General features: G+C 49.7%; 49 protein-coding genes (1 of these 49 cut by a window edge). 14 read left to right on the forward strand and 35 right to left on the reverse strand.

Annotation, left to right across the window (positions count from 1 at the left end; all coding sequences use genetic code 11):
* Window positions 1-78: 78 nt before the first annotated feature.
* Window positions 79-327: a helix-turn-helix domain-containing protein gene (locus tag ACX1DY_RS02085; protein ID WP_458962537.1), complete on the reverse strand. Its 249-nt coding sequence runs from the start codon at window positions 325-327 to the stop codon at window positions 79-81.
* Between the two features lie 133 nt (window positions 328-460).
* Here ACX1DY_RS02085 and ACX1DY_RS02090 point away from each other — a divergent pair, with 133 nt between their 5' ends.
* Together ACX1DY_RS02090 and ACX1DY_RS02095 are read left to right on the forward strand one after the other, a co-directional pair.
* The gene (locus ACX1DY_RS02090; protein ID WP_458962538.1) at window positions 461-871 is read left to right on the forward strand and encodes a hypothetical protein; all 411 of its coding nucleotides are present in this window, start codon (window positions 461-463) and stop codon (window positions 869-871) included.
* Between the two features lie 80 nt (window positions 872-951).
* A complete protein-coding gene (locus tag ACX1DY_RS02095; protein WP_458962539.1) occupies window positions 952-1839 on the forward strand; it encodes a hypothetical protein in 888 nt (295 codons plus the stop codon).
* A gap of 72 nt (window positions 1840-1911) precedes the next feature.
* Here ACX1DY_RS02095 and ACX1DY_RS02100 read toward each other — a convergent pair whose 3' ends face one another.
* From ACX1DY_RS02100 to ACX1DY_RS02110, 3 genes are read right to left on the reverse strand one after another with little or no spacing between them, the layout of a single operon-like run.
* The gene (locus ACX1DY_RS02100; protein ID WP_458962540.1) at window positions 1912-2109 is read right to left on the reverse strand and encodes a hypothetical protein; all 198 of its coding nucleotides are present in this window, start codon (window positions 2107-2109) and stop codon (window positions 1912-1914) included.
* A gap of 22 nt (window positions 2110-2131) precedes the next feature.
* Complete coding sequence (locus ACX1DY_RS02105) at window positions 2132-3184, reverse strand: serine/threonine-protein kinase (RefSeq protein WP_458962541.1); 1053 nt, start codon at window positions 3182-3184, stop codon at window positions 2132-2134.
* Between the two features lie 17 nt (window positions 3185-3201).
* Entirely contained in the window at window positions 3202-3687 is a 486-nt protein-coding gene (locus ACX1DY_RS02110) for a hypothetical protein (protein ID WP_458962542.1), read from the reverse strand.
* Between the two features lie 501 nt (window positions 3688-4188).
* Between ACX1DY_RS02110 and ACX1DY_RS02115 the strand changes: the two genes are divergently transcribed.
* A complete protein-coding gene (locus ACX1DY_RS02115) occupies window positions 4189-4614 on the forward strand; it encodes a hypothetical protein (RefSeq protein WP_458962543.1) in 426 nt (141 codons plus the stop codon).
* 183 nt (window positions 4615-4797) lie between these two features.
* On the opposite strand, the gene ACX1DY_RS02120 is transcribed toward ACX1DY_RS02115, so the two are convergent.
* From ACX1DY_RS02120 to ACX1DY_RS02135, 4 genes are all read right to left on the reverse strand, one after another.
* Window positions 4798-5649, reverse strand: a complete 852-nt coding sequence (locus ACX1DY_RS02120; protein WP_458962544.1) for a M15 family metallopeptidase — start codon at window positions 5647-5649, stop codon at window positions 4798-4800.
* Window positions 5649-5918: a phage holin family protein gene (locus ACX1DY_RS02125; protein WP_458962545.1), complete on the reverse strand. Its 270-nt coding sequence runs from the start codon at window positions 5916-5918 to the stop codon at window positions 5649-5651. Before ACX1DY_RS02125 ends, ACX1DY_RS02120 begins: the two co-directional genes overlap by 1 nt.
* 331 nt (window positions 5919-6249) lie before the next feature.
* A complete protein-coding gene (locus tag ACX1DY_RS02130; protein WP_458962546.1) occupies window positions 6250-6738 on the reverse strand; it encodes an SRPBCC family protein in 489 nt (162 codons plus the stop codon).
* 235 nt (window positions 6739-6973) lie between these two features.
* Complete coding sequence (locus ACX1DY_RS02135) at window positions 6974-8650, reverse strand: hypothetical protein (protein ID WP_458962547.1); 1677 nt, start codon at window positions 8648-8650, stop codon at window positions 6974-6976.
* Window positions 8651-8872: 222 nt separating this feature from the next.
* Here ACX1DY_RS02135 and kduI point away from each other — a divergent pair, with 222 nt between their 5' ends.
* From kduI to kduD, 3 genes are read left to right on the forward strand one after another with little or no spacing between them, the layout of a single operon-like run.
* Complete coding sequence (gene kduI, locus ACX1DY_RS02140; RefSeq protein ID WP_458962548.1) at window positions 8873-9706, forward strand: 5-dehydro-4-deoxy-D-glucuronate isomerase; 834 nt, start codon at window positions 8873-8875, stop codon at window positions 9704-9706.
* A 34-nt stretch (window positions 9707-9740) separates the two neighbouring features.
* Entirely contained in the window at window positions 9741-10511 is a 771-nt protein-coding gene (locus ACX1DY_RS02145; protein ID WP_458962549.1) for a DeoR/GlpR family DNA-binding transcription regulator, read from the forward strand.
* Between the two features lie 16 nt (window positions 10512-10527).
* Complete coding sequence (gene kduD / locus ACX1DY_RS02150) at window positions 10528-11283, forward strand: 2-dehydro-3-deoxy-D-gluconate 5-dehydrogenase KduD (RefSeq protein WP_458962550.1); 756 nt, start codon at window positions 10528-10530, stop codon at window positions 11281-11283.
* Between the two features lie 149 nt (window positions 11284-11432).
* Here kduD and ACX1DY_RS02155 read toward each other — a convergent pair whose 3' ends face one another.
* Window positions 11433-11945 (reverse strand): hypothetical protein, encoded by a 513-nt coding sequence (locus tag ACX1DY_RS02155; RefSeq protein ID WP_458962551.1) that lies wholly within the window; start codon window positions 11943-11945, stop codon window positions 11433-11435.
* 112 nt (window positions 11946-12057) lie between these two features.
* Between ACX1DY_RS02155 and ACX1DY_RS02160 the strand changes: the two genes are divergently transcribed.
* Window positions 12058-12681 (forward strand): NUDIX hydrolase, encoded by a 624-nt coding sequence (locus ACX1DY_RS02160; protein WP_458962552.1) that lies wholly within the window; start codon window positions 12058-12060, stop codon window positions 12679-12681.
* A 68-nt stretch (window positions 12682-12749) separates the two neighbouring features.
* Here ACX1DY_RS02160 and ACX1DY_RS02165 read toward each other — a convergent pair whose 3' ends face one another.
* Window positions 12750-14819, reverse strand: a complete 2070-nt coding sequence (locus ACX1DY_RS02165; RefSeq protein WP_458962553.1) for a beta-galactosidase — start codon at window positions 14817-14819, stop codon at window positions 12750-12752.
* 239 nt (window positions 14820-15058) lie between these two features.
* On the opposite strand from ACX1DY_RS02165, the gene ACX1DY_RS02170 reads away from it, so the two are divergent.
* Window positions 15059-15865, forward strand: a complete 807-nt coding sequence (locus ACX1DY_RS02170) for a helix-turn-helix domain-containing protein (protein ID WP_458962817.1) — start codon at window positions 15059-15061, stop codon at window positions 15863-15865.
* Window positions 15866-16252: 387 nt separating this feature from the next.
* Window positions 16253-17020: a hypothetical protein gene (locus ACX1DY_RS02175; RefSeq protein ID WP_458962554.1), complete on the forward strand. Its 768-nt coding sequence runs from the start codon at window positions 16253-16255 to the stop codon at window positions 17018-17020.
* A 107-nt stretch (window positions 17021-17127) separates the two neighbouring features.
* Here ACX1DY_RS02175 and ACX1DY_RS02180 read toward each other — a convergent pair whose 3' ends face one another.
* From ACX1DY_RS02180 to ACX1DY_RS02205, 6 genes are all read right to left on the reverse strand, one after another.
* Window positions 17128-18735 carry a DUF3502 domain-containing protein gene (locus tag ACX1DY_RS02180; RefSeq protein WP_458962555.1) on the reverse strand — a complete coding sequence of 536 codons (1608 nt, stop codon included), beginning with the start codon at window positions 18733-18735 and terminating at the stop codon, window positions 17128-17130.
* 87 nt (window positions 18736-18822) lie between these two features.
* Entirely contained in the window at window positions 18823-19707 is an 885-nt protein-coding gene (locus ACX1DY_RS02185; RefSeq protein WP_458962556.1) for a carbohydrate ABC transporter permease, read from the reverse strand.
* A gap of 28 nt (window positions 19708-19735) precedes the next feature.
* Window positions 19736-20701, reverse strand: a complete 966-nt coding sequence (locus ACX1DY_RS02190; RefSeq protein WP_458962557.1) for an ABC transporter permease — start codon at window positions 20699-20701, stop codon at window positions 19736-19738.
* 111 nt (window positions 20702-20812) lie between these two features.
* Window positions 20813-22603, reverse strand: coding sequence for a cache domain-containing sensor histidine kinase (locus tag ACX1DY_RS02195; RefSeq protein ID WP_458962558.1), 1791 nt, complete (start codon window positions 22601-22603; stop codon window positions 20813-20815).
* Window positions 22600-24195, reverse strand: a complete 1596-nt coding sequence (locus ACX1DY_RS02200) for a response regulator (protein WP_458962559.1) — start codon at window positions 24193-24195, stop codon at window positions 22600-22602. Before ACX1DY_RS02200 ends, ACX1DY_RS02195 begins: the two co-directional genes overlap by 4 nt.
* Window positions 24196-24342: 147 nt before the next feature.
* On the reverse strand, window positions 24343-26721 hold the full coding sequence (locus ACX1DY_RS02205) for a beta-galactosidase (RefSeq protein ID WP_458962560.1): 2379 nt from the start codon (window positions 26719-26721) through the stop codon (window positions 24343-24345).
* Window positions 26722-26938: 217 nt separating this feature from the next.
* Between ACX1DY_RS02205 and ACX1DY_RS02210 the strand changes: the two genes are divergently transcribed.
* Window positions 26939-27835 carry a helix-turn-helix domain-containing protein gene (locus tag ACX1DY_RS02210; protein ID WP_458962561.1) on the forward strand — a complete coding sequence of 299 codons (897 nt, stop codon included), beginning with the start codon at window positions 26939-26941 and terminating at the stop codon, window positions 27833-27835.
* 322 nt (window positions 27836-28157) lie between these two features.
* Here ACX1DY_RS02210 and ACX1DY_RS02215 read toward each other — a convergent pair whose 3' ends face one another.
* Entirely contained in the window at window positions 28158-29897 is a 1740-nt protein-coding gene (locus ACX1DY_RS02215; protein ID WP_458962562.1) for an ABC transporter ATP-binding protein, read from the reverse strand.
* Window positions 29894-31633 carry an ABC transporter ATP-binding protein gene (locus ACX1DY_RS02220; protein WP_458962563.1) on the reverse strand — a complete coding sequence of 580 codons (1740 nt, stop codon included), beginning with the start codon at window positions 31631-31633 and terminating at the stop codon, window positions 29894-29896. Before ACX1DY_RS02220 ends, ACX1DY_RS02215 begins: the two co-directional genes overlap by 4 nt.
* A 160-nt stretch (window positions 31634-31793) precedes the next feature.
* On the opposite strand from ACX1DY_RS02220, the gene ACX1DY_RS02225 reads away from it, so the two are divergent.
* Window positions 31794-32660 carry a LysR family transcriptional regulator gene (locus ACX1DY_RS02225; RefSeq protein ID WP_458962564.1) on the forward strand — a complete coding sequence of 289 codons (867 nt, stop codon included), beginning with the start codon at window positions 31794-31796 and terminating at the stop codon, window positions 32658-32660.
* Window positions 32661-32732: 72 nt separating this feature from the next.
* On the opposite strand, the gene htpG is transcribed toward ACX1DY_RS02225, so the two are convergent.
* The gene (gene htpG / locus ACX1DY_RS02230; protein WP_458962565.1) at window positions 32733-34613 is read right to left on the reverse strand and encodes a molecular chaperone HtpG; all 1881 of its coding nucleotides are present in this window, start codon (window positions 34611-34613) and stop codon (window positions 32733-32735) included.
* 224 nt (window positions 34614-34837) lie between these two features.
* Between htpG and ACX1DY_RS02235 the strand changes: the two genes are divergently transcribed.
* Window positions 34838-35254 carry a DUF1259 domain-containing protein gene (locus ACX1DY_RS02235; protein WP_458962566.1) on the forward strand — a complete coding sequence of 139 codons (417 nt, stop codon included), beginning with the start codon at window positions 34838-34840 and terminating at the stop codon, window positions 35252-35254.
* 195 nt (window positions 35255-35449) lie between these two features.
* Window positions 35450-35914 (forward strand): AraC family transcriptional regulator, encoded by a 465-nt coding sequence (locus ACX1DY_RS02240; protein WP_458962567.1) that lies wholly within the window; start codon window positions 35450-35452, stop codon window positions 35912-35914.
* Window positions 35915-35983: 69 nt separating this feature from the next.
* Here ACX1DY_RS02240 and ACX1DY_RS02245 read toward each other — a convergent pair whose 3' ends face one another.
* Entirely contained in the window at window positions 35984-36670 is a 687-nt protein-coding gene (locus ACX1DY_RS02245; RefSeq protein ID WP_458962568.1) for an MBL fold metallo-hydrolase, read from the reverse strand.
* A gap of 34 nt (window positions 36671-36704) precedes the next feature.
* Window positions 36705-37601 carry a LysR family transcriptional regulator gene (locus tag ACX1DY_RS02250; RefSeq protein ID WP_458962569.1) on the reverse strand — a complete coding sequence of 299 codons (897 nt, stop codon included), beginning with the start codon at window positions 37599-37601 and terminating at the stop codon, window positions 36705-36707.
* Between the two features lie 119 nt (window positions 37602-37720).
* Here ACX1DY_RS02250 and dapA point away from each other — a divergent pair, with 119 nt between their 5' ends.
* Window positions 37721-38596, forward strand: a complete 876-nt coding sequence (gene dapA, locus ACX1DY_RS02255; RefSeq protein WP_458962570.1) for a 4-hydroxy-tetrahydrodipicolinate synthase — start codon at window positions 37721-37723, stop codon at window positions 38594-38596.
* Between the two features lie 62 nt (window positions 38597-38658).
* On the opposite strand, the gene ACX1DY_RS02260 is transcribed toward dapA, so the two are convergent.
* The 14 genes from ACX1DY_RS02260 to ACX1DY_RS02325 all read right to left on the reverse strand — a co-directional run.
* The gene (locus ACX1DY_RS02260; protein ID WP_458962571.1) at window positions 38659-40230 is read right to left on the reverse strand and encodes a DEAD/DEAH box helicase; all 1572 of its coding nucleotides are present in this window, start codon (window positions 40228-40230) and stop codon (window positions 38659-38661) included.
* A 121-nt stretch (window positions 40231-40351) separates the two neighbouring features.
* The gene (locus tag ACX1DY_RS02265) at window positions 40352-41224 is read right to left on the reverse strand and encodes a helix-turn-helix domain-containing protein (RefSeq protein ID WP_458962572.1); all 873 of its coding nucleotides are present in this window, start codon (window positions 41222-41224) and stop codon (window positions 40352-40354) included.
* A gap of 22 nt (window positions 41225-41246) precedes the next feature.
* A complete protein-coding gene (locus tag ACX1DY_RS02270; protein ID WP_458962573.1) occupies window positions 41247-42362 on the reverse strand; it encodes a C45 family autoproteolytic acyltransferase/hydolase in 1116 nt (371 codons plus the stop codon).
* A 164-nt stretch (window positions 42363-42526) separates the two neighbouring features.
* A complete protein-coding gene (locus tag ACX1DY_RS02275; protein ID WP_458962574.1) occupies window positions 42527-47503 on the reverse strand; it encodes a rhamnogalacturonan lyase family protein in 4977 nt (1658 codons plus the stop codon).
* 309 nt (window positions 47504-47812) lie between these two features.
* Window positions 47813-48385 (reverse strand): phosphate propanoyltransferase, encoded by a 573-nt coding sequence (locus ACX1DY_RS02280; protein ID WP_458962575.1) that lies wholly within the window; start codon window positions 48383-48385, stop codon window positions 47813-47815.
* Between the two features lie 418 nt (window positions 48386-48803).
* Window positions 48804-49778 carry a dipeptidase gene (locus tag ACX1DY_RS02285; protein ID WP_458962576.1) on the reverse strand — a complete coding sequence of 325 codons (975 nt, stop codon included), beginning with the start codon at window positions 49776-49778 and terminating at the stop codon, window positions 48804-48806.
* Between the two features lie 142 nt (window positions 49779-49920).
* A complete protein-coding gene (locus ACX1DY_RS02290) occupies window positions 49921-50181 on the reverse strand; it encodes a stage V sporulation protein S (protein WP_019910496.1) in 261 nt (86 codons plus the stop codon).
* A gap of 198 nt (window positions 50182-50379) precedes the next feature.
* Window positions 50380-51174, reverse strand: coding sequence for a TIGR00282 family metallophosphoesterase (locus ACX1DY_RS02295; protein ID WP_458962818.1), 795 nt, complete (start codon window positions 51172-51174; stop codon window positions 50380-50382).
* Window positions 51175-51227: 53 nt separating this feature from the next.
* Window positions 51228-52769 carry a ribonuclease Y gene (rny, locus tag ACX1DY_RS02300; protein WP_019910494.1) on the reverse strand — a complete coding sequence of 514 codons (1542 nt, stop codon included), beginning with the start codon at window positions 52767-52769 and terminating at the stop codon, window positions 51228-51230.
* Between the two features lie 310 nt (window positions 52770-53079).
* Window positions 53080-53814 (reverse strand): regulatory protein RecX, encoded by a 735-nt coding sequence (locus ACX1DY_RS02305; RefSeq protein ID WP_458962577.1) that lies wholly within the window; start codon window positions 53812-53814, stop codon window positions 53080-53082.
* Window positions 53815-53930: 116 nt separating this feature from the next.
* A complete protein-coding gene (gene recA / locus ACX1DY_RS02310; RefSeq protein ID WP_458962578.1) occupies window positions 53931-54995 on the reverse strand; it encodes a recombinase RecA in 1065 nt (354 codons plus the stop codon).
* A gap of 298 nt (window positions 54996-55293) precedes the next feature.
* Window positions 55294-56583 carry a competence/damage-inducible protein A gene (locus ACX1DY_RS02315; protein WP_458962579.1) on the reverse strand — a complete coding sequence of 430 codons (1290 nt, stop codon included), beginning with the start codon at window positions 56581-56583 and terminating at the stop codon, window positions 55294-55296.
* A gap of 55 nt (window positions 56584-56638) precedes the next feature.
* Window positions 56639-57226: a CDP-diacylglycerol--glycerol-3-phosphate 3-phosphatidyltransferase gene (gene pgsA, locus ACX1DY_RS02320; RefSeq protein ID WP_458962580.1), complete on the reverse strand. Its 588-nt coding sequence runs from the start codon at window positions 57224-57226 to the stop codon at window positions 56639-56641.
* A gap of 189 nt (window positions 57227-57415) precedes the next feature.
* Window positions 57416-57671, reverse strand: the 3' portion of a protein-coding gene (locus ACX1DY_RS02325) for a YajQ family cyclic di-GMP-binding protein (protein ID WP_458962581.1). Its footprint extends 236 nt past the window's final position; the window shows 256 of its 492 coding nt (coding positions 237-492); its start codon lies off the right edge, out of view; its stop codon occupies window positions 57416-57418.

Consider the following 57671-nt stretch of genomic DNA (forward strand, 5'->3'; position numbering starts at 1 on the left):
CTCACTCCCCCTTAATATAATTCATATTTCGACAGGTAACGGGGGCTGTCCTGCATATATTACAATTATTTTCAAAATTTAATAAATCTCAGTAATTAGCTCTTCAAATTTTGATATCAATTCCGATGGTTTTATATTTAAAACTTTACACAATGATAATATGGTTAAAAAACTAGCTGCTTTTTCTCCGGTTTCTAATTCACTGATAAATGATCTATCAACCCTGCTATACAGGCTTAATTGCTCTTGAGTATATCCTCTCATTTTACGAATTTGTTTTAACGCTTTACCAAAAGCAATTAATTCTACTTTTCTTTCATTATCCAATTTAAAAACCCCTAACATATAACTTAATTATTATTATGGTAGGGTTTACAAAAAGTATTTTCCGTAGGCTATTGCCTACAAATATAATTAAGTGCTAGTATTAGCTTATCTATTTAATTGGGAGATGATGTATTTGTTAAATACTCATAACGACAGCGAAATAATTACTAAAAGTTATAGCGCACCTGTATTTGGATTAAATGAGTCACATATGCAACGAGCTAATCAATTTCTAAATAATAATAATCTAAAAAATGTACGATGGAATCTTAGTGTAAGTGTAGGAGGGGCAAAGAATTTAACGCTGATTTCTGAAAGAACAACAACTTCTTTATCCTATAGATATGGGATTGTTTATATGGGCGCACCAGGAGGGAGGTTTTTAGGGTATTTGGCAAAAGTTTTTTCTGGTTGGAATATAGAGAGAGCGATTGAGAAATTTCAGATTAATCATCCAAACTATAAAATTAAACAAACTCGTATCATTCATGACCAAGGAATTAATTATGGAGTTTTTATTTTGTACACATATAACGTTATTTAGTGACGTATTATTTGTAGGCTATTACCAACAAATAAAAAATATGAAAGTGTTACAGATAAATATGGAATGGGAGCTAAATGATGAAACGATTATTTATTTTATTATTTATGGGACTAACTACTTTATTATCGGGTTGTACTAACTCCACAAATGACGGAATGCCAAACAAACAGCCTGAGTCACAAGAAACAATAATGACAACTACCTCTCCTACTCCTACTCCCCAACCAGTTGCAGAATCCACAATGCAACCCACAGAACAGTCACAAGTGGCAAATAACGCTGAAGATGTACTAAAACAATACTTAGATGCATTAGTGAAAAAGGATTACGACACACTTTCCAAATTTATTTATGCTGAAAACTACAACATGACTGTAAATGAATTAACTAAAAAAATTGAGGAAAGTGATTTTCAAAATAGTATTGAGCGGTCAGAGTATATGATTTCAACTATTACTGATTATGACGATACTCATAAGCTGGCAAAAGTATTGATAAAGGGGAAAAGTTCTGCTGGAGAAGGAACGGATAATGTGGATTTGGGAATTATACTACTCAATGGTGAATGGAAAGTGGATTCATCTTTAATTATCAAGACCGAATCATTGGATGACAAAATCACTAATACTAATTCAAATTTGACTGTCACAAAAATAACTAAAGTAACTAAGCTTAATGGGTATCAATTTACTATTGAGTACAAAAACAATTTAAATGATAAACGAGTTTTAGTGGGATGGATGAATAATTCTACAGCCGTATTAGTAACTGATAAAGAGCCTGTTACTGTCCAATTAGGAAAAGCATATGTAGAACCCAATAGTACTGGAAAATTCACTATGGAGTTTGACACACCTGAACCTTCCATAGCTAAGAGCCTTATTATAAAAGGACTTAATCGTTCAGACTCCAACAATATTATTACTCCGGGAGAAGAACCTTTTCAATTTGAGTTGCAGTTATAAATGAACTTTGGTTTACTCTTTATTAAAATAAGCCAACCTGCTGGTTGGCTTATCTTAATAAAGATTTAAATATCAATTTTCTCGCCATAACTTATTCCGGTCTTTTGGAACTCGCTTTCCGTATCCATTCCCTAAATCTTTGAAGTAGGAGTTATTTCGTAAATCAATAGCGCCGCTTTTGGTAAGTCTTGAATTTAGTGAATCGATAGGATGGGGATTAGCAAGCTGCTGTCTTGTTAATAATTTTGACTCAACAGTTTTTTTGCTCATTCTTAACCCTCCTTGAATCACATTATTTATGTTTTTTAATAAATTGTTCGACTGCTTTCATTGCATCAGGAAATTTTTTGAACTCCTGACACCATTCCTTTTTTCTCATTTCCTTAGTAACAACACGTTTTCCAACAGTCACCCATTTATTAGTATCCTCAAATAAGTGAATTTCATGTGTTCCCTTTTCATCAGGCAACGTCCAAACATGTGTTCCTGCAATTTTATCTCGATTGTATACCCATGCCAAACATTTGTCAATTCTGCTCAGATCATTCATCATATCCAAAATCGTATTATAACGGTCTGAAATATCAACTGATAATGCTTTATTTATTATATTCCGAAGGGCTAGGGGGATATGAGGCAGATAGCTCTTTCGATTAGGAAAATTCCCAAGTTGTACTGCTTGTTCAAAATCGTGTCTCGTCATATAGCTTGACAATTGCTCATCAAAATGTTCATTCCCATTGCACATACGATAGAGCGTTAACCCACACTGATATATATCAAAATGATTTGTGTGTTTATCTCTGAACGCTTCTTCAGGTGGAGCATGAGGTATATACATATTATCTGGTTCAGCAATACCGGAAGCATCGGTGAATTTCGTTAGTCCAAAGTCAGTTAGGATTGCAGAATTATTATCATTGATAAGAACGTTGGTGGGTTTAATATCAAAGTGAATAAGTCCCTTTGTATGTATATAGTGAACACCACTTAAGAAATCCAATCCATATTTAATAATTTCTTTAACTGTTAAATATCGTTCTTCCATTAGACTATTTAGTGATCCGTTTTTAAGATAAGGCATAGTCAAATATACATTTTGAGTATCCTGGCTTGCATATTGAAGTTCCATGATATGTGGATGAGAAGAAGCATATAATATTCGGGCTTCTTCAAAGTATTCGTCCAAAACTCTTCCTGCAACAATAGGAACTTCCTTTACAACAAGTTGTGCATCCAATTGAAGGTCTTGTGCTAAATATACTTTAGAATTTTGCCCTTCTTGATTTCCAATATCATGTAAGCGTTCAAATTTGATTACAGAACTAACTATTGTTTTATTCATGGTTATGCTCCGTTCTTTTAAAAAATAGCTACAAAAGCAGTAATAATACTTTCTCTCTCTTCTTTTTTATAATCTTCCCAATTAACACTAATATTTTTTAATACCTCTATTTCAATACTCCCATCCTTACAATCAATAAACTGACCTATGAGTTTGCTAGGAACTCCTAATTTTTTCCCAAAGGTTGACAATACGCCTAAAAAATAATTTTCGACACTTGAATTAGCAAGAAGTTCTTGTAAGACACCTTCAATATTTAAACGGAAAATATTAAGGTTTTGACTGTTAAACTCAGTGATGCGAATTCCAGCTTGAGTAACTTGGTATTCAGATAAAATTGAGATTAATGACGTTCTTAAATATGTAAGTTGTTGAGGTATATCTAAAGCTTTTGGAATAATTATTTGACCCGTAACTAATTTATACTCATTGTTACTAGTATCTTTTTCTATTACTGTGTAATAAACAACTTGTGGTGTTGCTCTTAGTCCAATTGCTTTCAATCATTTCAACTCCTGTACAGTAATTATGATAATGAATAAAATCCAATATTCTACAATAAATTCATCATAGCATACGAAAATTCCAATACAAGGATAGTTTATGAATGATTTAATAAATTTCAATATTCATGCGTAGGAATCATTCTTTGCTCTGAAAAAAGATACGCCAAAAAGCCAACCAATACTGGCTGGCTTTTTCGTTTTTATATGCCAATTTAACTGTCAATACGCTTGTCAATTGTGTTCTTTGCACCTCAAAAGAGAACCCGTTAGCATAAAGCCCGGCGGGTTATTTTATGTATGCTCTAATTTCAAATCTTTCCGAGATGGCCGCAATAAGTCGCGTCAGATTCGTCATATCATCCCCACGCTAGTATCTAGGTTTATATGATCAAGCAAAGTACAACTTAAATGTATATAATCATCAGGAATTAAGTCCAATCTATAACTGCGGATTCACATAATAATAATAATATATAACCTTGAAATGGAGTGATGATAATGGCAACAATTATAAGTTATGGTTCACAGGCAAAAATCCCGTTAGACCCGTTTGCTACTGTTTTAACGGTTGCGGGCATTCCTGGAGCTGGAGCGGAGCTAGCCACAGCGCAAGTAAATATTAGTCCGGCTAATCCTGACTCTTTCTCAAGCAGAGTCGAGTTAAAAGGTAGTTTTAGTCTTACTGCACTTGCTAATAGTCAATTTTTTGTTATAATTCGGCGTGCTGGAGTCGATATTTATAGATCCTTTTATCGTTTTACTACAATTACTGATATTCAATTAAATGTTCTGTGGGTTGATGGTCCTTATCTTGGAATCCACAACTATGAATTGGTAATTCAAAATGATAGCATCTTGCCTATAAATCTATTTGGACCCATAGCATTCACAGCAACTGCTATTGGAGGAGCGGGCGTAATTTAAGTTATGCACATTTAAATAAGTTGTTGAACGCATAGAGCAAAAAATATTGACGATGTTAAAAGAATATACGAAGAATTAAAAATGAAAAATAAAGAAAGCCCTGCAGACCATTACGGCCTGACAGGGCTTTAACCGATGCTTTCAGTTTTGATAATCACGCCCTATTCCCGAGCATTTGGGAATTTACTTATTTCCTTTCAGTCGGGCTGTCAGGCCAAGCCGGTGCAGCACTGTAAATATCCGGGCCTCCGTCTTTGTGGCTTTGTCTGGCGTATCAATAACCGGCGTGCCGTTAATAACAGATGGCGTGTCATGCAAAGCCTGAATAGCTTCCAAGGACCATGCTGGCGGCGTGGTGTCCGTCAGTTCTAGTACCGCCGTCTTTAACTCTTTAATTTCCACGGCCTGCTGCAGCGCCTGATCCTTTAGTGTATCTCTGCTATTAGTCAACGCTTCAACTGCGGCCTCCAGGTATTCAATCCTTTTTTTATCCTCTACAGACAATTCGTCCGCCTCCTCTTGAAATTTATTAATAACAGCATATGCCGCTTGTACCTGAACTGCTGTTGGTTGCTCGCCTGCTCGCAGATCGGCTGTGCCCAGTCCAAACGTCATGTCCAAGTGCGGATAATCCTTAAAACTGGACCAATCGCCGCCCCAGCCAAAGCCCAGAGCCTTGGCCTCCTGCACAACTTCTATCCAATCGGCCACGTTATCGCCGTCTCCGTCCCGCTTCATATCCCAAGAAACGCTGGAGCCGTCCGGCAACAGTAGTGCGAAATCAATCGCCAGGCCGAAATTGTGATAACTATAACCACCTTTGGCATTGGTGACTTTGGCCCCCGGCTTGGTACGGCCCTGTGCATACAGCGCGTCCTGCTCGGCGATTGTGCGCAAACCCTGGGTAATGACTATATTTACTCCCCGGGCGTAACAGCGCTCGATCAGCGCCACGGTAGCAACCCGAACAACCGGCTGCAGCCCGTCCAGGTGCTTTGCAGATTTGGCTTTTACTTGCTCCAAAGTGAGCGCCATTATTCGTCACCGCTCTTTTTGATCGCCTGTTTCACCAGTTGATTACCATAGACCGCTACAGCGCCGCACAGAACGCCCTGCAGGATGCTGTCAGCCGTAAAGCCCTGCATAATGCATACAACGATGATTGCGACCACTGTAACAGCATAAACAATTGTCCAGTCCGGCACTCGCGGTGTCTGCTTCAATACGTACCCAATCACCCAGCACACAGCCACCACAATCAACAATTCCGGCTTAATAAAATTAGCTACAGCACTCCACTCCATACAAATCATCTCCCTTATTCTTTTTCCTTCAATTCATCAATTCTTTTGTACGCTTGGTCTTTAAGCTCGAATCGCACATCATCACTACCATCCGTTGTAAGCTCCACATAATCCCCCCCTATAAGTAAGTAGTCCCCAGACCGCAAAACACAATCAGAGGGCAAAATAAAAACGCCCCTATGGGCGTTCAGGCTGAACAAATTCAAATGCAATCAAAAAACCCCTTCTCGTTTTTGTTCACGGTAAGGGGTTGATCTGCCATTGTATTGCCGTTAGTATCCAATAATTCATTACAGGGATTATCACAATTACATATGAATGCTCCCAATTGTTATAACATGGCTTTGCGGAAATCCTCCACAAGCCGGGTATATTCCACGAACTGTTGCTCCCATACCTGCCTGCGGTTCTGCAGCTCCTCTCCGTCCAGCAGTACGGATATGACATCCAGGCACACGTGCCAGCCGGAAAGGTCTTTTGCCGTATGATCAGTAATCTCCAATATCGACTCAACCAGCAGCAGACTGCTGCCCTCCGGCTCAGCATCCAACTCAAAACGGACCAAGTCATTGCCCCAGGTATATTCCAATATGGAGTTCGTTTTCACATCCGTAATCTCCAGCTCAATAAAGCTCCCGTCCTGCATATCAAATTTAATGACTCCCCCAGCAGACAACTCCTGAATGCTCAGCTCGGGAAACCATTTAGCCAGCAGCGCATTCTCAGTCAGCATCGCCCAAACCTTGTCCACCGGATGCTTAAAATGACGTTCAAATGTAGCCGTTACGCCCTTCCGGGCGGTCTGCAGTGTTGCAATCAATTGAATTTCCTCCTTGTCCTGGACTCATAAAATGAAGGCAATCCGCAGCTTCCTGCACCAGACTCGCGTTAGATAGACTGTAAAGGATAACTAGCCAAATAGCAAATGAAGTAGCCATGCCAAGAGTTCCATTCAAAAGCCCCTTCTCTCACGTCCAGACTTGCCAGCACAAAGAACCCCCATAGGCATCTAAAGAAATGACCGCTGGGGGATTCATTTTTTTGCTCAATCAATATTATTTTCCGCTAACAGAATAATGCTCCAAAGAGAACGGATTCCCATTCAGATGAGCTTCTGTAGAAGTATTGCCCACCTGCAATTCCAGCATTTCTCCCCTAATGGTACGGTAGGTGATCCTCAACCCGGCCCCCACTTCAAAAGACGGGGCGTTCTGCGCCCATTCCTCAGCAAAACCCGTAAGTCCGCCGACGATTCCCCGCTCCGCAGCATCTTTGACACTGATCGCCTCTACTGCGACACCGCCCGGCATCCCCTTCACGGAGACCTCCAGGTAGCCCTCCCGTTCGAGCAGTTCATAGGAATGCGACAGGTATACGGCAAAATAAACGCCGCCCACATGACCGAACATCGCGGAAGGCTGCTTGATCCACTTCCCTTTGGGCAGCACACCGATGATTGTATCCTTCTCCCCTTGAGGCACAGGGAATAAAGCAAGAATCGTGTTCTTGTGGTAAAGCACCTCCATATATCGGCTCTGATGGCGGGGATCTCCCTCCCGATAACCTTCGCCGGGATGAAAAAAGTACAGCCGATTCACAGCATACTCAGCAGATACCGGCAGTGAAAAAGCCCAGCGGAGCTGCTCATTGTCGAACTCCTCAACCCGCTCCCAGATGCCGCCTGCCGCAAAGCTCCCGGTTATATATGCATAGGTATGAAGCAGCGGCTGTGGGTGCGGAGCTTCCGGTACGACCTTTTGCGTAATCCTTGTGACTTCCACCGGCGATTGTCGGTCCAGAGCGGCTGTTCGCACCTTATCGGGCGCTTCGTAGAACAGAAAACCGGCATATTCGGTGCGCGGCATGCCCGGCGGAAGCTGGAAATCCCCAAACTGCACATAGTCGTGCAGCACATTGGCGTCAGCCGGAGCATCATGCGGCCAGCCCCGGGAATGTGCCCCGGCCCAAGCCCCCTGAAGATACCACTGCCCCCGTTCGTTCCACAGGTAATCCAGCATGTCTCCTAGCGTCCCTTTCAGCCCACTGTCCTCCTCCAGCTCCCAGGCACAGGTGAACGCCTGCACCCAATGCCAGAACCACGGCAGGCTGCCGTACTCCGGCATTCCCTTTTCGCGGATATAGGCCAGTGTGTTCTCCAGGCTCTGCCGCCCGTCCGCAAGCAGCTCCGCGTCATCGAACAGATTGCCGAAGATCAGCTTGGCTGCCGTATATTTGGCTTCATGATGCCCATAGTTAACTACAGGCTTACGGTAGAAGCCACTGCGGTAGATATGCCCGAGCGCAGTATGAAAAGCAATCCGAAGTCCCGCATTCAGCCCGCTTCCGTACTGCCTGCTGAACCAGACCATCAGGCTGCCCATGATCTCCACTGGCAGCTCGTGCGGCGCCGCCTCGCGCGGCACAGGATTCAGCCCCAGCGGCCAGTGGCCGTATAATTCTGTGCCGGGCTGCCGATTCTGGAGCAGCACTGTTTCCAGCAATACTGCCTCTGCTTTGCGCCGGGCCGCCTCCCGCTCAAAGGGCAGCTCAAAGGCCGGATCAACAGTAGCCGCAAACAAATAGGAAGCATAATAAAAATTATTGCGCACATCATCGTGGAACCACAGGCCGCTGTCCAGCAGCGGGAGGCGTTCCGCTTCAACGGCTATATAATTGATGATTTCATTTTGGCGAGCCTGATAGGCACTCACCGCAGACTTCCTTTCTCCCACTTTCGTTCACCCTCCACCATTTATCGGATTCCAGTTAGCTGGTAATTCATCCTCATTTCACCTCTATTGTGCACGCTTTCGGTTCATATGGCAATCTACAACTTCAATAAATAAACTAAAACAAACGCACTAAAAAAGATTATCTCTTGTAAAATGAACGAATATGAATTAAATTGTACCTATACGAACGAAAATATGTTTGCGAAGGAGATTGAACATTCAATGGAAAGACGTTTCGCATCCCATCCCAATGAAGTGAAGCAATTTGATACCGCGCGCTTGCGCAAGGAGTTCCACATTCCTGTCATTTTTGCTCCGGATGAATTGAAGCTTGTCCTGACCCATGAAGACCGCATGATCGTCGGTGGTGCCAATCCGGTAAAAGAAGACGTCGTGCTCACCACTGACCTGAAAGAGCTCGGAGTTACTTACTTCCTGGAACGCCGCGAGCTGGGTGTTATCAATGTCGGAGGTAAAGGCTCGGTTGTTGTTGACGGTACAGATTATGAAATAGACTTCAAAGAATGTCTGTACGTAGGCCAAGGCGCCAAGGATGTTGTGTTCAAAAGCGCGGACAGCGCCAAGCCAGCGAAGTTCTATCTGAACTCGGCTCCTGCACATCAATCCTACCCTACTACGAAGACTACGTTAGCTGAATCCGAATCCGGCGCAATGGGCGGCCTGGAGAACTCCAACGAACGCACTATCCACCGCTTCATTCATACCAATGGCGTGCAAAGCGCGCAGTTAGTAATGGGGATGACCCAGCTCAAGCCGGGCAGCATGTGGAATACAATGCCTTCCCATACGCACCCGCGCCGGATGGAAGCCTACTTCTATTTCGATCTTCCTGACGATTCCATTGTGTTCCACCTGATGGGCGAGCCAACCGAAACCCGCCACATCGTTATGCACAACGAGCAAGCTGTCATTTCCCCAAGCTGGTCCATACACAGCGGTGTGGGTACGCACAACTATACCTTCATCTGGAGTATGGCCGGAGACAACAAACGCTATGATGATATGGACCCCGTAGGCATGAAGGAATTACAATAGAACAAAAACAACTACGGAAAGATGAGGCAGGCGGATGAACCCGATACGGCGGCACGAGATGATTATGGAAGTATTACTCAACCAGAAGGATGTAACGGTGAATGAGCTGAGCGACAAGCTCCAGGTGACAGGAAAAACAATCCGCGAGGACTTAAGCAAGCTGGAGGAGCAGGGACTTATTATGCGTGTCCACGGCGGCGCCGTGCTGGCACAAAGCGATCAGTTCGGTATTCTGCCCTTGAGGAACCCGCTGGTTAAATATTCCGATGAAAAAACGGAGATTGCGCAGCTTGCGCTGGCCCATATCGCAGAGGATGACATCATTGCGCTGGACGGCGGCAGCACCACACTCGAAATTGCCCGGAGGCTGGACAACATACCGCTGACGGTCATCACCAACGATGTGTACATCATCAGCGAGCTGGTTCAGAGAGACAACATCCGTCTCGTCGTTCCCGGGGGTTACCGTGTCCGCAATATGTTGGCCGGTCCTGAAGCCGTCGCCTATGTCCAAAAGCTAAATATAGAGAAAGCTTTTCTGTCGGCTACAGCCGTTCATATCGAACATGGGCTGTCGATTTACACCGGTGACTTTATTGAATACAAGCAAGCCCTAGTATCCACCGCCCGCACCGTATTCGCCGCCATCGACCATCACAAATTCGGGCATACCGCGCTGCGCACGTTCGCATCACTGCAGGAGGTTGACGTGCTGCTGACTGACAGCGGGCTTGCGTCCGAGACCGTGGAGCAGTTCCGGAGTGCTGGCGTAAATATCGAATGTGGAATTCAAATGAACAATTAAAAGGAGAGAATATCATATGTCATCTTTATTCAGTTTGGCAGGTAAAACAGCAATCGTAACGGGCGCTGCCCAAGGTCTTGGACAAGGGATCGCTCTTGCATTCGCAGAGGCAGGCGCAGACGTCATCTCCGCTTCCCTCAATCCAAGTACCGAAACTGTAGCGGCTGCCGAGGCCTTTGGCGTAAAAGCACTGAGCATCGCAGGCGATCTGGGCGATCACACCAAGCTGCAAGGCATGTTCGACGAAGCGGTTGCCTTTACAGGCAAAGTAGATATTCTCGTGAACTGCGCAGGCATGATCCGACGCACTCCAGCCAAAGACCATAGCGAAAAAGACTGGTTCGACGTTATCAACCTGAACCTGAACACCGTATTCCTGCTGTCGCAAATCGCCGGCCGCCACTTCCTCGAAAGAGGAAACGGTAAAATCATCAACATCTGCTCCATGCTCTCCTACCAGGGCGGCATCAATGTACCTGGATACACTGCGAGCAAGCACGGTGTAGCGGGTCTGACCAAAGCTTTTGCCAATGAATGGGCTGGCTCCGGTCTGAACATCAACGCCATCGCTCCAGGCTACATGGCTACTGAGAACACTGCACCAATCCGTGCTGACCAGAACCGTTCCGACTCCATCCTCGACCGCATTCCAGCCGGACGCTGGGGAACTGCCGAAGATGTTAAAGGACCTGCTGTGTTCCTGGCATCCGCTGCTTCCGACTACCTGAACGGTCACATCCTGAATGTAGATGGCGGTTGGATGGCCAGATAATTCTAGGCTAGCTTCCTCCTGGACATACACATACAAATAGGCTGCACTTCCTCAACAAAGGATGGTGCAGCCTTTTCTTTTGCCATGATCGCTCCAGCTTAACTTGCGGGTACTCAGCTACTTCCCATCCAGGCAGTTTTTCATCCGCTTCATCCGCTGAATTCTACGAACTCATCCGGGTGAGTACGGATATAATCAGCGATGAGACTCAGGCTATGCGGTGCAATCTGCTGAAAATGCGCATACAAACCGGTGACCGTCTCTAGCAGCTCTTGATCAACCTCGATATCCATAAGTCCCGCATCACCCCAGCCCACGCCCAAACTGCGGTTTCTGGCAGCCAGCTTCTCCCGCGTCTGTTCAAGCAGTTCCAACATGGCAGTGTCTGCAAAAAAACGCACACCCTCCAGCACCCCGCTCCAATAACCCGGCTGGTCCAGCAGATAAGAGATCCAAGCGTAATATTCCGCCGCTGACCTATAGCTATGGTCATACATGATACGGAACATGCATAGTGCCGTCTGTCCCTTGCCCAGCTCTGAGATTGCTGCCGCTTTTACTGCCGGAGATTTCCCGCGGATCAGCATGAAGGTCGGCTCCATGCAGGCCCACCCGAGTCTTTCATCACTTAACGAATAGAAGGTTTCCCTTTCGATTGCCACAAGCATCCTCTCACCCCTCTCCCATATTATACTAGTTTAAGTAATGCATGCCGAGCGTTGTCATCCCATTTGTGATAGGCTTAATAGCAGCTAGAGTAAAGGAGCGATCAGCATGAACGAAGAAATTCTCACTACATTCGATGCACAAGGCAACGTGACGGGCACCGCCCCGCGCGATGAAGTGCACCGGAAGGGACTCTGGCATGAGACCTTTCACTGCTGGTTCGTCCAGCAGCGTGGCGATGATCTCTATATCTATCTTCAGCTTCGCAGCAAGGACAAGCGGGATTATGCCGGCCTGCTCGATATTACTGCCGCAGGGCATCTGTTGGCGGGCGAGACCGCGATGGACGGCATCCGTGAGGTGGAGGAGGAGCTAGGGCTGCAGATTTCTTACGATGAGCTGATTCCACTAGGAATCATCCCCTACTCTATGATGAAGGAAGGGCTGATTGACAACGAACGGGCGAATGTCTTTCTCTACAGCAGCCCGTTTACACTGGAGCAATTCCGGCTCCAGCGGGAGGAGGTTGCCGGAATCGTCCTGGCTGAGTTCAGCGACTTCCGCAAATTCTGGCAAGGGGAGCTGGAGCAGCTTGATGTATCGGGCTTTCGTGTAACCGACAGCGGTGAGCGCATTACCATTCACGAAACGGTGGACATCACTCATTTTGTGCCGCATGATACGGACTATTACCAGCAGGTTATCGCTGGAGTCGAGGCGGCGTTCGGCTAGGCCTATAGCAAAAAGGCAGGAGCCCTGAACTACCGGGTCCTGCCTTTTTGAGTATTATGAATCCTGCTCTAGTGTGCCCGCTTCAGAATAGCCAGGCCATGAACCGGAAGTGTGAGCACCAACGGAACGGCCTCTCCCGACTCCAGAACGGTATAATTTCTGCCGTCCATGACAACGGACTGCTCTACTCCGCTGAAATTCTGCACAAATACATAATCGCTTTCGCCATCCGTCCGAAGCTGAGCGGTAACGCCTGCCGGCAGCTCGGTATCGAGCGTACGGATGATGCCTGCTTTCTTGGCAATCGCCGCGTACAGCTCCACGTAGAATGCGGCATCCTTCACGCGTGTAGCCAGGTGGTACGCCCGTCCTTCGCCCAGGCGATTCACCGTCAGAGCAGGCTGGCCTGCGTAGAAATCCGTACGGTACGTGCCCAGCGTTTCCGCGCCTTCCAAATGGATCAGCTCGGCAATTTCATGGGCATCATAATCGCCGCTAAGGTTCAGTGCGTTGCCGGCTTCCATAACCAGACCGTTCAGATCGCGGCTGTGCAAGCCTTCCGTCTCCTCAGCCCAGATGCCAAGTGTACGGCGCAGCGGGCCAGGGAATCCGCCCAGATGGCACAGGTCCGTCTCTCCAACCACACCCGACCAGTAAGTTCCTAGGAAGGTTCCGCCCTTCTCCACGTATTTCTCAATCCGGTTGCCGTTCTCCTCGCTGATCAGGTACAGCATCGGGGCAATCACCAGCTTGTAGGCTGACAGATCCTCTTCCGGCCCAATGATATCAACAGGAATACCCAGCTCCCACAGGGCACGGTAATGCTGAAGTACGGTCTCTTCATATTTCAGGCCGGAGTTGCGGATACCTTGCGCATCCTTAATCGCCCAGCGGTTGTCCCAATCATAGATAATTGCTGTCTGGACAGGTGTAGTAGTACCTACAACCTCTTGGAGCTCCGCCAATGTCCGGCCGACTTCCGCAACATCGCGGAAGACACGGGTCTCTGCGTGGCCGCTGTGGTCGATTACAGCGCCGTGGAACTTCTCGCTGGAGCCTCGGCTCTTGCGCCACTGGAAGTACTGCACGGAATCCGACCCGTGGGCAATCGCCTGCAGGGAGGACAGCTTGTGCATGCCCGGCCGCTTCAGCTTGCTGACGGACTGCCAGTTCGTGAGCGAAGGCGTGCTTTCCATCAGCAGGAACGGCTTATGCTTGAAGGTGCGGTACATATCGTGGTGCATCGCCGTCCAGGCCGCGAGGCGGGCATCGTCATTGTCTTCGGTATAATGCCAATCCGGATAGGCATCCCAGGAGACGACATCGAGAATCTTGGCCAGCTTGCGGTAATCCACGCCGTCAATATTGTGCATATTAGTCGTTACCGGCAGCTCTGTGTTGTAATCGCGCACCGAGTCAATTTCATGCTGGCAGAAATCAATCGTCGATTCACTGACAAAACGGCGCCAGTCCAGATTAAGTCCATGGACCTGTGTTTCACCGTGCGGTGCAGGCGATTCCACCTGCTCCCAGGAGGTGTACGTATGGCTCCAGAAGGTCGCCCACCAGGCATGGTTCAGTTCATCCAGGCTGTTGTTGTACTTCACCTTGAGCCACTCGCGGAAGCTCGCCTGGCAAAGATCGCAGTGGCATTCGCCGCCGTATTCGTTCGAGATATGCCAGCCAATAACCGCCGGATGATGCGCATACCGTTCAGCCAGCTTGCCGTTAATGATAGCTGTCTTCTCCCGGTAGACCGGCGAGGTATAGCAGTGATTGTGGCGGACGCCGTGCAGATTGCGCACACGGTTCCGTTCTACACGCAGCACCTCGGGATATTTCTCCGACATCCAGGCCGGACGCGAGCCGCTTGGAGTAGCCAGGAAAGCGTAAATGCCATTCTCAGCGAACGTATCCAGAATGCTGTCGAGCCAATCGAAGGTGAAGACGCCTTCCTCCGGCTCAAGCGACACCCAGGAGAAAATGCCGATGGACATTACATTCGCATTCGCCAGCTTCATCATCCGGATATCCTCGCGCAGCACCTCAGGGTATCTCAGCCATTGCTCGGGATTATAATCGGCACCGTGCAGCATCACTGGAATTTTGCTGCTGACCGGGGGTAATTTCATATTCATTGGTAGGTTCATCCTTTCGGTATGTTGTTAATGCTTAGATGGGACTATTCTCTGATGAAACCCGGGGTCCAGCCCTGTCCATTTCATCAATCATCCTTTATACTGTTTATCATATAGGAGAATTCAATTCAGGCAGTAGGAATATACTCTCGATTTACTAGCACAAAATGAATATGAGGTGAAGCATCATTCTCCCTTTCTCTCTGATTGAACTGCCGCGGGACCTGAACAGATACCCGCTGTACCCTTATTCCGTTGGACGTCATATCCAATACCACCATGTGCGCCCCGGCGGCTTTCCCGTATACCAGGTCTTTCTGATCCGCAGCGGCAGAGGCCTGTTCCGGGACCTTGTCACCGGCAATGAAACGATTCTGGAACCGGGAATGGCCTTCGCCTATCCGCCGGACAGAGGGCATGAATATTATCCGCTGTCGCACGATCCTTGGCATGTAGGGTTCATCGGCTTCCACGGCGAGATGTCTCATGACCTACTGGAAGGCATCGGTTACCTCCCTTCCGCCCCGTTTCACCCGGAGAACTTCGAGGAATGCTGGGAGCAGATTGGCAGCATCTGGCATACGGTGAACCAGCAGGCAAGCCGCCAGGATGAACGGACCATGCTGGAGCTGTCCGCTACGCTCTACAGACTGCTGCTCTTGCTACGCCACACGGCTCAGACAGCCGGTTCCGCTAACCGGCTCGAATTCGAAGCTGTGCGCAACGAGGCGCTGCAGAAGGCAGTCGGCCTGATCAACGAGCATTTTACCGAGCCGCTGCTGGTTTCAAATCTCGCGGCTGCCGTAGGTTACTCCGTACAGCATTTCCAGCGTCTGTTCGTTCAGGAGTATGGCATTACGCCGCACAAATATTTGCAGAATCTGCGCCTGGAACGGGCGCTGCAGATGATGAGGGAGAATGGCGATACTCCGGTTCAGGATATCGCACTGCATCTGGGCATGGAGACCAACTATTTCATCCGCGTCTTCCGGGCGGCCTACGGATGCACACCGGGAGTGATGCGCAAACGGATGCATGATTCCTAATACCCCCGCTTTAAAACCCGCCGGAGCGCCGGAATAGCCTTTAGTTTAACTGGATTTGCTTATCTGCTTTATAATTAATAGAATCCCCAGGGGCAAATGTCGGCAGCCTTTAGGGGACTTTTTTTGTACCGCCTTCCTGTTTTTTTGACCTTTTATGACAGAATATCCCATATATCAATGTATATAAATGTTACTTATTTACTATATACATAATGTTTTGTTAAAGTTATCCTGTTTATAGGAAATTATTAACATTCCACGAATTACAGCTTGGTTTCAAAGTTAAGGAGGGATGAAAACACAAAAAAGTGCGCAAACGTATGAACGTTATCCTTGTCGGCTCAGGACCCAGGTAAAAAAATTTAAAATTAGAGGAGAGAGAGTACAATGAAAGCAATGAAAAAACTATTTGCCGGATTGATGATGTTTACTCTGATTTTTGGTGTATCCTTTGTGGGATCGGCATTTGCCAGCGGTGATGAGGTCAAGCTTATTGACTCGGATGTCAGCGTTATTTATAAACCTGGATATGTCGGATTCAGCGGAAATATTGATGTTGCTAATCTGGGACCGGTGAAAAATGTCACTGTCCATTACACAACAGATAACACAAATTGGTTTGATACGAGTGCGAATTATGTAGGGCCGACGGAAGTAAACCATGAGAAATGGCATTTTATCGTTTCCACAAATGGTTCTACAACAGATCATTCCGAGTTGAAGAATCTGAGCTTCATAAAATTCGCAATTAAATACGAAGTGAATAACCAGATCTATTGGGATAACAACGGGGGAGTGAATTATTATAATGAAGTCAATAGTACAGTTCCCCTGAGTTCCGTTATTTTGGGATCACCAAATGTGCTTAACGCCAATAGTACTCTGAGCAATGGTGAATTCAGCGGAACCATCTATGTTAAAAACCTGAATCCGACGAAAACTGTAAAAGTAGTGTACTCAACGGACAACTGGGCAACGACTCATGAGGGCTACGCTACTTACAATGGCTCCTTGAATAATTTCAATAGTGTTGAAAGATGGAACTACAGTTTCAATGTCCCTGGTGCTACAGATGTTAAATATTCGATTTCGTATACAACTGGCGGGCAAACGTATTGGGATAATAATTATGGCCATAATTACGAGGTCAACTAATTCATTTTAAAAAGGTGCATTAGGTTCATAAAAAACCGCCAAAGCGCAGCTTATTCAGCGTTGCTTTGGCGGTTTTTGCAACCTCTTTTAACCTGTACTGACAGAGCTTATTTTTTCTTGCCAGCCAGATAGACATCCGCCTGGGCCTGCACCTCTGCCTTCACCTTGTCCAGACCGGCGCTGTTCAGGTTTTTGGCCAGATCGTCAAAGGCTTTGTTGACATCCTTGACCGCACCGATATAGATCGGATTGGCGTACTGTGTCGAGGCATTCGCGAGGTTCGAAATCTGTGTCTTCACTTTGTCCGAGTTAAAGGTGAAGCCGTTAAACGTAAAGTCGGTCAGGTAATCCTTCACCTTCTCCTGATGGTCAATATAGGCTTGCGGCCAGTTCTGCATTGGCTTGAACAGGTCCTTGTTCACGAACCAGAAGCCCGCAGCGTCCGGAGGATACGTATTGTTCTCGGAAGTGACGCCTTCAGGAAGACCGATTTTGCCATCTGCCGTCATTGCATAGTTCTTGCCTTCCAGACCGAAATAAGTGAGATATACGTAGGACGGGTCTTCCATAATGAGATCGAAGGCCTGCATTACACGCTCAGGATTTTTGGAGTTAGCGGCGATGGAAATGCCGTTGTTAGTCCATGAGTTTTGCGGTGCCTTGCCGTCAGCGGTTAAAGACGAAACCACATAGGTTTCAATACCTTTGGCCTGAGCGGCTTCCATAATGGACGCTACGTCAATGGTATTGCCAAGCGCTACCGCAGATTTGCCTTCCACAAAGTTATCCTTGGAGCGGATTTTGTTCGAATACGGGTTTTTGTTGACATATCCTTTATCGTACCAGTCCTTCATAATGCCGGCAGCATATTTCTGTGCGCTCAGGTAAGGCTCCTCCACCATGCTGTAGAGCTTGCCCGTAGGATCTTCGAAGTCATAAGCTACGCCTTGGGCCATAGGGTTGCCGGAATCAATTGGTGCGCCCGGATAACCGATCTTGTCACGCAGCAGATATTGGTAAGGAGTCGGCAGGTCAAATTGCGAATCCAGATTTAGACCGATCATATCCGGGTGATTTTTCTTCACCGCTTCCAGATAAGGTCCAAGCTCGGAGAAACGCTTCACCTCGGTGAGGCCCGCTTCCTTCATAATATCCTTGCGCAGTACAGCCACACTGACCTTGCGGTCCGGGGTGGACGTTGGAATCATGAATATTTTACCTTCAATCTTGGCGGCATCCCAGGCAGCCGGATTGATGGTAGCCGATTTCTTCGGCATATATTTCGCGATATCCTCCGGCTTCAGCTCATAGAAAGCGCCTTTGGTCGCCTGCTGAACATAATAGTTCCAGTCCGCAGAGAAAATAAAGTCCACATCTTCGCCGGAAGCCAGCACCAGCGGATATTTCGATTGCACGTCGCCCCAGCCGATATAATTCAGCTCGATGGTGGCATTGATGTCTTTCTTCAGCTTTTCGTTGAGTGCGGCCAGCACCTCAGGCATACCCTTCGGAGCTTCGCCGAGCAGATAGCCCTTCAGCACAACCTCCTTCTGATCCGCAGCCTGATCTGCCGGCGCATTGCTGCTGCCTGCGTTTGCAGTGCTCTCGGCTTCCGTGTTTGCCTTGTTGCCGCTGCCGGAACAGGCAGCTAACAGCATGGACAGCGACAGCAGCAGCGTCAGGATGAACACGACGTTTTTCTTTGCTTTTCTCACTCTAATACCCCCTTAAGTGATGGCAATTCTATATAAATCCCCGGGCTTGCAGGATTCATAACCAAGTAGCACCGGCCCGGCCGGTTATCAGCCTTTTACAGCGCCGATGGTGATACCTTTAACGAAATACTGCTGAAGGAACGGGAACAGGATGACGATGGGTCCGGTGGCAATGACCGTCATGGCCAGCTTGAACGTTTCCTTCGGCGTGTCGATGCTGGACACATGCTGGGCCATCGCCGCAGACATGTTTATCGAGGACAGCATTTTATAGAGCAGGTATTGCAGCGGAACGTACTGGTCCTTGTCGGTGAACATCATCGGGGTCCACCAGTCATTCCAATAGGCCAGAATAGTGAACAGGCCGATGGAAGCAAGCGCGGGCTTGCAGAGCGGCAGTACCATTTGCCAGAAGATGCGGAAGTCCCCTGCGCCGTCAATTTTGGCGGATTCCACCAGCGGCTCCGGTACGGAGCCTTGAATGAAGCTGCGCAGAATGAGGACGTACATGACGTTGAACATTGGGACCAGAATCAGCACCGCAAGTGTGTTTTTCAGATGCAGATAGCTGGTAATCCAGATAAAATAGGGGGCCAGCCCCCCGTTGAACAGGGTCGTAAAGAACAGGAAGAACGCTAGCTGATTGCGGTACTTCACTTCCTTGCGGTACATCACATAGGCAGCCATCGTGGATATTAGCAGTGACAGCGTTGTCCCGACTATGGCCACGATCAGCGATACCCGGTAGCCGGAGAGCACATCGCCGGGATTGCGGAAGATAAATGCGTAAGCATCAAGCGAGAAGCCGCGCGGCAGAAAGGAATACCCCTTAGCAAGCACCTGGCTCTCATCGGAGATGGAACCGGAAATCAGGACGATAAAGGGCAGCAGACACACCAGCGCAATCAACGAGACAACCGTGTACGAGAAGGCCTGAAAGACAGGCGCGGAATTGAGTTTATTTTTCTCCATGATTATTCACCCCTTACTTGCGATTTAATTAGAACAGCGCATTATCCTTGTCATACCGGCGCACCAGATAGTTGGCGATCAGGATAATGATCAGCGTCAGCACGGATTGGTACAGACCCACAGAGGAGGCCATTCCGAAATCCTGCGTACCCACAAGTGACCGGAACACCAGCGTATCAATGATATCCGTGGCATTCATCAGCGCACCGTTGTTGCCGATGAGCTGATAGAACATATCGAACTCGCCGCGCATGATCCGTCCAAGACCGAGCAGAACCAGTACCACCACTGTCGGCTTGAGCAAGGGCAGGGTGATTCTCATGATTTTCTGGAACCGTGTTGCACCGTCGATGGTCGCCGCTTCGTAAATCTCCTGGTCAATGCCGACAATTGCCGCCAGATACAAGACACTTCCGAAGCCGACCCATTTCCAGATATAGAGGAACGGCAGCAGCAAATACCAGTATCCGGTGTTCGAATAAATATCAATCGCCTCAAGCCCGATATTCCGCAGGAACACGTTGACAATCCCGAACTCATAATTCAGAAAATTGTAGACGAATGCGGATACGGTGACCCATGAGATAAAGTAGGGCAGAAACATAAATGTCTGTGCAGCTTTTTTGAAAAATTTATTATACGTCTCCGAGATCAGCACGGCGGCCAGAATCGAGAAAAATGTGTACGCTCCCAGAAACACGAGATTGTACATCATCGTATTCTTCGTCACCAGCCAAGCTTTGCCGGACTGAAAGAAATAATCGAAGTTCTCCCACCCGTTCCAAGGACTCATAAAGATGCCGTCCCTATAGTTGAATTCCTTGAACGCCATAATCACGCCTGTCATCGGGATGTAAGCAAAAATGATAAAGAAAATCGCAATCGGCAAAAACATCGCATACAGCACCCAGTTTTTTCGCAGCTCCCGCAGCGGCGACCGATTTTTGGCTGTCTTTTTTTTCTTTACAGCAATTTGTTCCACCTTGGTTCCCATTAAGCAGCCCCCTCAGTTTGGTTTCTCTTCCTCCTTCTTTATTGTAAAATGTTCGGGAACACGCACCTACGGGGCAAAGTTTCGATCTTCTTCGAAAATCTGTGTTAGCGCTTACTTTTCATTTAATTTGGGAAGCCGTATACGCACAGAGGTCCCTTCACCCGGCCGGCTCACAAAAGACAATCCGTACATCGGCCCATAGTTGAGCTGAAGCCGCTCCTGAATGTTCCGTATGCCGAAGCCGCCGGTTCTCTTGCTGGCCGTCTTGGTCAGAATTGTTGCCAGGGTCTCCTCGTCCATCCCGATGCCGTCATCCCTGATATCCACTACAAGATCGCCCTTCTCTTCGGCGGCGGACACCCAAATCGTGCCTGTCTCCGAATCCTTTTCCATAATGCCGTGCAGGATCGCGTTCTCGATCAGGGGCTGGAGCATGATTTTGGGCACCTCGCAATCCAGCAGCGGCGGCGGAATCTCAAGCGTAAGCGTAATGGCGTTGCCAAACCGCATATTCTGAATCGACACATAGGACTCCACATGCCGCAGCTCACTGTCCAAAGTGACGGTCTCACTCCCGTTCGACAAGCTAAGCCGGTAGAATAACGCCAGCCTGTCCACGACTTTTGAAATATCCCCATTCCCGGATTCAATGGCCATAATATTAATCAGATCCAGCGTGTTATACAGAAAATGCGGATTGATCTGCGCCTGAAGCGCTTTCAGCTCTTTGTTCTTTACTTCCCGTCCCAGAGTGTAGGTCTCTTCCATTAACCGCGATACATTCTCCACCATCACATTGAAATTGTAGGTCAGCTCGCCGATCTCATCATGGTTGGCCGGGAGGGGAGCGATGCGGAAATTGCCGTTCTTGACCTTGCGCACATGCAGAATCAGCCGCCGCAGACGTTTGGTAGCCGAGCCGGCTACAATGAAGGAGAGCACGAAGGTGACCGGAACAATCAGTGCAAAAATGAGAATGAGCCGGTTGCGCATCTTGTTGCTGGACTTCAGAATATCGGAATAAGGCACAATCATCGCCACACTCATATCGGTCTCGGGAATCGCCTGCAGTCCGAACAATATGCGTTCTCCGCCAAATTCCAGGCGGTCTGTCCAGTAGTTGCCCGTGTCGCCATCCGCCGAAGCGCGGGACATCATGTCCGTAAAATCCTTTGCCGTATAGGGAAATCCGCCGGAGGTGCTGAGTATATCGCCGTGGTCATTGAACAGCGCAACGGAGGTAGACGGAGTGGCAATGGCATGATTCAGGACGGAGCGCAGCGTGCTCTGGGAGATTTGGGCGCGTACAATGCCGTCGGTCTGCTGAATGTTGTGGGCGTTCGGAATTACGCGCAGTACGGACACCTTGTCACTATCCCCTTCCGACCGGAAGGCGGACGAAGGCAGCCAGGCAAAAGCTGAATGCGAGGCCATGAAATCCTTGAACCATTCACTGCTCTCCACATTGCCCAAATTCATATAGTCGGGATTTTCCGTGGCCGACGCCAGCCCTTGCTTCATATAAAGCTGCACGGTTTCAATATCCGAATTGTAGCGGAATTGGCCGAGCACGCGGGCGAGCTTGTTGGCATCCGTTCCCCAAACGTTGACATCCTCATACCGTCTTGGGTCCTCGGCCACCAGCGTCTGAACCGTATCATTGAAGGAGATGAAGTTCAGCACCTCCCTGACGGTTTCTGCGCGGTATTGCAGATAGGATTTGGTCTCCTCCAGCATTTTGCGGGCCGAATAGAGTGCCTGCTTCTCATTTTCATTTGCGGTCAGACGCAGGTGGAGATAGAGCAGCAACACAAACGGAATGATGATTACCAGCATATAGGTGGCGAACAGCTTATAGCGTATGCTGTAATCAGCGAAGGGCTTCCGGGGTCTCCATCTCATTTCGCCATCCTCTCCCGGTATTCCGTGGGCGTGCAGCCCGCATATTTTTTGAAGAAAGTCGTGAAATAGTTGGCATCGGCAAAGCCGAGCCGCACCGCCACCTCGTACAGTTTCATTTCCTTATCCAGCAGCAGCTCCTTGGCCTTCTCGGTACGCAGCGACGTGATATATTCTTTGACCGTCCCGCCCCGCTGCTTCTTGAACAGGGAGCATAGATAAGTCTCGCTCAGCGCCACATTATCAGCGATTTCCAGAATCGTGAAACCCTTTTCATGAAAATGCTTGTGAATATACTGCAGGATTTCCCGCATCTTCGCGGATGTGCCTTCTGGGCCGGGGGTGATCAGGAACAAGTCCAGAAAGGAGAGAATATACTTCTCCATGCTTGCCAAATCGGGAATCCGGTCGATCTCCTTCCAGATATACCGGCGTTCCGTATCTTCATCCGTATCTGTGAAGCCGAGCTGGACCGCTACATCGAGAATGACCAGCAGAAACTGGAAATAAGAATCATTCAGCCGCGTTATGTCCAGATCACGGGCTTGTCGTGCTTGCTCCGTCCAGTTCCGGATCAGGCTGCGGGCTTCCTCCAGCTCGCCCCGCTTCAGCAGCTCACGCAGATTCCGCACCACATTCCAGTCCGTCGCCAGCTCCCGGTTGCCCCCAAGCGAGCTTGGAAAGATCAGCCTGCTGCCCTCATTGTAATAATGCAGGCTGCAAGCATCCAGCGCTGTCTGGTAGGACTCCGGAATCTCCATCCTCTGCTCCGCCGGTTCTCCGGCCCCCATGCGGAAACGGATGCCGCCGCCAATGATCCCGGCCACTTCGGCATACAATTCCTCCAGTACACTCCGCTGATCCCGGTAGCTGCTGCCGTAGGCCCCTGGCAGAATAATGATCAGAAAATGTCGGGAATCGAATCCGCAAATGCCCCGCAGCGAAGCCAGCAGCCCGCTCATGTTCAGCCCCCGGAGCACCGCCTCCTGCACCAGCTTAGGATCTTCGGGATATTGCGGCGGCTGCCAATACAAAGACGAGGCGATCACGGTGTACGGCCCCTCCGGCGGCAGCAGAAAAGTCTCCCGGCTCTCCAAAGCCTTCGGCACATTCGGCGATCCGGGAGCAGTAATCAGCTTGCGGACCATCTCTTGTCTCAGATAGGGCAGGCCTTCATCATACGCATCCTGGAGCTGGCGCTTCTCCAGCCGTTTCTTATTGTCCAGCTTTCTGGCCTCCACTGCGGCTTGGACCGCTTTTTGAACCTTATCCGGGTTGATCGGCTTCTCAATATAATCCAGTGCATGCAGCCGGATCGCCGACATCAGGTACTCCTTGTCCGAGAAGCCGCTCAGGAACAGCAGCTTGCACGAATCGTCGCTCTCCCGGAGCCGCTGCGCGAATTCAATTCCATCCATCTTGGGCATACGGACATCACAGAGCACAATATCGGGCCGGAAGCTCCGGCACAGCTCCAGCGCAACCAGGCCGTTCCGTGCCGTCTCCACCTCATAGATTCCTAATTCCTCCCAATTGATATGCTTGCGCAGCATTTCCCGGGTTCTCTCTTCATCGTCTACGATAAGCAGCTTCATCTTGCTCCCCCTTTGCTATGTCTCTTGTGCAGGCTGATCTTGACTCTCCAGAAAAAATAGCAAAAGCAGACCGCCTTGGCGGACTGCGATTGGTTCTTAGCGGACTTCAATTGAAGCATAATAGAATACTTTTGATTCATCCAGGTATTATTTGGATAGCGGTTTCACAGTGATCTTCCATTCAGGAATCAGCCTAGTCTCCCGAATTTCGGCAATCTCCTGGCCAATGAAAGTAATCTGAACCGCCATTGCGGAATCGCTGCGCACCAGTTGGCCTCTCCGGTCAGGCGCGATATAGAGATCCAGCGAGTGCTCTCTCAGCTCCTTCTGATGCTGCAGCAGCCCCAGCTCCCAAATGTCGCCATTCCAGAAATGATCGCCCGCCAGCTTCCCGTTAATCGAAGCATTGCCGACATCTCCATCATAGTCAATGGCAAGGAAAAGCTCATGCAGGTGTGGATGCTCCCACACTTCCGCTGGAAGAGTCAATGCAGCCTTGCGGTTGCCGCTCATCTGGCGCTCTGCCTCGAAGGAATCATCCGGCAGCTCCAGCTCATATTGCGTAAATCCGTGAACGTCAGCCTCCGGGCACTGGCGGATCTTGCCGAAGCTGGAAGACAACTCTTGCCGCAACGAGGGATACACCGCAAATGTGGTGCTTCCGCTGCCACGGCTGTAGAAGGTTAGTTCACCGTCATTTACCGTGAACGGGGTTTCCGACAAAACCAATCTCCGCTCCCCGCACAGCTCGGCCTCCCACAAATTCAGTGCCTGCTCACGCGTGAGCAAATGCACAATCACCGTCTCACCGGCCAGGGTAACTGCCTTCACAACTCCGCCCTTATCCTCTGCAAAAGCTGCAAAAGCACAGCCCTCCTCATAACGGATGGCTCCTTGCTCAGCAGTTATCCCCGCCAGCTCGCTTTCATCAAAGCAAAATTCCGAGGACATTCCTTCAGGTGTGAAAAAGAAATACTCGGCAATGCCATCTTTGGTGATGCAGGTGATCGGCTGAGCTGTTGCATATTTCAGCAAAAGGCCGCCCATGCGGAAATTAAAGGGTAGAATCGCCGACACGCCTTTTTTCAAGCTGAATCCGCCGGATGCAGGCAGGCGCAGCGGACCCTTGTCCAATTCGAGCTTCAGGGAAACGCCTTCATGATCCTTCATTTCTGCATGGTCCTGCACATTGTTCAGGAAGACATACCCCGAGCCATTCCGCACCCGCACGGCGTAACGCACTTGCCCGGCATCCTCCGGCTTCAGCCCCGCCGCACTATCCGGCAGCACCGTAGCCATTCCGCACAGGTTCTCTCCAAAGGCGCGCGCGAAGGAGAAAATCAGCTTCAGCCGGCGGTACGATTCCCGGACCTGGCCAAATTCACCGATTGGCGCCTGATAATCATACGAAATCCGCGGATTCGTTCTTTCATTCATATAGGCATGCTTGCCGACAGGCTGGGAGCCGCCGTGGAACACGTAATAGCCGATGAAGTTGCAGCCTCCGGCGAGCTTTTGAATACTCATCGCCTCCACCGTCTCCGGCGCTACCTGGAACCGGGCCAGATACCAGGCCTGCATCCCTCCACCCATCTCGCAGCAGGCATAAGGGTAATCCTCCGGTGCATAGGGAAGCGGTTCAAATGCGGGAACAGGCGTGGTATTGCTATGATAATCCTGGAACAAAAACTCAGTCGTTGGCGGCTGCTCCGGCTGCTCTGCAGTCACATTCCACGGTGTGTAGGCATACCCGCCAAATAGCGGCAGCACCTCATCCTTAAGCACCGCCGCGCCTCCCCAGCCTGTGGAGGTATACACCGGAGCTACAAGACCAGCTTCCACAGCCAGCTCTTTCAGCCGCCGCATGTGCTCCTCCCCATCCCTCCCTGAAGGAATGAACTCGCCCGACTGTCCGCTTGTCATCTCCCAAGGCGCACCCGCATGCATATACTCGTTCTCCAGTTGGATGCCGATAATCGGCCCTCCGTCTTTGAACATCAGGCCTGCTGTCTCTGCGCCGATCTGCTGGTAGAGCTTCTTCACTGCCTTCAGATAATCCTCATCATTCGAGCGGACCTCGAAAGGACGGCCATACAGCCAGTCAGGCAGCCCTCCATTGCGGCATTCCCCATGACAGAACGGCCCCACACGCAGAATCACCTTCAGGTCATGTTTGGCGCATAGCTGGACGAATCTCCGCACATTCAGATCCCCATCCCAGCGGAATTCCCCCTGCTCCTCCTCATGATGAATCCAGAAAATATAGGTAGCCACAATATTAATTCCCGCCGCCTTCATCTTCAGCAAGCCTTCCTCCCACTTGTCATGGGCAAGCCGCGAGAAGTGAAGCTCTCCGCAAATCCCAAAAAACGGGCGTCTGTTCCACTCCATATAAAAGTTCGTAAATGAGATTTCATCCCCCTGCGGGTTATGCCCGCCGAGCTTCAGCGTCCCCGGCCGGATATCCTTGAATATCCCCCGCAGATCAATGCTAGGCTGGTGGTTGTCTGCCGTCTCTATCATCATTCTCCGCTCCTTTGTTACATTCTATTTCTCTCTATGATATAACGCGCTCTCCACGTTGACCTACCATCAAAACTTACGTTTTTCTCTAAAAAGCTACTTCTAATATACCCGGGAGCAATCGCTGATCCAATTGACGAAATGCGGGATATGATGGATTATATTCTTATCTGACATTAAAGGAATAAGCAGATAGATGGAGCACAAGGAGGTACACTTTATGGAACAAGAACCCTTCCCGAAAAAAGATGGCTTTGCCCAGGAGAAGCTGTTCGTGCTGCCTGAATCACAGCTTAAGGCGCTGGGCGAGCATGAGCTGACCGCTTCCCTCTTCGTTAGCGATATCGGCTATTTCCCCCGCGCCGAGCATCACCTGCGTGAGCGCCCGGAGGGCTGCGATTCTCATATTTTCATCTATTGCGCCGCAGGGGAAGGCTGGATTCAGCTAGATCATGACCGGCTCATAACGGTTAGAGAGCATCAGCTCATGGTGATCCCGGCCAGAACGCCGCACCGTTATGGAGCCTCCGCAGCCGAACCCTGGAGTATATACTGGTTCCACCTCAAAGGCGCCCACGTTCTGTCCCTCATTCAAATGTACGGACTGGACCAAGGGCCGCTTGCGCTGCCTGTCAGCAGCTCGGGCCGGCTCATCGAAGAGTTCGGCAGCGTTTTCGATCTGCTGATGGACCGGACCTACCAGCTCCCGGCCCATGTCCATATCTCCCAGACTATGCGCCACCTGCTGTCCGGCATCGGGCTGCATACCGGGCTAGCTGCCGGGGATAAGAAGCGCGGACGTTATCTGGAGCAGGCTATCCAATATATGCAAGAGCGTCTGGGCAGCTCAGTCAAGCTGCCGGAGGTCGCCAGGTATACCGGACTATCCCAGCAGCATTTAATCCATTTGTTCAAACAGGAGAGCGGACTGCCGCCGATTGAATACTTCCTGCGGATGAAGATGCAGCGTGCCGGACAATTGCTTGATCTGACCGACCTCAGCATTAAGGAGATCAGCAGCGCCGTCGGCATTGCCGACCCGTATTATTTCTCCAGGCTGTTCAAGAAAATCACCGGGTACTCCCCTTCCCGGTATAGGGGTATTCCTAAGGGGTAGTCAAAGCCGAGGGAGAAGTCGCGAAGCTGTGGGAAGTTTGAACACCTCCGGCCCGGGGGCTCTAACAACGGCATTTCCGCCGTTGTTTCTGCACAAACCCTGCACAAGACCTCTAACAACGGCATTTTGCTGTTGTTTCTGCACAAACCCGGCACGAAGCCTCTATCAACGGCATTTATGCAGTTATTTCTGCACAAACCCGGAGCGCAACCTCTAACAACCGTATTTCCTCCGTTGTTTCCGCACAAAAAACAGCCTCAGCCAAGGACATCATCGGATATCCAGGCTGAAGCTGTTTTTTTCAAATCCTAATCCATCAAAGCTACACCGCCGCAAACTGGCTGTTATACAGCCGGGCATAATGGCCGCCGCTCTCCAGGAGCTGCTCATGCGTGCCGCTCTCGACGATATCGCCGTCCTTCATGTAGAGAATCACATCCGCCTCACGGATCGTGGACAGCCGGTGGGCAATCACGAAGCTGGTGCGCCCGGAGATCATCGTCAGAAAAGCCTTCTGAATGCGCGCCTCAGTCAAGGTGTCGATACTGCTGGTGGCTTCGTCCAGGATCAGCATTGGCGGATCTACAAGCATGACGCGGGCAATGGTCAGCAGTTGCTTCTGTCCCTGGGACAGGTTGTCTCCTGAACCGGAAATCTTCGTGGCGTACCCTTCGGGCAGCCGCTTGATGAAGCTGTGGGCGTTCGCAGCCTTGGCGGCTGCAATCACTTCCTCTTCCGTCGCCTCCGGCTTGCCGTAAGCAATATTATCACGGATTGACGCTCCGTACAGCCAGGTCTCCTGCAGCACCATCCCGAAATTACGGCGCAGGCTGTCGCGGGTAATCGAAGTAATATCTACCCCGTCAATCTTGATGCTGCCGCTGTCCACATCATAGAAGCGCATCAGCAGGTTGACCAGTGTTGTTTTCCCGGCTCCGGTCTGTCCGACAATCGCCACGCGTGTACCCGGCTTCACCTCCAGGCTGAAGTTCCGGATCAGCGGACGTTCAGGGGTATAAGCAAAGCTTACCTTATCAAAGGTAATGGTTCCTTGGCTTACACTCAGAACATCTGCACCTTCAGCATCCGGCGTTTCCGGCTTCATGTCGAGAATCGCGAAGATCCGCTGCGCCGAGGCTGTCGCTGACTGGAGCTGGGTGATGACGCCGGTAATCTCGTTGAACGGCTTCGCGAACAGGCTCGAATAGATCAGGAAGCTGGAGAGATCTCCTACCGAGAGATGTCCCCCGATCACAAGTGCGCTGCCGATCATCGCAATCACCGAGAAGGTAATATTGTTCACCAGCCGTGTGGTTGGATTGGACAGCGAGCCGTAGAACTGCGATTTGACGCCGGTTTGATACAGCTCGTTATTCCGCTCGGAGAAACGGGCAAAGCTGCGCTCCTCATACCGGTATGCCTGAACCACCTTCTGACCGCCTACGATTTCTTCCACATAACCATTCAGTCCGCCCAGAATTTTGGCCTGCTCCCGGAACAGCTTCTGGGATCGTGTAGTAATGAAGCGGGCGACGTAAAAGGTCGCTGGTGCCGAAAGCAGCACAACGAGTGTCATTACCGGACTGATGTAGAGCATCAGGCCGATGGCTCCGGCAATGGTCACAACCCCGGTCAGCAGGGTGGAGAAGCCTTGCAGTAATCCATCCGAGACAGCATCCATATCATTAACAAAGCGGCTGATGCTGTCTCCCTGGGGATGGTTGTCATGGAATTTCAGCGGCAGCACGTTCAGCTTGTCGAACAGCTCACGCCGCAAATCATAAACCGTCTGATAGGCGATCCGGTTCGTGTAATAAGTAAGCAGCCAGCCAAAAAAGCTGCCGGCAATATATACTGCGGCCAGGATCAGCAGTAGCCAGAGAACTCCGTCAAAGTCCACTTGCCCAGGACCGAGCATCTTATCCACAGCGCGGCCAATCAGGAGCGGGCCAATCAGACTGGCGATTACACTTAGTATGGCACAGAACACAGCGACAATGGCGATGCTCCGATGTTGCTTTGTATAGACAATAATTCTCTTCCAGGTTGCTCCGGCATTCATCGCGCGCCCACCTCCTCACTAGATAGCTGGGACTGACAGATGTCCTGGTACACTCCACAGCTCTTCAATAATTCTTCATGTGTGCCGATGCCGGCGATCCGTCCTTCGTCGAAGACGATGATCTGCTCCGCCTGGCGCACGGTGCTCACCCGCTGGGAGACCAGCAGGACAGTCGCATCCCGTCTGTTCTCTTTGAGTTCCCGGCGAAGCGCTGCGTCGGTAGCAAAATCAAGCGCGCTGGAGGAATCGTCCAGAATGAGAATCTGCGGGCGCATGGCGATGGCGCGGGCGATGGTCAGCCGCTGCTTCTGTCCGCCGGAGAGGTTCATGCCTCCCCGGGCAACAGGAGTAGCCAGCCCTTCAGGCAGCTTCTGAATGAACTCCTCGGCCTGGGCGACAGCAGCAGCTTGCATCAGCTCTTCAGAGGTGGCATCCTGCTTGCCCCAGCGGATATTGTCTGCAATCGTACCGCTGAAGAGCGTCGCCTTCTGCGGCACGATGCCGATTCTGCTCCGGAGCTGCTCCAGCCCGTAATTCTTGACATTTATGCCATCTACCCGAATCTCGCCCTCTACTGCGTCATAGAAACGCGGGATCAGGTTCACGAAGGTTGACTTCCCGGAGCCAGTGCTGCCGATCAGCCCAACCGTCTCCCCGCGCCGGATGGTTACCGAAATGTCGTGCAGCGCCAGCTCACCAGTGGTGTTGTAGCCGAACGAGACATGCTCGAAGGCAATCGCCGGTGCCTGCTGATCTGCCGGTGGAAGCACCTGATTTCCTGTATCCGCGACAGAGGACGTAACAGCCAGCACCTCATTCACACGGTTAGCAGAAGAGGCTGCTTTAGTGAAAAGAATGACCAGATTGGAGACGACAATGAGCGCCAGCAGAATCTGGGTTACGTAGTTGATAAAAGCGATAATTTCACCCTGGGACAGCCGTCCGGCATCAATATGGATGCCGCCTGCCCAGAGAATGGCGATAATCGCCGCATTGACCACCAGCGTGGTCATTGGCCCCAGCCAGGCGGAAATGCGGCCGACGCGGATAGCCGTCGCCGTCAGATCCTCTGAAGCGGCATCGAAGCGCTGCTTCTCACTGCGGCTCTTGGCAAAAGCGCGGATCACGCGGATGCCGGACAGATTCTCGCTGAGCACCAGCGCCATATGATCCAGCTTCTGCTGGTATTTACGGTACAGCGGCGCGCTGCGTGTGATAATGAAGTACAGAATCACCCCAATAACCGGAGTCGCCGCGAGCAGAATCAGCGACAAACGGAAGTCGAGAATCATCGACATGATGATTGCCCCGATGCAGATGAACGGCGCGCGGATGACAAGGCGGATCAGCATCGCTACCGCGAGCTGCAACTGGTTCACATCATTTGTGATCCGGTTGATCAGCGAAGGCGTGCCGAAGATGTCCAGCTCGGCATAGGACAGCGACGAAATATGCTTGAACATCTTATTGCGCAGCGAAGTGCCGAACCCCTGCGAAGCACGGGCAGCATAATATTGGCAGACCATTGAGCAGCCGAAACCGAGCAAAGACATCAGCACCATCAGCCCGCCCATCCGGTACACATAGCCGCTGTCATGGCGGCCAATCCCGTTGTTGACGATCAGCGCCACAATGGTCGGCAGCAGCAGCTCCAGAATCGCTTCCAGCAGCTTGAAGATTGGCCCGATAATCACTTCCTTGCGGTACGGCTTAAGAAATGCGGTAATTTTGAACACAGTAATCCTCACCTAACTTAAGTAGTATGTAAAAAGCTATGAAAAATATAGAAGACCCGTTATGATTATGTCATACCTGCTTACATATTAATAATATTGGTTTCGTATCCATGCGATATGTTTTTCATATATAAACCAATCACAAACCGGAGGTTAGCTTATGGATATACGCCAGCTTAAATACTTCCTGGCTATTGCCGAGGAAGGACAAATTACATCAGCAGCAAGAAAACTGCAAATGGCTCAGCCCCCGCTCAGCCAGCAGCTCAAGCTGCTGGAGGAAGAGCTGGGAGTCAAGCTTGTGGAACGCGGGCCGCGCAGCATACAGTTGACGGAGGCCGGGATGATCCTGCGGGAACGGGCACAGCAAATTCTGGACCTGACCGATTCCACCACCCGGGAGCTTAAGGATTTTGTCAAAGGCATATATGGCACGCTCTCCATCGGCACCGTCTCCTCTTCTGCGGCAACGCTGCTCCAGGAACGGCTGCTTGAGTTCCACCAGGTCTACTCCGGGGTTAAATTTGAGATTCATGAAGGCAATACCTACCGGATCCTCGACCTGCTGAACAAAGGCATTGTCGAAGTCGGCATCGTGCGGACCCCGTTCAGTAGTAGTGGCCTGGAGTGTGTCTACACTGCGTCTGAACCTATGATTGCCGTCATGACGCCTGATTATGACTGGACCGGCGGAGAGCCGGCAATTGATATCGGGGAACTGAGGAACAGACCGCTTATCATCTACCGCCGCTTCGAGCAGTTGATCCGCGAGACCTGCCTTGAGAACGGCTTCGATCCGCTGGTGTTCTGCATGAACGACGACGCCCGCACCACTCTGCTCTGGGCCAACGCCGGCCTGGGCATCGGCATCATCCCAAGATCCGCCTTCACCCTCGCCAACAACAGCAGCCTGATTTTCAAAGAAATTGTCAGCGATTCGCTGAATACCCGTGTCGCTGCGGTCTGGATGAAGGACAAATACCTGTCCTCCCTGGCTGAGAAGTTTATCGAGAACTTTCAGAAGTAGAGCGCAAAAAACCCGCCCCGGTCAGCACCGGAAGCGGGTTAACTTACTAATACGGGGCGCAGCCGCCGCGGATTAGATCATGATTTTGCAAATATCGTTAGTGAACTGCACTGGATCACTCACCTGAAGACCTTCGATCAACAGCGCCTGGTTGTAGAGCAGATTCGTGTACAGGCCCAACTTCTCCTTATCGCCTTCGGCGGCAGCCTTCAGGGATTTGAATACATCATGGTGAATGTTGATTTCCAGCACCTTGTCCGCCTGCACTTCCTGGCCGTTAGGCATCGCTTTGAGGATTTTCTCCATCTCAATCGTCAGCTCACCTTCCGTGGAGAGGCAGACCGGATGGGACTTTAGGCGTTTGGAGGCCTTGACGTCCTTCACTTTGCCGGAGAGGAAACCCTTCATGGCTTCGAACAATTCCTTGTTCTCATTTTCTTCCGCTTCCGATGGCTTGTCCTCGGCATTCTCTTCAATGCCCAGATCGCCGCTGGATACGTTTTTGAATTCTTTTTCCTTGTAGGACATGATCATCTTGATCGCAAATTCGTCAATATCGTCGGTGAAATAGAGCATTTCATAGCCCTTGTCCGATACCAATTCAGTCTGCGGCAGCTTCTCAATCCGTTCTACCGATTCCCCGGAAGCATAGTAGATATACTTCTGGTCTTCCGGCATTCTTTCCACGTATTCAGCCAGCGTCACCTGTTTCTTCTCCTTGGAGGAGTAGAACATCAGCAGGTCTTGAAGGGTTTCTTTTTCCATGCCGTAGTCATTGTAAACCCCGAACTTCAGTTGTCTGCCAAAAGAAGTGTAGAACTTCTCATATTTCTCTCTCTCATCCTTCAGCAGGCTCAGGAGCTGGCTCTTGATCTTGCTTTTGATGTTCTTGGCAATCAACGTAAGCTGGCGGTCATGCTGCAGCAGCTCGCGGGAGATGTTCAGCGACAGATCCTCGGAATCGACCATCCCTTTGACAAAGCTGAAATAATCCGGCAGCAGGTCGCCGCATTTGTTCATGATCAGCACGCCGTTGGAGTACAGCTCCAGGCCTTTTTCATATTCCTTGGTGTAATAGTCGAACGGTGTGTTCTCTGGAATGAACAGGATCGCGTTGTAGACCACTGCACCGTCGGCACTGACGTGGATATGCTTCAGCGGCTTGTCGAAGCCATAACGTTTCTCAGCGTAAAAGTTATTGTAGTCCTCTTCGGTCAGCTCATTTTTGTTCTTGCGCCAGATCGGCACCATGCTGTTGATGGTTTGCTCTTCCTTCGTTTCCTCGAACTCGCCTTCGCTGCCTTCCTTCGGCTTGCTGCCGGTGATGTCCATCTTGATCGGGAAGCGGATGAAATCGGAATATTTCTTGATGATGGATCTCAGGCGGTATTCTTCCAGAAATTCGTCGTAGTTGTCTTCTTCAGTGTTAGGCTTGATCTTCAGCGTAATTTCGGTACCCACGCTGTCCTTCTCTGTCTGTTCAATGGTGTAGCCGTCCGCGCCCTGGGATTCCCATTTAAAAGCCTGGTCGCTGCCCAGCGCCTTGCTGACTACCGTCACATCGTCTGCCACCATAAACGCGGAATAAAAGCCGACCCCGAACTGCCCGATGATATTGTGTCCGTCCTTCGCTTCATTATCCTTCTTAAAAGCAAACGAGCCGCTGTTCGCGATAATCCCCAGATTGTTCTCCAGCTCCTCCTGAGTCATCCCGATCCCCGTATCGGAAATCGTCAGTGCGCGGCTCTCCTTGTCGGCGGTCACTTTAATGAAATAATCCTCTTTATTGAACACCAGCGCATCATCGGCGAGTGCTTTGTAATAAATTTTGTCAATGGCATCGCTTGCATTCGAAATCAGTTCCCGCAGAAAAATCTCACGCTGCGTATAAATGGAGTTAATCATCATTTCCAGCAATCTTTTCGATTCGGCTTTAAACTCTTTTTTGGCCATGAATAAATAAATCTCCTTTCAAAAATAACTTCTGGTCATTTCCGGATGATTAGCACTCCACTCTAATGAGTGCTAACACTTCCTTTTATATACCATATTAACGTTTTTGATGTCAATATATTGCTGCACCTTGAGGACGTATTGAGCGAATTGCAATAGGCATTTATACAATCATTTTGGGTGTGATCCCATAAGATATCACCGTAACTATAAGGAGGTGCCTTATGGCTCAGATTAAAGTAACACCACAGTTCAAAAGGCTCTGTGACCAGTTCTCAAGAATTCTTGGCGGCGAACATGAGATTGATCCGGGACCTGTATGCTTTGTCAGCCGGGCAAGGCAGCTCAACGCAACTATTTTAGGGAGAAAAACGACGTCGCCTTTAGTGCGGTATCAGCTCTTTTCGTTCGAATCCCTGGACCCGTCGGGCCGCGCTCTTTGTCTGGGTGAAACGGCTCTCTTTCAAAATCAGGCGAATCGTCTGATCCGAAATCTGCAAAAACACGGCATCAAAGTAACTGCACTCCATAATCACTGGCTGAACGAAAAACCGCGTTTGATGTACATTCACTGGGAATCCATTGACAATCCGATCGCTTTTGCAAGAAAAACGAAGGAATCCATTCGCTTTCTTGGCTAAACCTTAATTAAATATGAGCGGTAGTCAAAAGAAGGAAATGAAGAAGCCCTTGGATTTGTTCCAAAGGCTTTTTTTGATGGAATCCCCGTCTACTGAGCAAAGCACCTTTTTTTTAAAAAAAAGAATGAATCTATTTTTATATCATGTTAGTATTCGAAATGCAGTGAGTATTGTTAAAGAAAGGAAAATAAAACTATGAACATGAAGCTCGAAACTCTTCCAAATTATCGCATTGCCTATGTGCGGCAGGTTGGTCCATATGGCCCGGCCAATGCACAAGCTATGGAAAAGCTAAAAAAATGGGCCAGGGAGAACAATCTGCTTACTGAGTCAGCCATTCTATTCGGAATTCCGCAAGATAATCCTGCAACCACACCTCCTGAAAACTGCAGATACGATGTATGTATTGTCATTTCAAAGGATTATAAAGTGGATGCTTCAGTGGGTAAAGGAGAATTTGCCGGCGGGAATTATGTTAGCTTCACAATCACACATACAGCTGAAGCCATTCAACAAGCATGGACTGAAATTTTCCCGGCTATCCAGAGCAGCGGCTATCAAATGGACACAGGCAAGCCTATTGTGGAAAGATACTATGTGAAAATGATTAACAATCATTTGTGCGAAATATGTGTGCCTGTAATAGCTACAGATATTTAACTTTAGAAAAAGAAGAACAAGTGCGCTCCTAGCAGCGACAACCTCTTGTTCTTCTTTCCTCTCCCCGCCTTATATTGTTAATTTTCCGCCATGGTAGCAATAATAATGTTTAGCCTGAAGATTTTTTAAAATGTTCAAAGAGTGCTCTGCGCTCCCCCTGTCCAGACAAAATTGCGGATTTGCAATAACTAGTTCATTCGCCTCTCTAACTGCCGCATCTCCTGTAATGACACTGTCCAATTCAGGAAAATATAACGAAATATGACCTGACGTATGCCCTGGCGTTGCAATGATTTTACATGAATTGTGCAAAATCCATTCGCCATCACGGACGGTTGTATCGACTGAAACATGTCTTAAAGCGTTCAATTGCTGTATGAACCAATTTCCGAATTCTTTTTGTTCCTCAGGCATATTGTCCAGCATTGCTTCGGCTTGAGCTAATCTCTCGGCTTTCGCTTCACCACTGATAAATTCCGCTTCCACTTCGCTCGCAATAATAGTAACCAGAGGGTACTTTTCCTTGAACTCGTATAAGGAACCGATATGGTCATCATCGTAGTGGGTAATAATGATATTTTTCAAATTGTTCATGTCATATCCGTTTTTCACAATCTCAGCTTCAATCAGAGGTAAAAAATTGGTATAGCCCGTGTCAACCAAGGTCAATTCATTATTAGATACGATCAGGCTAGGATAGATATAATTTTGTTGACCATTAAAAATAAAATCAATAGGAAGCTCCAGTATTTTCATTGTACTCCTCCATTACTTTCATGCAGGCCGCACTTTACAGCGCTTCAGCCTTAGCCTTCGCGTCCGCCAGCAGCGTTTGAATCAGCGACTGCAGCGGCAGTGATTTCCATTTCTTCGGGTGGATCAAGAGCTGCAGATCGAAATGAATCTCCGGGTGTCCAAAAGACAGCTCCGCCAAATTGCCGCGCTCAATCTCTTCTTCGGCTACGATTCTCGGAAGCAGGGCAATGCCCAGCCCATTCCGCACACAGCGCTTGATCGCCTCCAGGTTGGACAGTTCAAAGCCTATACGGAAAATAATCCCGTGCTCCCGCAGCAGATTCTCGAACATACTGCGGTAGATGCAGCTCTCCTCGGATACGATCAGCTCGCAGTTGTTCAGGTCCTGCAGCGTCACACGGTCCAGCTTGGCCAGCGGATGGCTCTCCGGTGCCACAAGCACCAGCGGCTCATCCCTGATGATCATACGCTCCAGTTGTGAATCTGTCGTGCTGCGGTCAAGCATCAGGCCGATGTCCACCTCACCGTCCCTGATCTTGGTGATCAGATTGGCCTCCTGCTCGGTCTGCAGATGGATATTCAGCCCGGGAAACGTTGTCCGCAGCTGCTGCAAGAAGGGAGGTAAATAAAAGGCCGCCAGCGAATCAATCGTCCCAATCGTCAAGGTTCCGCCGATCTGCTGGGCAATTGTTTCTTTTGAACGGTCATATAAGTCGAGAATCTCCACGAACAGCTTGAGCAGCTCTTCACCGGGAGGGGTCAGACGGAGTGCGCGTCCATGCCGCTCCATGAGCGGAACCCCGTATTCCTTCTCGATCTTCTGGATCTGCATCGTTACGCTGGACTGCGCATAGCCCAGCTCTTCCGCCGCACGCGTAAAGCTCTGCCGCTTCGCAACCTCACGAAAGGTGCGCATATATGTTAAGTCCATATCCTCACCCTGACATCAATATTTTTGATAACCCATATCACTTATTATAGCTAACACCGATGAAATATTCCATGCTACAGTAAGATAAAAGGATTTTACATTGTTGGAGGACGATATTCATGTTAACAGAAGAACAGATTTATGGAATCTATGTTCCCGTGGTAACCCCGTTTACAGAAGCTGGCGAAATTGATCTCGAATCGTATCAGCGTTATGTGAACAACATCATCAAGAACAATATTCATGGTCTGGTCGTTAATGGAACAACAGGAGAATCGCCGACAGTCAACATACAGGAATTGCAGACACTCGTGAACGCTTCACGGGAATTATTGAAATCCAGCGACATTCCGCTGGTCATCGGCACCGGCACTAACGATACGGCTTCCACTGTGGCCCGCACAGAGCTTGCTGCCAATTCGGGCGCAGACGCTGTATTGGTGGTTGTTCCTTATTACAGCCGCCCTTCGCAGCAAGGAATTATCGAGCATTTCCGCAAAGCCGCAGAGGTCGGAATCCCGGTTATGGCCTACGACATTCCGGGACGCGCCGGAGTCGGCATGACCGTCGATACGGCACGCACCATTCTTGACATGAACAACGTTGTGGGACTCAAAGACTGCTCCGGCTCTCCGCTGCTCGTCTCTGAGCTGTCCCGCCTCGGCTCGAAGCCGGTGCTGTGCGGCGATGATCTGCAGTTCCTGAATATGCTGGGCTGCGGAGCCGCCGGAGGCATGCTGGCCTCGGCTAACGTGCATACCGCAAGGTTCCTCAGCATCTACGAGCAATTCAAAGCCGGACAGCTTGAGGAAGCCACCACAGCGTTCAACGAGCTTGTGCCGCTGATGAAGCTGCTCTTCAAGGAGTCCAATCCAGCTCCGATTAAATGGCTGCTGAGCGCCTATGGAGAGATTGCCTCGGATACGCTCCGCCTGCCGATGACCTCGATTAGCTCCGGACTGCGCGAGGAACTCGGGGCTTATCTCGCCGGGTAATCCTTAGGCGCCCTATTTATCAGAAAGAAGCCTCCCATGTGAAATGACCGGGAGGCTTCTTTTTATTGCGGTCTGACGGCCTTGGCGGCAGGCCGGTTGCCCGGACGGCCGCCTGAAACGCTGCCTTGTCCTTTGCCCGGATGGCTACCGGCACGGCTGGCTGCTCTCTCGCCAGTTCTGCCGCCATTGCCGCCCGTTCGGCTGCTTGCAGTTGCTCCACTACCGTTCCCTCCGCTTGTTCTACCACTAGAAGCGGCTCCACCCGCTCCGCTGACGGCGGCACTTCCGGCTCTTGCGCCGGCTCCTGTCTTGCGGGCCGGATCACCGCCCGGTCTGCTGCCTGCGCTGCCGCTCTTGCTTCCGCCGGAGCCGCCTCCCGGACGGTTGCCCTGCGTGAACCACTCCTGCTTCGGCTTGCGCGCCGGATGGGTTTTTGCTTTGACCGGCTTCGCTGGCGCCTTAGCCGGGCGTTCGTTCAGCAGCGCCAGAGCGCTCTGCGCCATCGGGTACGGATGGTCCTTGACCTCCGGGATCGTCTTGCCGATCAGCTTCTGGATATCCTTGAGGTACGGAAGCTCTTCCGCTTCGCATAGGGAAATAGCGACTCCGCTCATTCCGGCACGGCCGGTACGGCCGATACGGTGAACATACGTTTCCGGAATGTTCGGCAGGTTGAAGTTGATAACATGCGACAGCTCGTCAATATCAATCCCTCTGGCGGCGATATCCGTAGCAACGAGCACGCGGGTAGCACCGCTTTTGAAGTTACGCAGCGCATTTTGCCGCTCATTCTGTGATTTGTTGCCGTGAATCGCCTGAGCGGTAATATTGATTTTGCCCAGATCGCGGGCTACCCGGTCTGCACCGCGTTTGGTGCGGGTGAAGACCAGTGCGGAGGCAATGGATTTGTCCTGCAGCAGACGGTTCAATTGCTTCTGCTTGTTACCGTTCTCCAGCAAATAGATGGATTGCTCGATTCTGTCCACCGTTGAGGAGACAGGGGTAATCTCGATCTTCACCGGATTGACCAGCAGGGTTTTGACCAGATTTGAAATCTCTGTCGGCATCGTAGCCGAGAAGAATAACGTTTGTTTTTTGCTTGGCATCTTGGCGATGATCCGCTTCACATCATGAATGAAGCCCATGTCCAGCATGCGGTCCGCTTCATCCAGCACAAGAATCTGCACATACTGCAGATCGGCATGCTTCTGGCTGATCAGGTCGATCAGGCGGCCCGGAGTCGCAATCAGAATATCCACACCCTGGCTTAAAGCCCGCTCTTGCGGTTTTTGCGATACACCGCCGACAATAGCCGCCGAACGGATATTAGTGAACTTGGTGTAGGCTTGGATGTTTTCCAGAATTTGCAGAGCCAGCTCTCTTGTCGGCGTGAGAATCAGCGAACGAATGCGGCGTTTCCCGCCGGTTACGGAAGGCTGCTGGCTCAGGAGCTGAATAATGGGCAGCGAAAAAGCGGCCGTTTTGCCTGTTCCGGTCTGCGCGCAGCCAAGCACGTCCCTGCCGGCCAGGGCTGCGGGTATGGCTTCCTCCTGAATCGGGGTCGGTGATGTATAATTTTCCTGGCTGAGCGCCTTGAGGATCGCTGGGTTAAGCTTCAAATCATTAAAAGTCATGTTGTCTCCTTCATTTACAATACATATATTTGGATATCATGTGGCGATTAAAACTCTGAAAAGTCATAACGCATAATGATACCACAAATCCGCATATATGTGGAAACAACTTCACCGCTGCTTATTTAATCGGAATATATATATCTGTTTCAGAAGTTTCATCCACAGCACCTTTAAATCTTTCAGTGAAGCATTCTATATCATCTCTCACTGCGAGTTCAATTTTATTATACGGTATCCAGGAACCCCATATATATTGGTAAGTATACAGGAGCGAAGCGGTTGTACCGGTATGGATGAAATGTGCATACTTGCCTCCTCGAAATTTTTTCAGCACCATTCCATCTGGTATAGAAGCATGTGGTGTTGCTGCTACACCAATAAAGGCGGTAGTTGCAGCCTGGGCATCGAAAGAATCATAATCACATTTTTCATGTGCTTCATAGATGCAATACCGCGCTGAGTTTTGAACCCGATTTCTAATTTCATGTATACGGTTATTGAAAACAGGCCACATTTCTATACTGCTATTCTCTTCAATACTCACTGGAAAACGTGTGCCTACAAGGTGCATATCGGGAACCATTACAATTTCGGGTTGCAACGACACTCCCTGGCGGTGTAAAAGAGCGTCAGAGCCTAATGCTGCTTTTCGTCCTATAATGGTGTCTATTTTGTTTATGCGATACTGCATAGGTGTTACCTTGTAGAGCTTTTTAAAAGCACGGCTGAATGCTTCGTGAGACTCGAATCTAAAAGAGAGAGCAATCTCTATGATGCGTTTGTCAGTATACAATAGCTCCTCTGCGGCTTTGGATAAACGGCGTGAGCGGATATACCCACCGACAGTTTCACCCACTGCCGTTTCAAACACCCGATGAAAATGGAAATAGGAATAAGCCGCTGCGCCTGCGACATCAGGAGCTGTAATCTCATTTTTGAGATTCTGCTCAATAAATTCCAGAGCATGCTCTATTTGCTCAAAATACTCCACGGCGGCACCTCCTCTCCAATCGTTACAGGTTAATCATAGTATAGAAGCCTTCCGGAACTTCTTCATAAGGCAAAACAGAATGAAAAACACGGTTCTCACAAAACTGATTTATTTGGAATTTCCTCCAAGGGTTATTTTGCGGAGAGCCAAAGACAATTTCTACCGTTCTGTCCTCAATATCAAAAATAACAGCATGAAGCAGACCGAAAAAACCTTGATAGTAATGACAGCATAAACCATCCGGATAGTTTTTTGTAAGCAGTGTTCTAATCTTTTCTTTTGTCATTTTTTCATTCCCCGAAAAAGTACTCTGAATGAGGCTGTACCGATGTACCGAATTCTCAAGACGGACTTTCTCTTGTGATATCAACTCCGGCAACACAGTGTGGTTTGTAGCGCATATGTAAGCATCCTTGTCCGCCGCAGTCACTGTCTTAGAAGACTTGCTTCCATTCAAGCATTCAAAAAGTGCGATTTTTCCAGTTGAATCTGCTAATAGCAGATTCAGATTATAACCAATAGGCATCTCTTTAAGGCTTACAAGCGCCTGTTCAATATTTTTGCAATTTTCCAAAAGACTGCGAATAATTGACCAGAAGGTTAGGCCGGAAACAGCCGCCTTCAATCCTCCCTCAAAATTTCCTACTGGCATCCCGTTTGAAGACTGGCAGACTGCCAAACCATGCTCATTCATGCCATTTGTACGCCCAAAAATATTACCTAATGTACTTGTATGGGCGTACCTGCCATTGACCCGGGTTGAGGTAAGACATAAATCTTCCATTTCATCATTAAAGTCAAACGTACAAGCCATAAGGGTATGACCATCCTCATTTATCTCAGGCAATGAAGCCATAAGACTGCAGCCACGTTCAAGATAGCTCATTGCATAAAACAACACCTGTCCCGGCGCAATCCCCAGTTTGTCGGCAAACCCCTCGATTTCTTCATTGACACCTGGGCAATATTGATTAAATAAATTCATGATTTCAAGAAGCTTATCTTGTGGAAAGGTGTCAGGTGGGAGCAATAGCTTGTTTATTATTTCCGGCAGTGTGGAGACCCATGCTGCAAGCTGCTCACCTACTTGATAATTTGTACCTGAAAAGTTCATATAAAATGCATCGGTTGTTTTCATTCGATTGTCCTCCTGTTTTTCATAATTATAGCCAGGGGCAACATTCCAGGCTTGATATTTACTGCTATCCTCACAAAAAAGAGACCCCGCATCCACAATTCGGAATGCCAAAGGTCCCTTTCATCCACACTTGCAGCAAAAGCCGAAAATTTTAGCCTGACACCCTATTTTACCGTAACCTTCATCACTGTACTTTCGCTTGTACCGGCGCTGTTCACCAGCTCTGCACGGTATTCATAGACCCCTGCCCTCCGGTCCTTGATGGCCGTAACGGCAGTCTGTGCGTTTGGCGTGTTAGCCGTTAAGGTCTGCGTATCGACCAGCACCCCATTTTCATAGAGCCGGTAGGTTGTGCCATTGGTCCCCCACCATAGATTCATGGTTACCTTATATGTCCCATCGCCGTCCCAATTGTCATTTGACAATACCGGAACAGCCGGGGCTGCATTCGTAACGGTAACGACATGTGGACTAGAGACTGTAGTTCCATAAGAATTGCTCAGCTCCGCTGTGTAGGTGTATGTTCCGTCCGCCTTTCCCGACAGATTGGTCAGTAGGGTCTGCGCCGCAGGAGACTCATCGCTCAGTGCGCGGCTGTCAATCAGCTTGCCGTTCTCGAACAGCTTATAGCTGGTTCCGTTATTGCCCCACCACAGATTCATGGTAATCTGGTAACTGCCATCCAGCAGTCCGGTGTCATGGCCGTTGTTGCTGGACAGAACCGGCTTCCCGGGAACCCCTGTTGCTTTTTGCTGGCTGCCCACGATCTGAATGGCTGGTGCTGGAGGCGCTTCCATGCCTGTGCCGAGATAGAAGCTTGGATGCGGCGGCTGATTGTAGCCCACGTTCTGCCAGGCCACGGCCAGACGGTAGACCGGATCATGCATCAGCGTGCGGATGCGGGTATCGGTCAGATCGGTTGTTGTGTAGATCCGCAGCTCAGTGCTGTCGTTGGAACGCCACATAATTTCCTCGCGCCAGTCTCCGAACAGATCCGCCTGCAGGCCCGGATTGGCTTTTGTCCCGTTGTTCGAAGCTGCCCCCTCCGCCGTCAGCAGATTAACGGTCGTCTGGTTCACATAATCCCATTTGTCCACCCGGTTCGCATCCATCAGCTCCCGCAGCAGATCGCCATCCCACCACACGCCGAAGTTCGTCGAGGTTGGAAGTTTCTTGGTAATCAGTTCCCCCTTCGCGCTGTAGATGCCGGTAACCGGGATTTGCTGCCCATTGGTAATCGTCGCCGCCCAGACCTCTTCACCCAAATAATTCGGATCAATATCCGCCGACATGCCCCGGCCGGTATCAATGCCCGTAAATACACCCCAGAGCGCTTCTCCTGTCGCCGCATTCCGCATTTCAATGCCGTATTTGGCATCCACATGCTCATGCACATCAAAGACCTCAAGGCCCGGTCTGGCCGGGTCCAGATCCCCGAAGTGAATCGCATCGCCGTGGCCCAGCTTCGTATTGTAGAGCGGCAGACCGTCATCATCAATTGCCATCGCCCCGAATGTAATTTCATCCTTGCCATCACGGTCCACGTCGCCTACCGACAGATTGTGATTGCCCTGTCCGGTATACTCCCCATATCCTTCATCGTTGGAATCGAACCGCCAAACCTTGCTCAGCTTGCCATCCCGGAAGTTGTATGCCGCCAGTACAGTTCTTGTGTAATAGCCCCGGCTGAAAATAACACTGGGGTGCTCGCCGTCCAGATAAGCCACCGCCGCCAGGAAACGGTCCACACGGTTGCCATAGCCGTCTCCCCATGCGCTTACATCGCCGCGCGGCGGATCATAATCAACGGTATCCACAGCCCGGCCTGTCAGGCCGTCAAACACGGTCAGATATTCTTTGCCCAGCAGCACATAACCGGAGCTGTTCCGGTAATCCGCCTTGGCATCGCCAATCACTGTGCCCTGGCCGTCAACCGTGCCGTCCGCGGTTTTGAGCACAACCTCCGCACGTCCGTCACTGTCGAGATCATAGACCATGAACGGTGAATAATGCGCGCCCGCACGGATGTTGGGGCCCATATTAATCCGCCAGAGGCGTGTTCCGTCCATTTTATAAGCATCCATATAGACGATTCCGGTATAGCCCGCTTGCGAGTTGTCCTTGCTGATAGAAGGCGACCACAGCATAACAACCTCATATTTCCCGTCGCCATCCAGATCCCCTACACTGGCATCTCCGGCACTGTAGGTGTAGGGCTGACCATCTTTCGTATAATCATCTACAGGCTTCTGCAGCGGCACAGACAAGTATTGCTGCTGCCATACGCCGAACTCCCCGGATGCGGCTTGCTCCACTCCGCCAAGCACTGTCTTCAGAGTATACTTCGAAGCCTTTGTGCCTGCGGCATCCAGGTAATTCGTGCTGCCTGTCAGAACTGAAGCGTTTAGCTTCTTTCCGTCCCGATACAGATTGAAGCCTATCCCGTCAGGATCAAGGCCCAGCAGCCGCCAGCCGATATAATTCCCGGCATCCGTCTTGACTGCCACAGGCGCGCGGTCCAGCTTCTCCATGTCGCGGTATAGCGCTGTTACGACTGGAGTTTCCAGCACTGCTGACAGCTCAGAAATCCCGCCAGCATTGACCGAAGCCACCTTGTAGTAGTATTGAATAGTGCTAAGAATGGTTGCATCCGTATAGGATGCAGTTTTCGATTTGCCTACCAGAGCATACTCTCCTGCTGCTGATTTTGAACGGTACACATTGTACATTTTTGCCCTAGCGACTCCGTTCCAGGTGAAGCTGACAGCATTTTTATTCGTTGATAGCAGCTTTAGACCGTCAGGCACGGCGGCCTTGGCTACTGAGGGGTCAATTAGAGATACCGGCAGCACATTCGAAGCTACTGATTCCAGTCCGGTGTTATCCAGCGCTGTGACTGAGTAACGATATTCAAGCCCAATATCTGCCGTCACATCGACATAGCTTAGCCCAGTGGTTTCACCCAGCAGTTCGGAGCTCTGAGCATCAGCCGCCTGCCGGTACACGCGGTATTTCGCCGCTCCATCAATGCCGCTCCAGAACAGGGAAGCCGTAACCGGGTCACTGTCCAAATCCAGACGCTCCAGCTTAAGACCCGCCGGAGCCAGCATCAGCGGTGTAATTTCCAGCCCGTTGAGATGGGCGGTAGTGCCGCTGAACACCAGATTCATCTGTCCGTCCTTGACGGAAATCTGGCTGTATTCCTTCTCTGCAATGCTGCCTTTGCCGGAGGAGACGGTTCCATAATCCTTGCCTTCAATGGCCACATTCGTTTTAGTCGAACCTGTCCAGTCTCCGGTATAAGTCTTAACAGAATAATAGCCGTTTGGCAGATCCACCTTAAATTCATAAGAGCCGCCAAAATAAATCACAAAATCCCTGCGCAGAGCATCCGTCACGGCACCCCGGTCACGGTCGCTCATCCCTGCACTTGAAACAAGACCATAACCCAGCTCAGGGCTATAGATCACATTTCGGTTCACTTCGGTGTAGCCTTCGGCAACCGGTGCGCCCACAGGACCAAAATCATAGCGGTACTGCGACAGCTTGGTCGCAATCGTTGCCGGATCAGAAGGCTCTGATTCCCCCCGCCCGTTGACAGCGGTCACCCGCACTGTGTAGCTCTGACCTTCAGCCATACCGCCAAGGCTAATAGCTGGAATTGTAGATGTGCCAACAAGAACGTAGGCAGATTCAGCGTCTGAAGCCAGCTTGCGGTAGATTTTGTAGATATCCGCCCCCGCCACTTCATTCCATTTCAGCGTTGCTCCTGCATTGCTGATACCCCCGGCCAGCAGGCCCGCCGGCTTCGCCGGAAGCGCATCAGGCGGTACGATTTCCTTCACTGCGTCAGCAAGTGGAATGTTCAGTTCTGCAATGCCTCCTGCTATCAGACGGGCCATTTGAATAGCCCCATATTCCTGGAAATGGGTATTGTCGCTTGAGCCTTTTGGAAAAGCCGCATACACACCAGGATCAAGGTACAGAAAGACGGAACGTGTCGCTTCAAAACCGATAGAATTATAATAACCGTTACTCCGTGCGCTCAGATCGACCAATTCAACATTCAGCTCGCTGGCCACTTCTTTCATGGCTTGCACATATTCGGGGAAGCTGACATTAAATTTGCCGCTCTCCGTATTGAAATCTCTGCGACCCATCGGTGTTATCAGAACCGGTGTTGCTCCGCGCTGTCTTGCACCTTCTACATAGGTTTTCAGATAATTCTTGTAATCGGCCGGCGAGGCATACCGTTCAGGCACACTGATCGTCGCATCATTATGACCGAACTGCACCAGGAAATAGTCTCCAGGCCTAATCTCCCGGAGAATGGTATCCAGTCTGCCTTCTACGATAAAGGATTTTGAGCTGCGGCCTCCTATTGCTTGATTGTTGAAATTTACCGCCGTGCTGAAAAATTTCCCGATCATCTGCCCCCAGCCAGCCTGCGGCTTCCAATACGGGTCATACGTCTGCACGGTTGAATCCCCGGCTAGATATACGGTCGGCTTCTCACCGGCGGTACGTTCCGGCTGTTTTTTGATCACAAGCGCATTTAGGACAGGTCTTGTTCCGCTGAATACAAAATTCATCTGACCATCCACTAGCGCAATATCGAAGTCCATCTCCAAATATTGTCCTGCCGTCTTGCTCGTCTGCTGCACCTTCTGCATAGATTCGGCTTTGATCGCTATGTCCGTATCCCCGCTGCTGTCACCGGCAATCAGTGATACGGTATAATCCCCATTCGGCAAGTCGACAGCGAAGGCTGCATCCTTAACGGCTACAAAATCTGACCTCAAGGCATCCGCCGTACCTCTGTCCTCCCCGCTTACTTTTGACGGATCAATGAATCCGTATTTGCTCTCGGGAGTGTATGCTGCCCAAGCTTCGACCTTTATATAGCCTTCCGCAACAGCTCCGGGCCCGAAATCAAAAGCAACTTTCTCCCCATCCGGCAAAGGGGCTTGCGGCGTATAGACTGCATCTGTCACTGTGCTGGAGTGAAGAGGAGCTTGCATGGCACTATCCCCCTCCGCCCGCTGTTCTCCATACGCAACCGCCGGAATCAAGGATGAACAAATAATCAGCCACGATAGCAGAACCATTACCATTTGCTTTCCAGCTTTATTTTTTCTCATATTCTACGGATTCACCCGCTTTCTTATTTTAAAAAGCTTCCGCGTTCTTTGTAACCGCTTACCAAATACTAATCGGCAATACGCCTTCACCTCCAACACCTGGATTGTAACCTTGCGAACAGTTTTCCATAAATATACAACTTCGGATCAATACTATCATTTGCCCTCTAAACTGAACATGCAAAAATCAGATCTTTTCATACACAAAACCGATCACTTTGCAGCAAAGAGGAGGATCCTGGTTTCCAGAAAACAAAAAAAAGCGGAGGATTGCTCCCCCGCCCCTTCTTTGCTATTTAAGTATAAAAACTAATCCACAATTTCAGCAGTATCGCCGTTATTGGCACCTGCAGCGTTGGCTTCGTCGGTGTCGATGTGCATATCAAGTGCAAAATTGTCGGATACACGTGCGATTACATTCTCCAGCACAAGGCCGCGTTCGCCGCCCAGACGTACCTTCAGCATTTGCTTGTCGGCAATGCCCCAAGCTTTAGCTTCAGAGGTATGGAAGTGAATGTGGCGGGCTGCCACGATAACACCTGTCTCCAGCTCAACTTCACCGGCAGGTCCTTTAAGCGTAATTCCTGGAGTTCCTTCGATGTGGCCGGATTCGCGGACAGGAGCTTTCACGCCGAGGCTAAATGCGTCTGTGCGGGAAACTTCCAGCTGCGATGCCAGACGGACAGGTCCAAGAATTCTTACTTTGTCAAATTTTCCTTTAGTGCCGATTACAGCTACTTGCTCATTTGCTGCAAATTGTCCAGGTTGGGAGAGCGGTTTGAACTCAGTCAATTGATATCCTGCGCCAAACAACGCTTCCACATGCTCTTGCGTAAGGTGTATATGTCGGGCCGACACACCTACGGGTACAGTCTTGCTCATTGTAATGTCACTCCTTGAATTTTCTCTAGTATCTGTACAAGCCACAGACCATTATACATCTATTTCTTCAAAAATAAAAAGCCCATCGTCACATCACGGGTCCTATTTTTCGACATTTTGTGATTTCGAAACAGGATTGTCATGAAATTGCCACTTGCTTGATCCCGGTAACTATATAAGTTAAACTTTAGATTTTCAAAATGGGGTCTGGTCGTAACTGCGGGGAATGTTTGGACTTCCGGCCGCTGTTATGTTTGGATTTCCAGATTTGAACCGCTATTTGCGGTAGAAATCCAAACATAGATTATGCTTACGATGCCAGCTTTCCTACGGAAAGCTCTCAGGCGGACGCTACCGCTCCGTAAGTATCCAAACTTCCCCTCCGTCACTTCTGCCCTTTTTATTCTTTTTTTAAAGTTCACCCCATAAAGTTAGTAGCTGTCTTCGCAGGCAAATAGTTTGCCAGAAAGCTCTGGGCATTGCCGTAGAGCCAGCCCCTCACATCTTCCTCCGGGTAGTGGCGGAGCAGCAGCTCGGCGAATTCAGCATATTTTCCCGGATGCTCCAGCCCCTCTACCCACGATTCGATACCGTCAAAATCTGAGCCGAACATGATATGCCTGGAACCGCCGAGAGTACAGACATGCTCAATATGACGCAGGACATCCGCTGCCTTCGCATCCCCTCCCTCAGTGACAAACCAGGGCACAAAGGTCAGACCCATTCTTCCGTCCATAGCCACCAGCGCCCCGATCTGGTCGTCGCTCAGATTACGCGGGTGTCCGCAGACAGCGGCAGCATTGGAATGGGAGGCAATGAAAGGACGGTTACTCCGCTCGGCAAGCTCCCAGAACCCCGCAGGTGCCAGATGGGACACATCCAGCAGCATGCCGCTCTCGTTGCACCATTCGATCAGCTTCCGGCCCTGCTCCGTAAAACCGCCATTCCGCTGCTCCAGCACTCCATCCGCCGCCCAATTGGCATAATTCCAGGTTAGGCCAAAAAACCGCACTCCCAGCTCGAAGATTAACTCAGCGTAGAACAGATTACCCTCCAGACCGTCCACACCTTCCAGAGAGAGCATTCCCCAGCCAGAGGATGTAACGGCCATCCCCGCCGCGTCTTCCTTCCAGCGCAGCCACTGCAAGCCTCCTGTGCCCACCACTTTGTCCCTGTAAGCTTCAATTTGTCCCAAAATCCGCTCAAAGCTAAGTTTTCCCTGAACCGCCGACAGGTAGATCGCAAAAACCTGCAGTTCGACACCTCCCGCCAGCAGACGCTCAGAAGTTACGTCCAGACGGTCGTCCTTTCGGAAATCAATATCCGGAGCAGGCTGCAGCTTGCTTAGCACATCACAATGAAAATCCGCCACCCGCATTTTCCCAGTTCCCATTACCCGATCAGCCCCGCTTTCTTTTGGCCTTTGTCGTTACCCGCCATAGCCTACTCCAAAGCTTATGCTGCAATTCTCCATATGAAACCAAGCAAAAAACCTGTTTACCGAAGTAAACAGGCTCATCCTGAAAGGTTATCTGCTATCTAGGCTCTACAATAAGCTTAATCGCGGTCCGATCCTCCCCATCAATCACTATGTCTGTAAAAGCTGGGATGCAGATCAAATCGACACCGCTAGGTGCAACAAATCCCCGGGCGATGGCAACGGCTTTGACTGCTTGGTTCAGTGCTCCGGCTCCAATGGCTTGCAGCTCGGCCGATCCACGTTCTCGAAGAACACCCGCTAGTGCGCCGGCAACGGAATTAGGATTGGATTTAGCTGATACTTTTAATACATCCATAGTAAGTACCTCCCCTGGGAAAATGATGGTGTTCTTCCACTACTGTAGATGTTATTCGCGAGCGAAGAAATAATTCCTTCTTTTTGCGGACCACTCCAGAGAAATTTGTGCAAAAGATACTCTTTTTCGATATAAAAAAAATCACACTTTACCCAAAACTAACGATTTCCTCAAATGCCCTGTATATTGCCGCTAAACCTAGTCCATCACCCACTCATCTTCGCGCAGCCGAACCTTCTCCATACGTGTTGCCTTGCCCGTAGCTTCATCAAGCTCGACGAACAAACCGTTCAACTGCCACTTGCCCTCGTCCACCACAAATCTTGCCGGAAGCTGAGTTGTAAATTTGTAGATCACTGCATCCTTTTCCATACCCAAAATTCCTTCTCTTGAACCAACCATCCCGGCATCTGTCAAATATGCGGTTCCTCCCGGCAGGATAACCTCATCATTGCTTTGCACATGGGTGTGCGTTCCTACTACAATCGAAGCTAACCCATCCATGAAATAACCCATGGCAATCTTCTCAGATGTTGCTTCTGCATGAAAATCCACAAGAATACACTTAGTCTTCTGCCGCAGCTCTTGGACAATCTCTTCACCCATACGGAAAGGATCATCAATCGCCGGCAAAAAAGTGCGGCCCTGCAAGTTGACAATCGCCAGCTGCTTGCCATTCGCCTTGATCACCGTATACCCACGCCCTGGCGTTCCTGGAGGAAAATTGGCCGGGCGAATGAGCCGCGGCTCGTCGTCGATAAACTCAAAAATGTCCTTGTTGTCCCAGGTATGGTTGCCCATCGTAATGCCATGAACACCCCAATTGAAAAATTCATTAGCAATAGCCGAGGTAATCCCTCTGCCGGCAGCAGCGTTCTCCCCATTGGCGATAATGATATGCGGCTGATATTTATTTTTCAGGGAAGGCAGCATTTCCCGCAGCGCTTTTCTGCCTGTATTCCCACAAATGTCACCAATAAATAGTACTTTAATGATATTCTCCTCCTGAAAGAAAAAAGGCCCCGCGGAGGGGCCGATTTCCTTAGTTATTTAGCATATTCAACTGCCCGTGTCTCGCGGATTACAGTGACCTTGATATGACCCGGATAATCCAGCTCACTCTCGATCATCTTCGTAATGTCGCGGGCCAGACGGAATGCCTCAGCATCATCAATCTTCTCAGGCTGCACCATCACGCGAACCTCGCGGCCCGCTTGAATCGCATAAGATTTCTCTACGCCTTCGAAGGATTCGGAAATCTCTTCGAGCTTCTCCAAACGTTTGATGTACGTTTCCAGGGTTTCGCGGCGAGCGCCTGGGCGTGCGGCCGACAAAGCATCGGCTGCTCCAACCAGCATTGCGATAACCGAAGTAGCTTCGCAGTCTCCATGATGGGACGCGATACTGTTGATAACCACTGGATGTTCCTTGTACTTCTTCGCCAGTTCAACGCCGATCTCAACGTGCGAACCTTCCACTTCATGATCCAGCGCCTTGCCGATGTCATGCAGCAGTCCGGCACGTTTTGCAAGCACGATGTCTTCCCCAAGCTCACCGGCCATAAGTCCAGTCAAATAAGCAACCTCCATGGAGTGCTTGAGTACGTTTTGACCGTAGCTCGTGCGGAATTTCAGACGGCCCAGAATTTTGATCAGATCCGGATGCAAGCCGTGAACGCCCACCTCAAAGGTAGCCTGTTCTCCGTACTCGCGGATCCGCTCATCCACTTCCTTGCGGGATTTCTCCACCATTTCTTCGATTCGAGCCGGATGGATACGTCCATCAGCAACAAGCTTCTCAAGTGCCGTACGGGCCACTTCGCGGCGAATCGGATCAAAGCCTGACAGAATAACAGCTTCCGGCGTATCATCAATAATGAGATCAATACCAGTAAGAGTTTCCAGCGCACGAATATTGCGGCCTTCGCGGCCGATAATCCGGCCCTTCATCTCTTCATTAGGCAGCGTTACCACGGAAACAGTTGTTTCTGCAACATGATCAGCCGCACAGCGCTGAATGGCCAGCGTAATGATTTCACGGGCCTTCTTGTCCGCTTCCTCTTTGGCCTGCTGTTCAATTTCCTTGATCATCTGAGCGGTTTCGTGGCGAACTTCCTGCTCTACATTGCTGAGGATGATACTTCTGGCATCATCAATACTCAAATTGGAGATACGCTCCAGTTCAGTAACTTGGTTCTTGTAAATAACATCAATTTGCTGTTGTGTTTCGTCAATTCGTTTCTCTTTGTTAGCCACTTGTTCTTCTTTTCGTTCAAGCGATTCCATTTTTTTATCCAAAGACTCTTCCTTTTGCAGCAAACGTCTCTCTTGCCGTTGGATTTCATTCCGACGTTCACGAGTTTCTTTCTCAGCTTCGGTACGGATTCTGTGGACTTCATCCTTAGCTTCAAGTACCGTTTCCTTCTTCAGCGCTTCCGCCTCTTTCTTCGCGTTCTCCACGATGACTACGGCTTCCTTCTCAGCACTGGAAATTTTAGCTTCTGCAAGGGATTTACGAATAAAATAACCGAATCCAAAGAATAATGCAGCTACAACGAGAACGATTATGACCCAGATCGCAGTATGCATCTGTTCACCTCCTCGTTGGTTCCTCCAAGGACTATCCTTGGGAATTTGTGCAGTTGTTAAACTAATCCGTTCATCACCATACAAAAAACCGGTAATACACCGATTGCCATACTGCACATGCTGCACATGCACATTGCCCGCCTTATACGGCGATTACATTTCATATGAGTTGTACGCGAACCGCATGGGTAAGATTCTGCTTTTTGGGAAGGAAAAAGGATTCTTATTCTTATGCAGATTCATGTTATATTTTATTATTTATAAAAAGACATTGTCAAGAGAGTCGATATGCGCATTAAAGTCAAGAGAATCAGTCAGGAAAGTAAATCTCTTCCTCTTCCCCTTCAAAATCCTCCTCTTCACGCAAAATATTCAGCACCTGCCGCACCATATCCCCGGAAAATCCCCGCCGCATGAGAAAGGCTCCTGTCTTTCTCCGCTTGTCATTGACATCCCCGCGAATCAGGCTCCATTTCTTCCGCCCAGTCTGCAGAGCGCTCTCCAGCTCCTGCTCGGGAGTAATATTCTCTAGCGCCTCGGAAATCAGCGTCTTGTCGATTCCCTTTTCACGCAGCTCCTGGCGTATCCACAGCTTTCCCTTGCGCTGATTCGTTATCCGCTGTTCCGCCCACTGCTTGGCATATAAGGGATCATCGAGAAAACGTTCCTGCTGCAGCCGCTGCAGCACCTCGGCAATAATAGTCTCTCCTATTTCCTTCTCCCGTAAACGGCGCTCCATCTCCTGGGCTGTCCGCGGCTTGCGCTCCAGATAACGCAATCCCTCCACATAAGCCCGCTGGCGTTCGTCGGCTACAACAATTTCCTCCAAATCGGCCTTCATAAAAGAATTTCCGGTAATCATCCGGTATTTAATCATGACATCCTCATGAACAGTCATGTTGTAAGCGCCAAAATGAATGATATAGCGGTGGTCAGACTTCTTCTGACGTTCCACTCTTGTAATCTCAAGCAACTGGTCTGCCGGGAAGTCGGCCAGCGCCTGATCTTCCTGCTCTTCAGGCTCGGGGTTTAGTTGTATTACCATTGCTGTCTGTCACCTCATTGATACATAAATTTCCGTAAAGTTATTTTTTTTATGAAAAAACGCCCTGCTATGTTCAATCACAGGGCGCCTTCTAAAATTAAAAATCAAATATCAAATTATTCGATTTCAAGCAGCAGATTTTCTTCTTCCTCTTCCTCTGCCGCTATCTCGGCTTCAGTCGGTGCAGCCACAAGCGTTGACAAATTGCTTGCTTCACGGATCTTGTTCTCAATCTGCAGAGCAATCTCCGGATGTTCCTTCAGGAACTGCTTGGAGTTCTCCCGACCTTGACCAAGACGCTCACCATCGAAGGAATACCAAGCGCCGCTCTTATTGACGATATCCATTTCCGTACCGATGTCAACAAGACTTCCTTCCTTGGAAATCCCTTCACCATACATAATATCAACATCCGCTTGCTTGAACGGAGGAGCTACCTTGTTCTTCACAATTTTGATCTTCGTACGGTTACCCACAACATCGTTGCCCATCTTGATGCTCTCTACCCGCCGTACATCCAAACGAACGGAAGAGTAGAACTTCAATGCCCGGCCTCCAGGCGTGGTTTCCGGGTTACCGAACATAACACCGATTTTCTCGCGGAGCTGGTTGATGAAGATGGCAATTGTGTTGGACTTGTTGATCGCCCCGGACAGCTTCCGCAAAGCCTGGGACATCAGTCGGGCCTGCAAACCTACATGGGAATCTCCCATGTCGCCTTCAATTTCCGCTTTCGGTACCAATGCTGCCACTGAGTCAACAACAATGATGTCTACCGCGCCACTGCGGACAAGCGCTTCGGCAATTTCCAGTGCCTGTTCACCAGTGTCTGGCTGGGACAGCAGCAGTTCATCAATGTTTACGCCGAGCGCATTTGCGTATTTAGGATCGAGCGCATGTTCGGCATCAATGAAGGCAGCTTGTCCGCCTACCTTCTGTACCTCTGCAATAGCATGCAGGGCAACGGTCGTCTTACCGGAAGACTCCGGTCCATATACTTCAATAATACGTCCTTTGGGAAGTCCGCCAATACCCAGTGCGATATCAAGTGCCAAAGATCCGCTAGGTACGACCTCCACTTTCATGTGATTGGATTCTCCCAATTTCATGATGGAGCCTTTACCAAATTGTTTTTCTATTTGACGAAGCGCCATATCAAGCGCAGCACGACGATCTGACAATCAGACCACTTCCTTCACTGTTTATAGTAATATAATAGCGTGTTTTGGAGGTCTTGCCAAGCTTTTTTCGAACATACATTCGTTTTTTTTTGTTTCCCCGGTTAATACTCCCTTTTATTGTAAGCCTCCTTCAAGATATGGAACTATAGCAGAATACCCGGCCACCGGAAATCTTGGAACCCTTTCTGAAGGGCCCGCTGCGGGCGAAACTATATAGCAGACAAACAAAAAACCGCAGCAAAGATCTCTCAGTGCCACGGTTCTTCCGTATAGATGAATTATATACCGGACCAGAAGGTTATTGCAAGGCTGACCCCTCAAGCGGGGTTGCTACCTTACGCTCCTCCAGCCTGCGCCAGAGACGGTACAGCAGCGCCTTGACGGTCCGAAGGCGGATGTTTTCACGTGTTCCTTTGAGATTAAGCTCATATACCTCCGTAGGGCGGCCTCGTTCGGCCAGACCGACAAATACAAGACCTACAGGCTTGCGCTCCGAATACCCCGGACCGGCGACGCCGGTAACAGATAATCCAAAGTCACTGTCGGCTGTCATCCTCACCTGGTCCGCCAGCACTTCCGCCACCTCGCGGCTGACCGCGCCGGGAGCGTTCGGGCCCTCCAGTAGTGCGGCAGGCACATTCAGCAGCTTTTTCTTCATATCATTGGAGTAGCAAACGATTCCCCCGGCAAACATAGCGGCGCTGCCTGGTATATTCGTTATGCTCTCCATCAGCAGGCCGCCCGTACAGCTCTCCGCCGCACTTAAGGTCAAGCCTGCATCCGCCATCCAATCAACAATTAACTGCTCCAGCGGGACATCTATGTTGGCATACATATGCTCCGGCAGGATCTCCTGAATGGTCTTCTCCAGCACGTCCAGCTTCTGCATAGCCTCGCGTTCAGAAGGGGCTTTGGTGGAGATACGAACCGTCACCTCGCCCTCCTTCGCATAAGGCGCTATGGTTGGATCACTCTGGCCCCGGATCAAATCAATCAGCTTATCCTCAAGCAGCGATTCCCCGATGCCGGCGAATTTAAGCATCTTGGAGTAGATCGGCATTTCATTCGTCAGCGCATGCTGCAGCAGCCAAGGCTTGGCCTGCTCCGTGAACATGGGCTTCATTTCCCGGGGCGGCCCCGGAAGAACGATGTAATATTTACCCTCCTCTTCAAGAGCAAGACCAACAGCAAGGCCTGTTGAGTTCGAAAGCGGCGTTGTTCCTTCGATTATAAGTGCCTGCTTGCGGTTATTCTCAGTCATCACAATCTTCCGCTCGTCAAAAAAGCGCTGAACATGATCCATCGCAAGCTGGTCAATATGCAGTGAACGGCCTAGGGACACAGCCAGGGCATCTTTGGTCAGGTCATCCTCAGTTGGGCCAATTCCGCCGGTGAACAGAATAACATCCGCACGGCTGCGGGCAATTTCAATCGCCTGCTGAAGGCGGCTGCTGTTATCTCCGACAACGGTCTGAAAGTAAACATCAATTCCCAGCGCCGCCAGCTCTACAGATAGGAACTGGGCATTGCTATTAACAATCTGTCCGAGCAAAAGCTCTGTGCCAACGGCAATAATCTCTGCTTTCATAAACTTACTTTCTCCTCCTGGGTGTAGAGTAAACAAGGAATTCCACTCTTTATGCTTAGGCGTTATGAAGCTCAAGCAATTCCTTATTCTTCACGAAATAATCAATTCCGGAGATAATAGTGATGACCGCCGCTGCCCAGATTGCAATATCGTCCACAGGAATGCTGACGAACTGAAACGGGAAATTATTGAGCAACAGAAGTGAAATCGCAACAATTTGCACCACTGTTTTTAACTTGCCCCATTTGCTGGCAGCAACCACTTTTCCTTCAAGCAACGCAACCTGCCGCAGTCCGGTTACCGCAAATTCACGGCTGATAATGACGATGGCGATCCAGGAATCGCATCTGCCCAGTTCCACCAGGGAGATCAGCACTGCGGAGACGAGCAGCTTGTCCGCAAGCGGATCGAGCAGCTTGCCAAGATTGGTGACCATGTTATATTTCCGGGCTATGTAACCGTCTATACCATCCGTACTGGCCGCAAGCAAAAAGATTACTGCTGCGATCAGATGGTTAAATGAAAGCTGAAAAGATCCCCAATGTATCGGTTCCGGATAAAAGCTGAAATTCACCAGCAAAAAGAACATCATAATCGGGATAAGACAAATACGGGCAAGCGTAATGCGGTTGGGCAAATTCAACAGAGGTTCCTCCCTTGATCCATACGAATCCGATATTCACAAGTAGAAACGGCTGCACCGTCCATAGAAGGACGGTATCCGTTTCAGCGAGAAATATAAGGATAAAGTATGGCGTGAAACTTATACTTTCTTATATTTCGAAAACACCCCGCGGAAGAGAAGTGCATCAGCACTGCGGGGTACAAAAGCTTACTTTAAATTGTTAAACTGCAGGTCCAGCGGCAAATCGGCTTTCCGCAAAAGCTGGATAATTTGCTGCAAATCATCGCGGCTCTTGCCGGTTACGCGGATTTGATCACCTTGTATTTGACTCTTCACCTTAAGCTTGGAGTCGCGGATCAGAATGTTGATCTTTTTGGCATTTTCATGATCAATTCCTTGTTTGAGGCCGAGGCGCTGGCGTACAGTTCCAAGCGAAGCCGGCTCGATTTTGCCAAAATCCAGA

The sequence above is a fragment of the Paenibacillus sp. BAC0078 genome (assembly GCF_054483875.1).

What these genes read in the sequence shown, in the direction of transcription:
- ACX1DY_RS02280 (WP_458962575.1), bottom strand. Translation starts at nt 48,385, where the DNA reads ATGAGCAAGACTGTACCCGTAGGTGTGTCGGCCCGACATATACACCTT.
- ACX1DY_RS02095 (WP_458962539.1), top strand. Translation starts at nt 952, where the DNA reads ATGAAACGATTATTTATTTTATTATTTATGGGACTAACTACTTTATTA.
- ACX1DY_RS02285 (WP_458962576.1), bottom strand. Translation starts at nt 49,778, where the DNA reads ATGGGAACTGGGAAAATGCGGGTGGCGGATTTTCATTGTGATGTGCTA.
- rny (WP_019910494.1), bottom strand. Translation starts at nt 52,769, where the DNA reads ATGCATACTGCGATCTGGGTCATAATCGTTCTCGTTGTAGCTGCATTA.
- ACX1DY_RS02120 (WP_458962544.1), bottom strand. Translation starts at nt 5,649, where the DNA reads ATGGCGCTCACTTTGGAGCAAGTAAAAGCCAAATCTGCAAAGCACCTG.
- ACX1DY_RS02205 (WP_458962560.1), bottom strand. Translation starts at nt 26,721, where the DNA reads ATGATGATAGAGACGGCAGACAACCACCAGCCTAGCATTGATCTGCGG.
- ACX1DY_RS02315 (WP_458962579.1), bottom strand. Translation starts at nt 56,583, where the DNA reads ATGAAAGCAGAGATTATTGCCGTTGGCACAGAGCTTTTGCTCGGACAG.
- ACX1DY_RS02190 (WP_458962557.1), bottom strand. Translation starts at nt 20,701, where the DNA reads ATGGGAACCAAGGTGGAACAAATTGCTGTAAAGAAAAAAAAGACAGCC.
- ACX1DY_RS02250 (WP_458962569.1), bottom strand. Translation starts at nt 37,601, where the DNA reads ATGGACTTAACATATATGCGCACCTTTCGTGAGGTTGCGAAGCGGCAG.
- ACX1DY_RS02185 (WP_458962556.1), bottom strand. Translation starts at nt 19,707, where the DNA reads ATGGAGAAAAATAAACTCAATTCCGCGCCTGTCTTTCAGGCCTTCTCG.
- ACX1DY_RS02105 (WP_458962541.1), bottom strand. Translation starts at nt 3,184, where the DNA reads ATGAATAAAACAATAGTTAGTTCTGTAATCAAATTTGAACGCTTACAT.
- ACX1DY_RS02290 (WP_019910496.1), bottom strand. Translation starts at nt 50,181, where the DNA reads ATGGATGTATTAAAAGTATCAGCTAAATCCAATCCTAATTCCGTTGCC.
- ACX1DY_RS02175 (WP_458962554.1), top strand. Translation starts at nt 16,253, where the DNA reads ATGAAAGCAATGAAAAAACTATTTGCCGGATTGATGATGTTTACTCTG.
- ACX1DY_RS02240 (WP_458962567.1), top strand. Translation starts at nt 35,450, where the DNA reads ATGAACATGAAGCTCGAAACTCTTCCAAATTATCGCATTGCCTATGTG.
- ACX1DY_RS02115 (WP_458962543.1), top strand. Translation starts at nt 4,189, where the DNA reads ATGGCAACAATTATAAGTTATGGTTCACAGGCAAAAATCCCGTTAGAC.
- ACX1DY_RS02195 (WP_458962558.1), bottom strand. Translation starts at nt 22,603, where the DNA reads ATGAGATGGAGACCCCGGAAGCCCTTCGCTGATTACAGCATACGCTAT.
- kduI (WP_458962548.1), top strand. Translation starts at nt 8,873, where the DNA reads ATGGAAAGACGTTTCGCATCCCATCCCAATGAAGTGAAGCAATTTGAT.
- ACX1DY_RS02305 (WP_458962577.1), bottom strand. Translation starts at nt 53,814, where the DNA reads ATGGTAATACAACTAAACCCCGAGCCTGAAGAGCAGGAAGATCAGGCG.
- ACX1DY_RS02270 (WP_458962573.1), bottom strand. Translation starts at nt 42,362, where the DNA reads ATGAAAACAACCGATGCATTTTATATGAACTTTTCAGGTACAAATTAT.
- ACX1DY_RS02125 (WP_458962545.1), bottom strand. Translation starts at nt 5,918, where the DNA reads ATGGAGTGGAGTGCTGTAGCTAATTTTATTAAGCCGGAATTGTTGATT.
- ACX1DY_RS02245 (WP_458962568.1), bottom strand. Translation starts at nt 36,670, where the DNA reads ATGAAAATACTGGAGCTTCCTATTGATTTTATTTTTAATGGTCAACAA.
- ACX1DY_RS02260 (WP_458962571.1), bottom strand. Translation starts at nt 40,230, where the DNA reads ATGACTTTTAATGATTTGAAGCTTAACCCAGCGATCCTCAAGGCGCTC.
- ACX1DY_RS02235 (WP_458962566.1), top strand. Translation starts at nt 34,838, where the DNA reads ATGGCTCAGATTAAAGTAACACCACAGTTCAAAAGGCTCTGTGACCAG.
- ACX1DY_RS02275 (WP_458962574.1), bottom strand. Translation starts at nt 47,503, where the DNA reads ATGAGAAAAAATAAAGCTGGAAAGCAAATGGTAATGGTTCTGCTATCG.
- ACX1DY_RS02210 (WP_458962561.1), top strand. Translation starts at nt 26,939, where the DNA reads ATGGAACAAGAACCCTTCCCGAAAAAAGATGGCTTTGCCCAGGAGAAG.
- ACX1DY_RS02160 (WP_458962552.1), top strand. Translation starts at nt 12,058, where the DNA reads ATGAACGAAGAAATTCTCACTACATTCGATGCACAAGGCAACGTGACG.
- ACX1DY_RS02100 (WP_458962540.1), bottom strand. Translation starts at nt 2,109, where the DNA reads ATGAGCAAAAAAACTGTTGAGTCAAAATTATTAACAAGACAGCAGCTT.
- ACX1DY_RS02145 (WP_458962549.1), top strand. Translation starts at nt 9,741, where the DNA reads ATGAACCCGATACGGCGGCACGAGATGATTATGGAAGTATTACTCAAC.
- ACX1DY_RS02200 (WP_458962559.1), bottom strand. Translation starts at nt 24,195, where the DNA reads ATGAAGCTGCTTATCGTAGACGATGAAGAGAGAACCCGGGAAATGCTG.
- dapA (WP_458962570.1), top strand. Translation starts at nt 37,721, where the DNA reads ATGTTAACAGAAGAACAGATTTATGGAATCTATGTTCCCGTGGTAACC.
- ACX1DY_RS02165 (WP_458962553.1), bottom strand. Translation starts at nt 14,819, where the DNA reads ATGAATATGAAATTACCCCCGGTCAGCAGCAAAATTCCAGTGATGCTG.
- htpG (WP_458962565.1), bottom strand. Translation starts at nt 34,613, where the DNA reads ATGGCCAAAAAAGAGTTTAAAGCCGAATCGAAAAGATTGCTGGAAATG.
- ACX1DY_RS02215 (WP_458962562.1), bottom strand. Translation starts at nt 29,897, where the DNA reads ATGAATGCCGGAGCAACCTGGAAGAGAATTATTGTCTATACAAAGCAA.
- ACX1DY_RS02225 (WP_458962564.1), top strand. Translation starts at nt 31,794, where the DNA reads ATGGATATACGCCAGCTTAAATACTTCCTGGCTATTGCCGAGGAAGGA.
- kduD (WP_458962550.1), top strand. Translation starts at nt 10,528, where the DNA reads ATGTCATCTTTATTCAGTTTGGCAGGTAAAACAGCAATCGTAACGGGC.